Raw genomic sequence first — 57,671 nt, forward strand, 5'->3', positions numbered from 1 at the left:
AATCAAAGGAAGCATGGATCAGTGCGGTCACTTCCTCGCGTTCTCCTTCGACCACTCTCACATAATGCGGCTGAAAACTTTCCTCTAAGACCGTGCGGATGACGCGTGCGACGTTCGGCGTCGCTTCAGAGGGCTTGACGACGGCGCAATTACCAGATGCCAGGGCGCCGACGAGCGGTTCCATCGCCAATTGGAACGGATAATTAAACGGGCCGATAACCAGCACCGAGCCGTATGGTTCACGGATAATGAAGCTTTTGGCAGGCTGGAGGTGGATTGGCGTTTTTACTTGTTCGGGCTTCATCCAATTTTCAAGATGCTTAGTCATATGGCCAATGCTATCGAGCACAAAGCCTATTTCCGTGGCATATCCTTCAAACTCGCTTTTTCCAAGGTCCAATTGCAGCGCTTCGATAATGTCATCTTCATGGGCTTGAATCGCAGACTTTAGGCGCTGCAGCTGCGCAATGCGGAAATCCGCCGATTTTGTCACGCCTGTAAAATAATAGCCTCGTTGATCAGCTATCATATCCTCTACATCATTCGCTGTAAAATTCACTGTTAAAAACCTCCTGTGGGTCATTTCAATAATTGGTCGATATAACGCTGGACGACTAAACCTTCGTCAAAACCGACGAGGAACGTCGATTGTTCTTTCATTTCATCGAATAAGGAACGCACGGTTTTTTCCGTTTGCACTTCTACACGTGTTTTCCCCCGTTCTTCGCGGTACAAACGCGACCAGTTTTCAAGCGTTAGCACTCCGTCATCACCATACACTTTAAATTGCAACAGTTCGTTCTGCCCTGCCCCGCTCATGCCAGACAATAAAAAAGGCGAACCTTGCTGCGTCTTGCCGTGGGCGATGATTCCGGTTTCACATTTCTCAATATCTTCGGGAAAATCCACTTGGTGTGCGGAAATCTCCAATGTCCCGAACAGGCGATGCATTAACTGCAAATAATGAGGGAAGACTTCCCGCACAAATCCTCCTTGGTCCCTGGAGGCAATCCACGGATTTTGCTGCCATGCCCGCGGCCACTCTGGAAACACCGTATGCAATTCGATACGGCGGACTTTTCCAATATCTCCGCTTTTGATGCGCATCGCCATGTCGCGAACGATCGGCGAATACATCAACGGGAAATGCATGGCGGTGTGGATCCGGTTGTTCGTCGCGGACTCTGCCATCGCCTGTGCCGCCCGTGCGTCTTGGGCAAGCGGCTTTTCGCACAATACATGCAAGCCCCTTCTTGCAGCAGTTTCTGCAAGCTCCGCATGGCTGTTCGGCGGTGTGCCGATGTAGACCCAGTCGATGTCAGCTTGGAACAGTTCGTCCAAGGAGTCGGTGACGGCTACGCCGTAGTGCTCTTCGATGTAGTTTAGCCGATTCCTGTCCGTGTCATAAACCGCTTCGATTTGTGCTGCGTCATCTTGTTGGATTTGCTTGATGAGGCGCTCCCCGACAATTCCCGCTCCAATAATTCCAATCGCTATCAAAACCATCGCCCCTTTTTTGTTTCATTGTTTATAAGTGTAACCTTGTGGGGTATAGAATAGTCAAACAATTACATTCGAAAGAATAGGAGGAAACAACATGAATGAACAGAAAAACTGGTGGGAGCCGATTTTTACGGGAACATTGGAAATGGGTGTCGATAAAGAAAAGCTGGAAACCATCAACGAAGACAGCCTATTATACTTCGGTGAAACCACGAGCACGTTGGAGCAATGAAGATGCCCAACCATTTGGCAAGTACATAGCAGCGCTTGATCCCGTCCGATTGGGAGCAAGCGCTTTTTTTCATGGTATCCTGTCCGTTCATTGTCGCCTGCACTTGTTTTCGCTATAATTTGATTTAGAAAGCAGGGATTGCCATGAAGTCATTCGTCTTATTATTGATCAGCCTGCTGGTGTTGTCGGGATGTACTTTTCCTGGCACCACCGATACAGGCGGCACTGCCGGCAGGACGGCTGTAGAAGTCACCGATGTCATCGACGGGGACACGGTCAAAATCATCTATGATGCCAAAGAAACCACGGTCCGTTATTTGTTGGTCGATACGCCGGAAACAAACCATCCAAGATTCGGCGAGCAGCCACTCGGTCCACAAGCGACCGAGCGCAACCGCGAACTGATCGAACAGGCGAAGCAAGTCGAAATTGAATTTGATGTTGGCGACCGGTTTGACGATTACGACCGCCTGCTCGCGTATTTTTATGCTGATGGGGAAAGCATACAGGAGCAATTGCTTGAAGAAGGCTTTGCACGAGTTGCCTATATCTTCCCGCCGAATACACGCTATGTCGATGAATTCCGCGACGCCGAGGCCGAAGCGAAAGATGCTGAAATCGGTATTTGGGAATTTGAAGATTATTCGACAGACCGCGGATTCAATGCAAATGCTTACGAGCAAACTGAAGTAGATGGCACCGATACCGCTGATGACTGCCGCATTAAAGGCAATATCAATCGGAGCGGCAATAAAATTTATCACATGCCCGGCTCTCCTTCCTATGAAGGGACCAATCCTGAACAATGGTTCTGTACGGAGCAGCAAGCAAGAGATGCTGGTTTCCGCAGTTCCGGCCAGTAAAAAAGGAGGAATACGATGCAATTGCTTGTCCTGCGCCTTGATTACCGCAGCTCTACAACGATCGAAAACCTGCAAAGACAGCTACGCCAACCGAATTCCAAACTAGCGTTGCAATTGCCGCATATCCCGCTGCTGATTTTTGAAAAAACCGCTCCGCATCATTTGAAGGCAGCACTGGAACCGATTGCCCAAAAAACCGCTCCCCCTTCTTTCCATGCCAGCGATATCGGATTTTCCAAAGACGGCGCGCGATTTTATTTGCAGGTCCATCCAAATGAAGCACTCGGTGAATTATACAGCTCATTGAAATTGGCAGCCCATGAATATTCCAATGGCGCTGATGTGCAGTGGCAGCCGCATGTCCCGCTCATCGGCAAGGTCCCCGCTCCGTTTTGGGGCCCATTGTTTGCAAGGTTGGCGCTGGAATTTGACCATCTGGACGGAACGGCCGTGGCGCTGGAATGCTGGTCCGTGATCGGCGATCGCACGACAATCGAATGGAGCCTGTTCTTGAAGAGTTGAAAAACAATGCCGGTTTTAAAAAGCCGAAAGTTTTTTCACAAAAGCTATTGTCTTTTTTTAAACTGGCATATATAATAATAAATGTCCTTGAGATTGCGATTCCTTAGCTCAGCTGGGAGAGCGCTACCTTGACAGGGTAGAGGTCGCTGGTTCGAGCCCAGTAGGAATCATCTAAGCATGCTACGCGCTGCACAAAACACCAACCGGTAAAACGGTTGGTGTTTTTTTATTATTTCCACAAACAAAAAAAGATGGGAGCCCGAGGGCTTCCATCTTTTTTATTATGCAGTTTGAGGTCTTTTCGTCTTTTTCTCTCTCGACATCCATTGGATCGCGAACAAAATGATAAAGACAGCCGCCCCGATAAGATCCGTAAATCCTTCCGGGTAGATCAAGGCAATTCCTGTAACAAATGTGATGATTCGCTCAATCCAATTGAGCTTGCGATACCAATAGCCGATCAAACCGGCCCCGATGGCGATCATGCCGGTGATGGCGGTGATCAATACCCAGATCAATTGGGTCCAGGTCGTGTCAATCATCAACAGTTCTGGCGACAAGACGAACATATACGGAATGATAAATGCCGCAATGGCCAGCTTCGCCGCATTGAACCCAGTCCGTATCGGCTCCCCTCCGGAAATCCCGGAAGCTGCGAAGGCAGCGAGCGCGACCGGCGGGGTGATATCTGCGATGATCCCGAAATAGAAAACGAACAAATGCGCAGACAGCGCAACGACGATTGGAACAGCTGCGCCAGCAGGCTCATCGACCATCAGCAAGGTAATGATGGCAGGAGCAGCAATGGTGGACGTGATGACATAGTTAGCCGTTGTCGGCGATCCCATACCAAGCACAATGGCTGCGAGCATGGTGAAGAACAATGTCAACAGGACGTTCCCGCCAGATGCGGAAACGAGTCCGTTTGCCAAGGACAGGCCAAGTCCGGTTTTGACGACCACTCCAACAATAATCCCTGCCGTAGCTGTCGCTGCTGCGACCGCAAGTGCAGTTCTGGCCCCGTCCACAAGAGCGTGGATGATGTCTTTAAAGCCAAGGCGTGTTTCTTTATTGAAGGCACTGACAAAAATCGTCAGCAAAATACCGTATAATGCCGCTTGCATCGTCGGGATTCCGACCAGCAAGAACAAGATGATCGCAAGAATCGGCGTCAACAAATAGATTTTTTTCAATACTTCCTTGCGGTCCGGCATTTCTTCATGCGACAGACCTTTCAAGCCGATCCGTTTCGCCTCGAAATGCGTCATGATCCAAACGCCTGTGAAGTACAGGAGTGCCGGAATGGCTGCCGCTTTGGCAATTTCCCAATAAGTGACACCGCCGATAAATTCGACCATCAGGAACGCTGCCGCTCCCATGATTGGAGGCATCAATTGGCCGCCTGTCGAAGCTGCTGCTTCAACGCCGCCAGCAAATTCTTTCTTATATCCAAGCTTTTTCATCATCGGGATTGTATAAGACCCCGATGTAACAACGTTTGCAACCGAGCTCCCTGAGATCGTCCCTTGCAGGGCACTGGAGAAAATTGCCACTTTTGCCGGGCCACCGGTCAGATTTCCGGCTAGCGACACGGCGAGGTCATTGAAATACTGCCCAACCCCTGTCTTGACCAGAAACGAACCGAATAACAGGAACGTAAAGATGAACGTCGCAGAGACCCCGATCGGCGTGCCGAGAATCCCGTCCGTTGTATAGAACATCAACTGGATTAAGGATTCCAGGTCCTGTCCGCGGTGGCGCATAAACCCTGGAAAATACGGCCCGAAGAATCCGTAGGTCAAAAACAGTATACCAATGACCGTAATCGGCATCCCAACGGCCCGTCTTGTTGCTTCAAGTGTTAAAATAACGGCTAAAATCCCGACAATCAGATCCAGCTCAGTCACGCGGCCAATGCGGAACACCAAATCATCGTACATGATCGGCCAATAAGCGCCGACACCGATAGATAATAAGGCGAATATGTAATCGTACCAGGCCACTTTATGGCGCGCACCTTTCCGGCGGCGCATTGGGAATAGGATGAAAATGAGCGATAGTGCGAATCCTAAGTGGACAGAGCGCTGGATATACGCTGTGTATTGGCCGAAGATGGCTGTATACAATTGAAACAATGAAAAGGCCAAAAGCCCATAAAACACGACATGTTTGATTATGCCTGATAAATCACGGGTGTTCGATTCCGGATCGTATTTCTGGAGAAGTTCTTTTTGCTGCTCCTCTGAAAAGTGGCCTTCGTCTTCAGGCGGAAGTTTTTTCTTTTCTCTTTCTTCTGGCGATAGTTTATCGCTCATAGATGTTCACTCCTTCTAATTGCTGATAAATGGATAAGCGCTGGGCACGGAATGTATAGATCTTGCCTCTTTCCAAACTGTTCTTCAAGTCCAGTTCTTTTCCCCCGTATAGGAAAGCGAGTTCCGCGTCCACGTCCCCGACTAGCAACCGGAATTCGGGCAGCTTCCGCTTCATATCCTTAATAAAGTATTTCCCGTCTTTTTCGACAAAGCGCTCCCCTTCTCCTGCATTAGACGGCATGCCGATATTGAAATCTTCGTACTCCAGCTCCGTCATCACCAGCTGCCCCTCATCATCAAGACGGTAACTTTCGATGACATCCGATAGATGGATCGAATGCGTATAGCGGATCTTGAAGCGGTCTTCTACCACTGGAATGCGCGTTGTAATTTCGTTTGTTTCCGAATCGATGAAGACGAAGTGTTTCTGATATGGGATGAAGAAAAGTGCGGAGCAGATAAGGGTGAGGATGGTTAATATTAGAAGGGCTTTGAGAATCCTATTATTCCACAAGATGATTCCCCCCTAGTGACAAAAAATAAATAACGACGATAAAGCTTTCGCTTTATCGCCCGTTATTCTGATCAATTCTTATTGGTTTACTTCATCGAAGTAACGCTGAGCGCCAGGATGGATGTCGATCCCGATGCCGTCTAGAGCTGTTTCAGCCTTGATGAAATCAGCTTTAGCGTGTTGGATTTGATCTGTGTTTTCATAAATTGCTTTTGTGATGTCATAGACCGTATCTTCAGAAATGTCGTTTTGGACGACAAGCATGGCAAGAACGGAAACTGTCGGGACATCTTCAGTCAATCCGTATGTGCCAGATGGAACTACATCCTCTGCATAATACGGGTATTTCTCGATCAGTTCAGCAGCCTTATCTTCTGCTACTGGAACGATATTTACATCGGAAGTGGCACTCAAACTTTCAACTGCGCCAGTTGGCGTTCCAGCTGTGATGAACGCTGCATCGATTTGTCCAGATTGCAAGCTTTCCTGCGACTCGCCAAAGTCCAAGTTCTGCGCATCGACATCATCCATGGTCATCCCGTGGATTTCAAGCAATTGCTCAGCATTGATATAGGTACCTGAACCAGGTGCACCGACAGATACCGATTTGCCTGCCAAGTCTTCAAACGCCGTGATGCCAGACCCTTCAGTCGTGACGATCTGGATCGTTTCTGGGTAAAGAGCTCCAATAGCGGAGACGCTGTCAATGACTTCCCCTTCGAACATGTTCGAACCTTCAGATGCGTAGAAAGCCGTGTCTGTCTGCACAAAAGCGATCTCGCCCGTGCCATCAGCAAGGGATGTCATGTTCGCTGCAGATGCCTGGGACACTTCGGCAGTCGTATCGATGCCTGTCTCATTCTCGATGATCGTCGCCATCGCTCCGCCAAGCGGATAATAAGTACCTGTTGTTCCGCCAGTCAATACACTGATGAATTCCGGCTCAGCTGCTCCGCCGCCTTCTCCTTCATCTGCTGCATCGTCTCCACAGCCTGCCAGGAATACGGATCCGGCCAAAGCGACAGTCGCATAGAATCCAAACTTTTTGTTTAACATAAATCGGCCTCCCTTTATCTATAGTTTCTTTCACCCTTCATATTACCATGACTTTCTGTCCATCTGTCAATTTAATTTTTTCAAATGGAATCGGTTTCAAACCAAATTTATGGCAATAAAAACCTTTTTTTATATTTCCGCTCCGGGCACATGAGTTTCCGGCGTCGTCTCTTCAGGAGTTAGATCTTCGAAGCTTCTGCCTTCTTCCTCTAAGTCGCGTGTGCGATGCGCGATGCGGGCAGAGGCACACGCCGCGATACTCGAAACAAGGTCATCAAGAAACGTGTGGACGTGCTCCCCATATTTCGTATCGAGCTTATGGATAATGCCGGTTTTGTTTTTGTCCAAATGCCCGAATGTTGTCACGGCGATGCTGCCATAAGTGAGTACAGCGCCGAGACCAATCATTTCATCGACCCCGAACAAGCCTTCATCCGAACCGACGATTTGTTGAAGCGGCTGGGACAATTTGCCTTGCTCCGCCAGTTCATCGAGTTCAATGCCGACCAGAAGAGCATGTTGCATCTCCCGCTTGCGTAAGACGCTTTCGACCGACTCGATGCAATGGTCCAGCGTCAACCCTTCATTAAAAGGCAATTGCATTTCCAACACGATTTTTGCGATATCTTCTTTCGTAACGCCCCTTCTTTCCAAAGCTTCATGCGTCGCTTTGGTCACTTCTTCTGAATGCACACGGAAACGTCCTCCATCCATAATGCCATCCCCTCTCTCTATTTGGATTTGTCTTCCCGTCCATTATACCTTGCATGGGGGAATATGTTACAATTTTTGTACAATAGAATTAGAAGGAGGCAACATCATGAACAAAGGAAGCGTAGAAGATTTCACGCTTTACAGCGATGCCTTGGGAGAAGACATGCAAGTACTCGTCCATTTGCCGTCAAATTATTCTCCCCTTTATAAATACAGCCTCGTCATCGCATCGGATGGCAAGGATTATTTCCAACTCGGCCGTGTGCCGCGTGTCGTTGATGAATTGCTGGAAAATCAGGAGATTGAAAACATCATCTTCGTTGGCATTCCATATAAAAGCGTGGAAGACCGCAACCGAAAATACGAACCGACCGGCGAACAGCATGCCGCTTATTTGCGTTTCTTGGCTCACGAGCTGGCGCCTTACCTCGATGAGAAATACCCGACCTACCAAGTCGGCATGGGCCGAACATTGATTGGCGATTCGCTGGCAGCCACGGTTTCCTTGATGGCTGCACTGAAATACCCGAATATTTTCGGGCGTGTCATTCTCCAATCGCCGAAAGTCGGGCCGGAAATGATGCAAGCTGTCGAGAAGTTTTCGATGAACAATTCGTTCACGGTCTATCATGTCATCGGCTCGGAAGAAACCGAAGTCAAACTGACCAACGGGGAAACCGCCGACTTTCTCACGCCGAACCGCGAGTTGAATGAGTTGATGAAAAATAAAGGGTTTTCGCTGTTTTACGAAGAATTCAAAGGAGACCATACATGGAAATACTGGCAGCCTGACCTGAAACGGGCGCTGCTGATGAATTTCGGCATGTAGGCCTTAAGGAAACAAACTGAACAATTTGATATAATTGAAGAGCAAGCATTTATTAGATGAGGAGGTCTATTGATTATGAAATATGGCATTGCAGCATTTCCATCGAAAAAACTACAAGACTTGGCGAATTCCTACCGGAAACGCTATGACCCGCATTACGAATTGATCACGCCCCATATTACATTGAAAGGGCCTTTCGAAGCGGATGACTCAGAAGTAAAAGCAATGGCGGAAGAGCTTGGCAATATCGCCAAACGCCAAAAACCGTTCCGTATCCATGCAACGCGCGTCAGCACGTTCACGCCGGTGACAAACGCTTTGTACTTCAAGATCGAACCTTCAAAAGAGCTGATGGATCTTCACGAAGACCTCCACTCCGATTTTCTTGGCGGCATGCCGGACCATCCTTTTGTGCCCCATATCACCATCGCACAAAAACTCTCCGATTCGGAGCATGCTGATGTCTACGGCCAATTGAAAATGGCCGGAATCGATCACGAAGAGACAATCGACCGCGTCCACCTGCTCTATCAATTGGAAGATGGTTCGTGGACTGTGTACGATACATTCCGGTTGTCAGGAGATGAAGCTTAATTGCAAAAAGTAAAAATCGTTGAAACCGAACTCGAAAAAGAACAGGCTTTTGAAATACGCCGAAAAGTTTTCGTCGATGAGCAAGGCGTCGCCCTTCATGTGGAAATGGATGAACATGACGATAGCGCCACTCATTTTATCGGTTATGAACTGGAACAGCCGATTGCCGCTGCCCGGATCCGCGAATACGAACAAGGCGTCGGCAAAGTCGAGCGCGTTTGCGTGTTGCCTGAATACCGCGGACATCACTTCGGGGCGGAGATGATGGAACAGCTGGAGGAATATGCCCGCTCGATCGGCTATTTCCGCTTGCAACTCAATTCCCAGAGCCATGCCATCCCGTTTTACGAACGGCTTGGCTATGATGTGGTCTCTCCCGAATTCATGGACGCCGGCATTCCCCACCGACAAATGGAAAAAACCCTATAATAAAAAACCTTCCGGAAAACTCCGGAAGGTTTTTTTCATGCGTTTTATAAGACGTGATAGCCGCTGTCGACGTGCAAGACCTCGCCCGTGATGCCGCGGGACATATTGCTGAACAAGAAGACGGCCGTGTCGCCGACTTCTTCCGGTGTCGTGTTGCGGCGAAGCGGTGCTTTCTCTTCGATTTCACGCAAAATCGAGTTGAAGTCGCTGACGCCTTTAGAAGACAATGTGCGGATCGGGCCGGATGAAATCGCATTGACGCGGATATCATGCTTGCCAAGATCCGCTGCCAAATACCGGACAGACATTTCAAGCGATGCTTTGGCCACGCCCATGACATTATAGTTCGGCATAACGCGCTCTCCACCGATGTATGTCAAGGCTACGATGCTGCCGCCTTCTGTCATCAATGGTTTTGCGTATTTCGAAACGATTGTCAATGAGTACGAGCTGATGTTATGTGCGAGCAAAAAGCCATCGCGCGATGTGTCCGAAAAGTCGCCTGATAATTCTTCGGTTTTCGCGAACGCGATGCAATGCGCAAGCCCATCAATTTTTCCAGCGCTTTCTTTGATCGTATTGAAACATTTCTCTACGTCTTCGTCGCTGGTCACATCACACGGCAAGATTTGCTCATGCTTGCCATCGAGTGTCGCGACCAAATCACGCACCGACTTTTCAAAGCGCTCTCCTGCATATGTAAAGATCAAATTCGCTCCAGCCGCATCCAATGAACGCGCAATTCCCCATGCGATGCTGCGCTTATTGGCAACCCCCATGATGACGTATGTTTTATCTTTTAATGAAATCGACATATATATACCTCCTAATATTATTACCTGGTACTAATATTACCCCATAAAAAAAGAAAGTGCAATTGCACTTTCTGGGATCTTGCTTCATTTAGCCCTATACCGTTATAAATTCGTCAGGAACGTCGTCGCCAAGCCCAAATAAATGAGGATGGAAATGATATCGTTCAAAGTCGTGATGAACGGCCCGGATGCGACGGCAGGATCGATCTTCATCCGGTGAATCAATAACGGGATAAAGGAGCCGGCCAATGTCGCGACAAAGATCGAGCTGGCGACCGCAGTGCCGACCAACATTCCTATGAGTAATTCAGACTTCCAAAAATAAACGAGCCCCACGACAACGATGCCGCAGATGACGCCAGTAATCAAACCTGTGCCTGCTTCGCGGAACAATAGCTTCATCTTGCTTTCTTCTTCGATGTCACCCGTCGCAATACCGCGTACGGCAACCGCGAGTGCCTGCGTGCCGCTATTTCCGGCCATCCCTGCAATCAACGGGATAAACACGGCGAGCAGCGCCACTTCGTCGAGCGTCGCTTCGAACATGCCCATCAAATTCGCTGTCAGCATGCCAAGGAAAGTCAGCAAGATAAGCCATGGCAAACGTTTTTTCGCTGCTGTCAGCGGTCCGCGGTCAAAGGTATCCATGTCGGATACGGCAGCCAATTTGGAATAGTCATCAGACGCCTCTTCATCCAACACGTCAATGATATCATCGACTGTGATGATGCCGAGCAGATGGTCCTGGAAATCCACGACCGGAAGTGCGAGAAAGTCATAGTCTTTGATCATGCGCGCGACTTCTTCCTGGTCTTCGCTTACCTGGACACTGACGACACGGTCGTTCATGATCGCTTCGATCAAGGTGTCTTCATCTGCAACGATCAAATCGCGCAATGTTACGATGCCTGATAATTTGCGGTCTTCATCGATGACAAAGACGTAATAGATCGTTTCGGCGTTCGGTGCGGCATTTCGCAGGATATTCATCGCCGAACGCACCGTCGAATTTTTCGGGATCGCGACAAATTCCGTTGTCATAATCGATCCGGCTGTATACTCTTCGTAATGGAGCAAGTCCTTGATCTGCTGGGCGGATTCCTTGTCCATGATCGTCAAATAGCTGGCGACTTGGTCTTTGTTCAGTTCATTGAGTACATCGACTGCATCATCGGTGTACATATAGGACAGGATATCGGATGCATAGCGTGTATCCATTTCCTTGAACAGATCTTCGTATTCGTCATCGTCCACTTCAATGGCTTCAAAAATATCCGCCATTTCTTTCGGAGAGAGATACTGATAGAGCAATTGCCTCGTTTCTCCGTCCGCTTTTTCGTAAAAGCTTGCTTGGTCGTATGGATGGTGGGACAAAAATTCTTCTCGGAATGCTTCGACATCCCCTTTATTCAGTAATTCATGCAATAATTCTTCGTTCAGTTCCTCGTCACGGATCTTCGTTTCGTCCATCATGTATACTCCCTCCTTTCAATCATTTCAGCTTTATTCCAGATATGCGTTACACTGAAATCAGCATATCGCCTATAGGAGCTGAAGAGTATGAATTATGATGTTATTGGTGATATCCACGGCTGTTTTGATGAGCTGCTCGAATTGATTGAACAGCTTGGATACCAATTCGAAAATGGCCTTCCTGTACATCCCGAAGGCCGCAAGCTTGCCTTTGTCGGCGACGCCATGGACCGCGGCCCAAAATCTCTCGACGTCCTGCAGCTATTATTCGCCATGCAGGACGCGGGCATCCTTTATTATTCCCCTGGCAATCATTGCAATAAACTGTATCGCTTTTTCAAAGGCAATCCGGTCGAGCTCCTGCACGGCTTGGAAATGACCGTAGCGGAATGGCGCCAGCTTGAACAAGGCGCGCAAAAACAGTTCAGGAACCGGTTTATCCGTTTTTATGAAGAGCTTCCGCTTTATCACCGATTACAAGAGGATTTGATTGTCGTCCACGCCGGGCTGCGCCAGGATATGATTGGGCTGCCACTGAGCCGCCGCATCATCACGTTTGCATTATACGGCGAAATCACCGGCAAGTACCATTCCGATGGGCGTCCCGTTCGCGGCAATTGGGCGAAAAGCTACCAAGGCGAACCATGGATCATTTACGGCCACACGCCGGTCGCGACTCCTTATTTCAAGAATCGCACCGTCAATATCGATACCGGCTGTGTATTCGGAGGGCATTTAACTGCCTTGCGTTTTCCGGAAATGGAGATTTACCAGGTCCCGTCAACACAAGTTTATCAGCCAGACCGCTTTCATCAGTACGATTAGACCAGTGCCAGCATGTCAGCAGCAAGAGCGGATGCAAATGCCAGCCGCTTCCCGGAGACAGGATGATCGAGTTGCAATTCTGTGCAATGCAGCGCTTGCCTGTCGATCAACTCGCGTCCGCCGCCGTATAAATCATCCCCAAGCAGCGGGTGCCCGATATGGGCTAGATGGACACGGATCTGGTGTGTCCGGCCAGTATTCAATTTCAGCCGGACATGGCTGATGCCGCCACCCGACTGAATCAATTCCAGCTCGGTCTCGGCGAACTTGCCGTCTTCCCTTACCTCGCGTTCGATGATGCTCGTACCTTTTCGGGCAATCGGGGCGGTGATTATCGCTTTTCCTGCTGCCACTTCGCCGTGCACAAATGCTTCATAGCGCCGGTTCATGCGCTTTTCCTGTTGCTGAATAGACAGCAAATGATGGATATGGCGGTTTTTCGCGATACATACCAGCCCTGAAGTGTCTTTATCAAGGCGAGTTGCGATATGCAATGTGGACGGGATAGCATGACGCTCGAAATGGCCAGCGACAATATTCGCCAGGCTGCCGAACGGCTGTTCACGCGACGGAATGGTGTTTTGCCCTGGCGGCTTTTCGACAATCAACAACGCGTCGTCTTCATAGACGATGGCAAGCTGCCCTGCTTCTGCCGTCAAGCCTTTGCCTTGTGTTTCTTTCGGAAAAATAACGGTCACGGCATCCCCGACTTCGAGCGGATGCCTGACCGTCACTTCCGAACCGTTGACCAGCAAATGGCCTCCGCTATACTTCACAGAAGCCAAAGTCCTTTTGGAAATCCCATAATCTTGCAGCGCTTCCCGCAGCAAGCTGCGTTTCGTTGCAGTGAACTCTACTTGAAATGCTTTCATATCCTCAATCCTCCGACAGTTCGCTGTCGATGAATGAGTCGTGCACGCGGCGCCAGAACGGAAACGCGCGGAAACGGGCGAAGCGCACTTTTTCTTTCGCTACGCGATACTCGATCGATTCAACGTCTTTATGCAGCAATTGAAGATGATCGATCGTCACCATGAAATCCGGCGCCTTCACCGGAAGCAAAGTGCATCGGTGATGGGACGGCAACACCAGCGGCGAACCGACAGTCCGGAATACCCGGTTGTTGATTGAAGCCATTTCGGTCAGTTGCATCGCCGGCAAGGACGGATGGATAATCGCCCCGCCAAGCGCTTTATTATACGCTGTGCTTCCTGAAGGCGTCGACATGCACAATCCGTCCCCGCGGAACCGCTCAAAATGGCTGTCGTTCAGAAAGACGTCCATGACAAGCGTGACATCCGGGGATTTTACGGTCGATTCGTTTAAAGCTAAATAAGTGGAAGACTCCTGGTCGCTCCGGTAATGCACCGTTACTTCCAGCAAAGGATATTCAATGACTTCGAATTCCTTTTTCGCGATCGCCAAGACCAGCTTCTCGATTTCAATCGGCTTCCAGTCCGCATAAAACCCTAAGTGGCCAGTATGGATTCCAACGAATGCGACAGCATCCAAACGGTCGCTGTATTTATGGAATGCATGGAGCAAAGTGCCGTCCCCGCCAATCGACAAGACGATCTGCGGAGATTCCTCGTTCCACTCCATGCCGAAATCCTCTAAGTATTCACGGGCCTCCTCCATCAATCGATTGGATAGATTATCACTTCTCGATATGATATAAAATTTCATGTATCCTTTCGACCTCCTTCCCCATCCGCCGGAAATCGTGTTCCCGGAGATTCTTTGTATTCGCTGAAATATGCTTGCGCTTCTTGGATTTCATCCCTGATCTGCGTCATTTCCTCGTCGAGCTGGAATGCCGCTTCCGCCGCACGCTGCAGCCGAAGCTTGATCTCCTCGGGGAATACCCCTTTATACTTATAGTTCAAAGAATGCTCGATCGACGCCCAGAAATTCATCGCCAAGGTACGGATCTGGATTTCTGCGAGGATCAGCTGCTCGCCGTCGATGGTTTGCACAGGATACTCGACGATGACATGATACGAACGGTAACCGCTTTGCTTTTCATGTGAAATATAATCTTTTTCTTCCACAATGCGCAAATCATTGCGCTGTCGCAAAAGCTCTACGACTGTTTCGATATCTCCAACAAATTGGCACATCATCCGCAATCCGGCGATGTCCTGTAAATTGCGGGCCAATTCTTCTGAGGGTTCAAACAATAGCCCTTTTTCCAAGGTCTTATCATAAATGCTCGCCAGCGGCTTTACACGTCCGGTAACGAACTCAATCGGTGAATTCGTGTTATTCGTTTCAAATTGTTTGCGCATGCCTTTGAATTTCACTTTCATCTCGTCGACCGCCTGTTTATACGGCGCCAAAAAACGATTCCATTGCCCCATGTCTGGCCCTCCTCACTGCTTTGCCCATTCTACTATCCTTTAAGCCCAGCACAGGGCTGATTCTTCATACCGCTATTTTACCACAGCAAGGCTCTGCGTTGCAGATTGCACCCAACTATCCGATAATGAAATTAATGGCTAAACCAAGAGCAACCGGCGTGAACATGAAATCCTCGCTTCCCGCCGGTTGACCCACCGCGCTTGTGCAATGCCGCTTCTTTCCTATAGAAAAGGCGCCTGTATTGTAAAAGCGGGAGTAATGAGGTGAACAAATGACAAAAGAACTTGAAATCGAATTTAAAAACATGCTGACAAAAGAAGAGTATAGCAAATTATTGGCCGAGCAAAACACTTCCCCGATCAGCCAGACCAACCATTATTTCGACACGGCTGATTTTAAGCTGCGCGACCAAAAGGCAGCGCTGCGCTTACGCAGTATCGGCAGCCGCTTCGAATGCACGCTGAAAACACCAGCTGCTTCCGGAAATTATGAAACGACCGATATCTTGAACGAACAACAGGCTTCCGACATGCTGGACTTAAGGCAGTTTGATGCGCCGGAAGTTTCTGCTGAGCTCGAACGGCTCGGGGTCTCCCCGTCCGATTTAGTGCCCATTGGTTCCTTGACGACACATCGCGTAGAGGCCGCGTACGAAGGCGGGCTTCTTGTGCTGGACCACTCGGAATACTTAGACGTGGAAGATTATGAACTGGAATACGAAGTCACCGATGAAGCTGCCGGCAAGCGGAGTTTCTTCTCCTTACTGGAAGAAAAACACATCCCGATACGTCCAGCAGACAAGAAAATCGCGCGTTTTATGAAGGCGGCTACTAAGCGCTAAAGAAGGCATAGCCGTTCGGCGGCATGCGATTTGTTTGAGATATTTACCATGCGTTGATAGAATGGATTTACAGCAAATACAAAGGGGACAAGACTGATGACTGGAAAACCGCTTATTCCGTACGATGAGATCGGCGCGGAAACTTTATCGAACCTGGTGGACGCCTTCTATGCACGCGTCTCAGCACATCCGCAACTTGCACCCATTTTCCCTGACGACCTGACCGAAACAGCGAGAAAACAAAAACAATTCTTGACACAATACTTAGGCGGCCCGAATATTTACTCAGCAGAACACGGGCACCCGCGCCTAAAAGCACGCCATCATCCGTTCCCGATTACACCAGACCGCGCGCAAGCTTGGCTTGAGTGCATGAGTGAAGCAATGGATGAAGTGGGGCTAAGCGGCCAATTTCGCGAGACCTTTTTTAACCGTCTCGTATTGACCGCCCGCCATATGGTGAATGATTACGATAGTGAGGAGGAGTTGGAGTGAGCAACCTGGATCTGGCAGAGGATATCCGCGAACACCAAGTTTCCTGCAAACCGATGGAATTATACGTGTTCATGGATCCGATGAATCCCGCATGCTGGGAACTTCAATCCATCATCCGCAAATTGCAAATCGAGTACGGCCATTACTTTTCAATGCGGATGATCTTGAGTACACAATTATCCGCCCTGAACATGAGCGTGAAAAATGCGGATATGACTGGCGATGAGCTTGAACATCCCGCACTTCCCTCTGTTGCCATCAAAGCGGCAGAGCTCCAGGGCAAACGAGCAGGCAATCGATTCCTGTATAAACTGCAAGAGCATCTCTTTTTACAATCAAGAAACGTCACATCCTACGATGTACTGCTTGAAATTGCGGAAGAAGCTGAATTGGACCAAGGAGAGTTCAAAGATGATTTCCACTCGGTCCACAGCGCAAAAGCATTCCAATGCGATCTTCGCATCACCCGTGAAATGGAAATTTCCGAAGTGCCAAGCATCGTCTTTTTCAATGAATGCATCGAAGACGAAGGTGTCAAAGTTTCTGGCCTTTATTCATACGACGTCTATTTGACCATCCTACAAGAAATGTTGGGAAAAGACCGGCTTAACCGGCAGTCCCCGCCTTCTCTCGATGATCTGTTCATAAAATACCCAACGATGGCGACACACGAAGTGGCGAGCATCTACAATATCAGCGAACAAACTGCAGAACGCGAACTGAAAAAGCAAGTATTGCAGCAAAAACTTGAACGCATCCCGCTGCAGGACGAGACATTATGGAAAGTAAAATAAGCTAAGCTCCCAACAGGAGCTTAGCTTATTTTTTCTTCCATCATATAATAGCGAAAGGCGCCTTCCACGTCCGGAAGGCGCCTTTCTTATCTTACACAAAGGGGATGGGAGAAATGTTCACGCTCAAACAAAGGGGTGTATGTTTGTATGTGATTAATTTCACAGCCTAATAATATCACGCCATAATAGTTAATGCAATAAATCACAAACCTTTTCACAAATCTGTCATAATAGCAAACGCTTACATATATAACTCCACAAAAATAAGTTATTTAGAAATAACTTGTTTGCATTTACGACAGGATTCTACCTAATGTATGAGCCCCTATTTTCCATTGCGCAATAATAATGACGAAAAACTTCGTTTGCTTTATGCACTCCCCCCCACTACCGAATAATAACCACCGACCACTCGAAAGAAAGACCAAAAACCTCTGCAGGGTTTTAACTGCAGAGGTTTGGCTGATTGATCGCTTTATTTCTTCAAAAGCAAGGCTTCAAGTTCTTCAAGCTTCTGCCCAAAGACTTTGCACGCCTCTTCGACCGGCTCGGAAGAAGTCATATCCACACCGGCTTTTTTCAATACTTCAATCGGGTAATCAGAGCTGCCAGCTTTAAGAAATTCGTTAATATAACGCTCTACCGCTGGCTGCCCTTCTTCCAGGATCTTTTTGCTTAACGCAGTAGCGGCGCTGAATCCTGTCGCATACTGGAATACATAGTAGTTATAGTAGAAATGCGGGATGCGCGCCCACTCTAGCCCGATTTCCTCATCCACTGCCATGTCCTCGCCGAAATACTTTTTGTTTAATTCGTAATACACTTCCGTCAAACGGTCAGCCGTCAAAGCTTCACCGTCTTGGTCCATCTGGTGGATTGTGTGCTCGAATTCAGCAAACATCGTCTGGCGGAATACCGTGCCGCGGAAACCATCCAGCCAGTGATTGAGCAAGTAGATACGTTCTTGCTCATCTTCTGTCGTATTGACTAAGTGTTCATTCAACAAGGCTTCATTCGTCGTCGATGCAACTTCTGCCACAAAGATGGAATAATCACCGTAGACGAACGGCTGATTTTCTCTCGTATAATGGCTATGGACGCTATGGCCGAATTCATGCGCCAACGTGAACAAGTTGTCTACATTGTCCTGCCAGTTCATCAGGATATAAGGGTTTGTGCCGTAAGCACCGGAAGAATAAGCACCGCTGCGCTTGCCCTTGTTTTCTTTCACGTCGACCCAACGGTTGTCGATGCCGGATTTGACGATGCCGACATATTCTTCACCGAGTGCATTCAAGCCTTCGAGCATCATGCCCGTCGCCTTGTCATATGGAATCTCCATTTTGACTTCCTTGACGAGCGGTGTGTACATATCATACATATGAACTTGGTCAAGGCCCAACACTTCTTTGCGCAGTGCTACATAGCGCTGCAATAGATGCAGGTTGTTGTTGACTGTTTCGACTAATTGATCGTACACAGCTTCCGGAATATGGTCATCTGACAACGCTGCTTCACGGGCCGATGAATAATTGCGGATTCTCGCGTGGACATTATCGCGTTTAACATTTCCGGATAAAGTGGAAGCAAAGGTATTGCGGAATTTGCCATACGTCGCATAAACGGCTTTAAATGCATCTTCACGTACGCGGCGATCTTTGCTTTCCATGAAACGGATGTAATTGCCGTGTGTAATCTGCACTTTTTCGCCGTCTTCATTTTCAATTTCCGGAAACTCCAAATCGGCATTATTAAGCATGCCGAACGTTTCAGAAGATGCTCCAACCACTTCTGATAATTGTGCAAGAAGAGCTTCTTGCTCCGCTTTCAGTACGTGCGGACGCATCGTATTGAGTTCTTCGAGCGCTTGTCGATAAAGCTTAAGACCGTCATGTTCATCTACGTAGCGGTTCAGCTCTGCTTCGTCTAAAGACAAGATTTCAGGCGTCATGAAAGACAAACCTGCTGCCGTCTTGGCAAAAAGCGATTTGATGCGGCTGTCCATCGCCTGGTATGTTGAATTCGTCGTATCCTGGTCATAACGCATATGCGCGTATGCGTATAGCTTGCGCAGGCGCTCCGACAGTTCATCTTTATAGCTTAGCGCCTCGTATAAGGCATTCGCTCCGGATGATAAGGTACCTTCATACTGTCCAGCTTTCTCTGCCAGCTCCGAGACCGCTTTGAATTCCTCTTCCCATTGAGCATCTGTAGCAAAAATATCTTCCAAGCGCCATGTCAGTTCTGCAGGCACTTGATCTCTAGTCATTAATTTTTCCGTCATTTGGCTGCCTCCTCTTTCCCTTGTTTCGGGAAACGAATTACACCTTATTTTCTCAATTTTCCCACGCTTTTGCAAGCAGATGATAGGAAATATCCATCACTTCCGAAAAACATTCGGAATGGCCATTTCTGTAGATGGTTTCATATGCCGAAAGCACTTGTAAGGGCGTGCGCATATCAATTCCAGAAGACGCAATCTTGACCAGTCTCTCGGTTAATAAAGTTTCCACTGGTTTTCCCGATTCGATCATGAGTGCCGCTTTCATTTGCCATATGAGGGGATGCTCCAGAAATAGATGCCCACCTGCAAGCGGCAGCCCGAAAATCTCCGGGATGGCTTCTTTATCGAGTCGAAGTTCATAGCTCAATCGCCAGAATGGATTTCTCATCCTATTTTTTGCGAACAATTGCGAACGGATGTGTTTATTATTTTCTATACGCATCAAGGATATTGCCTGAACGTACTCTGCTTTGGTTAATTTTTTCGGCACCGCAAAAGGAAAAACTTGTTCCTTCACAGGCAAAAGCGATACCTTTGCGATCCAGCGGTTGCCTTGTACATAAAAAAGATTGGAATAGTAGATGAAGAGGGAATGATTGGGGTTGAATTGCAGGAGATGGGGATGAAGAGGCCTGCTACGAAACATCGCTCTTTCGAATGGGCGGATTTGGACAAGGCCCAGCCCTGGAGCAGGCACACACTTTGTGCCACGGATCCAAATGGCATGAAGACCTATCTTGGCGTATCCTTGGCTGCGCTTCACCACCTGTTCTAGGGGCAATTTGCTGCACTGGATTTCAATCGCCGATTTCTTGGCTAACAGGTCGGGCCTCTGTTTGATTTGGGGCAAGTAGCATTCAACATGAACGGGGATGTTCTTGTCTTGGAAAAATGAGGCTAAGCGGGATTTTCCAAGCAGATGAAGCGGCGTTTCCGGTTCGCTGCCTGGCGTGCAGGAGAATTGCTGGAGATGGGCGAAATGGGGAATTTTCGTTGTACCGACTTTCAAGACGACCGGTGCTTCACAGGCGGGACACAGGAAGGTTCGATCTCTTCTCAGCTGAATCAGCTCTTGCCTTGTATGATAGGCTTGGAGCGTAAATAAACGGCCTTTATCGAGCGCTGTTAATATATGAATCACTCTCCTTTTTTTCAGTTTACGCGGAAGAGCCGTTGGGCGCAATACGTAAAAGTATCTCTGACTTTTAAAAAATCATGAACCCAACTACGTAAAATGGCAAAAAAAAAACCTCCCATAGAGGAGGTTTTTATCCGAAATAATGCAATACGTTCGGCAATGCATCTTCTTTGAAAATCGCTTTGCCGTATTCTTCAAGACGGTGGATTGTCATTGGAGTTTGCTGCAAGTATTCGGTGATGACGCTCAATTGGTCTTTGATGTCTTTTTCAGAATGCAAGATTTCATCAAACTTCACATGCATATAGTACTTTCCGTCAAAGTGGTACAATGCCGTATCGACCGGCATATACATAAGGCGTTTCGCAATCGGAAGCAATTCTTCCACTTCAGAAAGAACAAAGGAATATTCGAGTTTCTTTGTGTCACCCTCGTCATAAACCGGTTCGAATTCGTCGAACTCTTGTGAACCAGCTTCTTCCCCTGAAAACATCTTGCGGCGTTCTTCTATATCATCCGGCAAATCAAGTTTTTGCCCGTCTTTCGTCAATTGCGCACGAGTGACAGTAACTTCAAGTCCTTTATCCATGGCTTGCACTTGGATCCACAGCGGCCCTTCCATAACGAAATCGGCTTCTTCATTGACTTCATCCATCATTTCCCAGAAAAGCTCTTCGCTTTTGTCTCTGTTAAACCAAATTTCGTCACGGCTGAACCCTCGCTCTTCAACATCAAGATAGGAAATGTAAAATTTCACTGTGTTGTCGTTAATGCGTTCTATTTCCATTTTACACCTCTCCTTTTCGGATCGGATTAAGAGGAAGTTCCTCAAAAGCCGTGATTTATTACTACCTTCATTATACCTTTCCTGAAGGCTTAAAAACATTTTTCTGCCTATAGGCGGCAAGAGAAGATAATTATCTTAGAGTCTAATTGAATCGACAGACTTTTGCAACTAATCAAGATGGGAAACCCATGTTCAGTTGGAAATACTTTGTCTGGGCGATATATTAAAAAGATAAAGAAAAGCCGTCCCATGATCCCTTATGAAATGCCATAAAGACCGGACAGCTTTTTCTACTTATTCTCAGTTGACCATGCGCTGAGCTTCAAGCAATTGATACGCGCGCACTTTACGTGGCAGGAATCGGCGGATTTCATCTTCGTTATAACCAACTTGCAGGCGTTTTTCATCCATGATAATCGGGCGTCTCAATAAGCCCGGATGTTCTTGGATCAATTCATAGAGTCGCTGTAATGGCAAGCTCTCTACGTCCACATTCAGTTTTTGGAAGATCTTCGAACGAGTTGAAATGATCTCATCCGTTCCATCCTCTGTCATACGTAGAATTTCTTTGATTTCACTTATTGTCAAAGGTTCAGAGAAGATATTGCGTTCTGTATATGGAATATCATGTTCTTCCAGCCACGCTTTCGCCTTGCGGCAAGACGTACAGCTTGGAGAAGTAAATAATGTAACCATCATAATGGAGCACTTCCTTTCGGATTCATAGATGTTGAGGAAATTCATTCTTAAATTAGAATCACTATCGTTTAGAAGCTCTACAATCATTATACAACATTAGGCTTCAGTAATATATAGCTGACAGCGAGAATTTTAAAAAAACATTGATTCTGTCACAGTTTTGCTACATTTTCTGAGAGTTTGTAAAACTTATACATTAGAAATTTACCCGCTTCTTTTATCAATTAAACTTCAATAAGAAAATTTTATTCTCATTTACGAAATTGTTTTGAAAACAAAGCTTCTATTATATAGTACGTCTCATCATTCAAAAGGTTTCAATTTACTGCTTAATTTAATTGCCTTTCAAAAGCGTAAAAATACCCCAGCTGTTCGGCATTGCCGACAGCAGGGGCATTTCTTTATTCCGGGGTATAGTCGACGCCAGGTGAATAGCTATTCCCTGCATTCCAAAGAAGGAATTCATCGATTCCTTGTTCATTCAAAGCGCGGATCTGAGCTTCCACTTCTGCCTTGCCATAGCGCTTATAATTTCCAGCACCTAAGTAGCTGGCGGTGAAATCCTGAAGCCATGGCCGTGAGACAGGTGCCTCATCCAATTTGGAAAGCACTTCGTTTTCAACTTTTGCATATTCGGCAACCAATTTATACGGTTCCAAATCCGGCTTTGCAATGCCGAAATATGATGTCCAGTGACTAGGGTATATCATTGAGGAAATGACGTCCACATTCTCCGATATTTTCGAGAAGTTTTGCCCAATGCCAGGCGCTTCTGGCAATGTTGCCGCATAACCGAAAATATCAACTGATACCTCTACATCATAAGGTTCGAGTTTTTCTTTCGCATAGGCCACAAAATCCGTGACAGCTTCTACACGGCGCTGAACAGGATCTAGATTGGATTCTGCGTAATCGCCCATTGAGTAGTCTAGCTGCTCACCAAGCCGCTCAAATCCTTCAGGAAAACGCACATAATCGAATTGTATTTCCTTGAAACCTAATTTTGCCGCTTCGATCGCTACTTCCACATTATAGTCCCAGACTTCCTTCATGAACGGATTGACGAATGCTTCACCCCGGCCATTGGTCCAGACTTGCCCACCTGTTGTAAAGGACAGTTCAGGATGCTGTTCCGCAAGTACCGTATCCTTGAAGACGACCACACGCGCAATCGGGTAAATTTGCTCCTGTTCCATTTGCTCAAGCATTGCCCGGGGGTCTTTAATCAATGAAGTGCCGATGCCTTTATCAGCCAGCGGAGAATCTTCTTTTGGCGTATACGTTAAATGACCTACATCTTCCTTGACATCAATGACCATCGCGTTCAAGTCAGTATTCCCTACCAAATCGACTAGCGAAGAAAATCGAGCTCCTCCAGCCGAGTTTCCAGTAACAAATATTCCCCGGACCGCATCGGGATATTCGAAAGCCAAGCCTGAATCAAACCCAAACCGTTCAGATGTTCCGAGCAGTGCTGAGTCAATATTTACTATTTCATATGTACGGGTCGAAAAATCTTCTGCAGCGGTTTCAGCCGCTTGTACAGTGCTGGCACTCCCTAGTAGAAATAAGGATGCAGCAAGCCATTTTAAGGATTTCACGCAAATTCACACACCTTTTTCGCTTTTCTCCAGTCTACCATTTTTGAGTGTTTTCCGCAGGATAATTTAGTAAATTTAGAGAAACCCAGACATTTATTTGTTTTAAGCAAATATTATTATGCCTTCTTCCAAGCACAAAAAAAGCACGCGCCTAATTATAAGGCACGTGCTTTTCAGGTTTTACTTTTTAGCTGCTAGGCGATCTTGCAGTTCTGCAAACTCTTTCTCTGAGCAGTCTACAAAATGATTCGGTGAAACTTCGCGCATTTTCACGTCTTCGCCATCTGCATAGTTATGGACTGCCGGGTCGTATGCTTTACGCGTACGGTTGCGCTCATAGTTCGGGTCCGGAAGCGGGATGGCCGAAAGCAATGATTGCGTGTAAGGATGCATCGGGTTGGCGTACAATTCATCGGCTGGCGCCAATTCCACCAATTTGCCGAAGTACATCACGCCGATACGGTCCGAGATATATTTAACCATCGACAAATCATGTGCGATGAATAAATACGTCAAGCCTTTTTCTTCCTGCAATTCTTTCAGCAAGTTGACAACCTGTGCTTGGATGGAAACGTCCAGTGCCGAAATCGGCTCATCCGCAATGATGAAGTCCGGGTCGACTGCCAAAGCACGCGCAATCCCTAGGCGCTGGCGCTGCCCGCCGGAGAATTCATGCGGGTAGCGGTTTGCGTGCTCTTTGTTCAAACCAACCGTCTCTAACAGGTCGTATACCATTTTCTTACGGTCGCTAGCATTTTTTGCCAAGCCATGGATATCGATTCCTTCTGCGATAATGTCCATGACTTTCATACGCTGGTTCAACGAAGCGTAAGGATCTTGGAAAATCATCTGCATTTTGCGGTTGAATTTCTTCAGGTCTTTTTTGTTTTTCTTGCCGTGCACACTTTCGCCTTCATAAAGGACTTGGCCATCCGTTGCGTCGTATAAACGAATGATCGAGCGGCCGGTCGTGGATTTCCCGCAACCCGACTCGCCTACAAGGCCGAGTGTTTCGCCTTTATAAATATCGAAGGTAATGCCATCAACTGCTTTTACTTCGTTTGCTTTGCCGACATTGAAATGCTGTTTAAGGTTTTTGATTTCAACTAATTTTTCAGCCATCAATTTGCGCTCCCTTCATAATAGCGGCTGCCAGGGAACTTTTTCATCCGTTCGATGACCATTTCAGGCGGTTCGACTGTTGGCGCTTCAGGATGAAGAAGCCATGTAGCCGCCATGTGCGTATCGCTGATTTTAAAGAACGGAGGCGGCTGTTCCATATCAATCTTCATGGCATATTCGCTGCGCAATGCAAATGCATCGCCTTTTGGCGGATCGAGAAGATCGGGCGGCGTGCCAGGAATTGCATATAATTTTGCATCTTCTGAATCCATTGAAGGCATTGAACTGAGAAGGCCCCATGTATATGGATGCTGTGGGTTGTAGAAAATTTCATCGACTGTGCCGATTTCAACGATTTTCCCACCGTACATAACAGCTACGCGGTCTGCCACGTTTGCCACTACCCCAAGGTCGTGAGTGATGAAAATAATCGAGGTGTCGATTTTCTTCTGCAAATCTTTCATCAATTCCAGGATTTGCGCTTGGATCGTCACGTCGAGAGCAGTTGTCGGCTCATCGGCGATTAGGACCTGCGGGTTGCACGCTAGCGCAATGGCAATAACGATCCGCTGGCGCTGTCCACCTGAAAATTGGTGAGGATATTGTTTCATTCGAAGCTCAGGTTTAGGCATGCCGACTAAACGCAGCAAGTCGATCGCCACTTTCTTCGCTTCGTCCTTGCTGATTTTTTGGTGCTTTAAGATCGGCTCTGTAATCTGGCGGCCGATCGGCATTGTTGGGTTGAGCGAAGTCATCGGATCCTGGAAAATCATCGAAATGTCTTTACCGCGGATCTTCTGCATTTCCTTATCGCTCAATTTCGTCAAGTCGCGCCCGCCAAATAGGATTTCCCCGCTTTTGAATTCAGCGCTCTCTTCAGGCAATAAACGCATAATCGATTTCGTTGTAACGGATTTACCGGAACCGGATTCACCTACGATTGCCAATGTTTCACCTTTATATAGATCAAAGTTGACGCCTCGGATTGCTTTTACTTCGCCACCGTATGTGTTGAAGGAAAGTTCGAGGTCTTTTACTTGAAGTATCTTTTCCATCTAAGGCTTTCCTCCTTAATCTTTCATCTTCGGATCGAGCGCATCACGCAAGCCGTCACCAATTAAGTTAAATGCGATCATGATTAAACTTAACACAACAGCCGGGAATAAGAGAATATGCGGCTGATACTGGATCAGTTTATAGCCATCATTGATCAATGTACCTAGAGACGCATCTGGAGCCTGAAGCCCAAGCCCGATAAAGCTCAAGAAGGCTTCGAAGAAAATAGCGCCCGGAATTGTGAACATCGTGTTGATGATGATGACGCCAAGAACGTTTGGCATCAAATGCTTCCAAATGATGCGGCTGTCACTGGCACCAAGCGTGCGTGCTGCGAGAACGAATTCCTGGCTCTTGTATTTAAGAACCTGTCCACGCACTACCCGTGACATGCCGGTCCAACCGGTTATCGTCAAGGCTATGATGATCGCAAGTATCCCCGGATCCATGATGAGGATAAAGAGGATAACGACGACCAAGTTCGGAATACCTGTTAAAATCTCGACAATCCGTTGCATGACATCATCCACGCGGCCTCCGAAGTATCCGGAAATCCCTCCGTAAATAACACCAATCAGCATATCAATTGCTGCTGCAACAAATGCGATGAACAAGGAAACTTGAGTCCCTTTCCATACACGGGAGAACATATCACGGCCAAGGCCGTCCGTCCCGAACCAGTAATTCTGTTCGACATTCTTCAGTTCATACATATCCACTTGACGTCCGCCTAATGTACCGACACCATCCATGATGCCTAGGTTTTCGATGACAGGTACTTTCGGCGGCAAGTTAGCGTGTGTGATGGTTTGGTCGTTTGGTTCGTAAGGGCTGATCATCGGCCCGATAAAGGACATCAAGACGATCAAACCGAACAAGATCAAGCTGATGATAGCCCCTTTGTTTTTCTTTAGGCTGCGCCAAGCATCCTGCCAAAAGCTGACACTTGGTTTTGAGATTTTCTCAGCCTCTTGGGTATCTCTAGGGATGCGCGTAAATGCATCTTGAGGAAGCTTTTCATAATTCTGTGTCATTAATTCTTACCTCCTGAAAGACGAATCCGAGGATCGATGACGCCATACAAAATATCTACCACTAAAATGATAACAATCAAGAATACGGAGAAGAAAATAGTCGTACCCATGATGATTGAGAAGTCACTAACCATGATTGATTTTACGAATTGCTCACCGATTCCAGGAATCGCGAAAATCTGCTCGACCACGAGAGAGCCTGTCAAAATACTGACTGCCATCGGCCCAAGTACTGTAATCAATGGAATCAACGCGTTGCGGAATGCATGCTTGAAAGCGATTTCTGATCCGCTTGCTCCTTTAGCTTTTGCCAAAGTGATATAGTCAGATCCAAGAACTTCGATCATTTCTGTACGGATGAACCGTGCAGCCGTTGCCAGTGGGAACATCGCCAAAGCTATTGACGGCAATACGCTGGACATAAATCCATCTTTCCACAGCGCCACTGGGAACAGGTCCCATTTTAAACCGAGCCAGTATTGTAGCATGGATGCAAAAACAAACGATGGAATGGATATACCGATAATCGCAACAATCGTACTTCCGTAATCCACCCATGTATTTTGCCTGAGCGCCGCGACCATCCCGAACAGGATTCCGAGAACAGTCCCGAGAAGCATTCCTTGGAATCCAATCTGGGCTGACGGCCCCATGCGGCTTAAAATAACATCTGTTACGTCTGCGCCTTTGAATTGGTTAATCGAAATACCCAAATCACCTCTTAGCAAACCAAACATATAATCGAAATATTGAACAGGAAGGGGTTGGTCCAGTCCGTACCGTGCCTCTACGACTGCCCGTTGTTCAGGAGATAGTTTATCTGCGGAAGCAATTGGGGAACCTGGTAATATTTTCATCAAGAAAAATGTAAACGTGGCAATAAGCGCTAAGGTGATGAACATATAAATTAATCTTTTTCCAATATAGCGTGCCATGGTGCACCTCCAAATAAAATCGCTCTATTATATCAAGCACCAAAAGATACTTGTATTTTTCTGATTAAGCAGAATACCGTTAATTTTCGGTGAATTTATTCACAGTAGAAAAGAGAGTATATCAATCCCTTGATATACTCTCTTTCTATTATGTTTTCCTAAAGTACATTCAGTTGGGAATCCTTATTCCTTACCGGAAATGTAAGCCCATTTGTAGCCGTAGTCTCCACCGAATGGGTGTTTGACGATGTTGTTAACATATGGCTTTTGAAGGGACATGATACCGCGCTGATAGATCGGTGCGATAGCAGCGTCTTCTTCAACCAAGATTTTTTCAGCTTGAGCCATTGCTTCCCAGCGTCCTTCAGCATCCTGTGCCAATTCGCCTTTAGCTTGCTCAACCAAGTTATCGAACTCTTCGTTAGAGTAAGACATCAAGTTGTGAGAAGATCCAGTTACGAACAAGTCGATGAATGTCATCGGATCCTGGAAGTCAGGGCCCCATCCAGAGTTTTGGATATCGTAGTCTTGTGCTTCATCAAGCTCAAGGCGTACGCCGAATGGTACAGCTTTCAAGTTAACTGTCAAACCTTCAAGGTTTGTTTCAAGTTGCTCTTTCAAATAAGCATCCATTTTACCCGCAAGCTCAGAGTCGCCGCCAAGAAGTTCCATAGTCACTTCTGTTTCGCCGATTTCCTCTAGGCCTTGCTCCCAGTAAGTTTTCGCTTCTTCAGCGTTGAATGGCAACATGTCTCCGTTGATGTCACGGAAATCTTCGCCCGCTTCGTTGAAAGTGAAATCAGTTGGTACTAGGTAGTTAGCTGGAAGTGATCCGTTAGCTAGAACTACATCTACAAGGTCTTGCTTGTTGAAGCCAGTTGCAATCGCTTTACGGATGTTTTCGTTAGCGAGTGGAGTTTCTTCTCCGTTGCGTTCTTGGTTAAATTTCAAGTAGAACAAAGTTGGTTCAAGTTCTTTTACAACTTCTGGGTCTTCAGCGTATTGCATTGCGAATTCTCCAGAAAGTCCAACGCGGTCTTTTTCACCAGATTGGTAAAGGTTAACTGCAGTTGATGTTTCTTTAACTACGTCAACATTGATTGTGTCAAGTTGAACAGTTTCAGCATCCCAGTACTCAGGGTTTTTCTCCATTGTCCAAGTGAGTCCAGTTCCATCCCAGTTTGTAAGAGTGAATGGACCATTGTATAGAAGTGTATCAGAATTTGAAGCGTAGTTATCGCCTTGTTCTGTTACGAATTCTTCATTCAATGGGTAGAATGTAGCGAAAGCCATCAATGACATGAAGTAAGGAGTCGGGCGCTCAAGTTCTACGACAAGAGTTTTGTCGTCTTCAGCTGTGATTCCTAGTTCAGAGACTTCCATTTCCCCTTCAGAAACTTCAGTAGCGTTTTTGATTGTTCCAGCCATCATGTATGGTCCGTAAGGTGAACCAGTGTCTGGGTCAATCGCGCGCTGCCAAGCATAGACGAAATCGTTAGCTGTGATCGGTGTACCGTCCGACCAGTTAGCATCACGTAGTTTGAAAGTGTACGTCAAGCCATCTTCACTGATCTCAGGCTCGCCATCAGCAAGTGCAGGTTCAGCAATGTTTTCTTGGTTTAAACGGAACAAACCTTCGTTTACGTTGTTCATGATGTTGAATGCTACTGCATCCTCAGCAATCGAAGAATCCATTGACGGGATTTCTGCTCCTTCGATCAAGTTTAGTTCTTGTACAGAGTCAGGTTCGCCGCCGTTGCCTTCTGCGCCTTCTGTACCTTCTGTGTCTGTGTTTTCTGTCCCAGTATCAGTGTCGTCTCCGCCGCCGCAAGCAGCTAGGAAAGCACTAAGTACCAAAACCAGGCCAAGTAGCCATAAAATCTTGCTGTTTTTCACTGATTTTGCCCCCTTAAATTTTCTGAAAAGTTGGTACATGATTAATTATACATAAATATTTTTTGTTGTACAGCGTTTTTTTTGGAATAAATTGTACTTGAAGCTTAATCATAGTATACCAAATAATCACCAATCGCCTGAAAAGCGCGTCATGTAAGCGTTTTCTTCTCAATTAGAAATCCAATAATTTTTTGATTTTTTTTGTTATTTCTTCTACAATAAGAACGAATAGGGGTGCCAAAATGAAAAAAATAATCATTGGAATTGCTGCTGTGCAATTGATCATCTTGTTGACGATGCTCGTGCGAAGCGAACCGTTTTCACTGCTGTCATATATCAATAATTCCTTTATCTACGGGGGCATCCTTGTATTCTTCGGGGCTTGGGTGTTCGTTGTCCGAACAGGGGTTTTCGATGTATTTACGATGAGCATGCGCAAAGTGTTCAAAACCAAATCTACACTCGAAGACGACGAGATGCGCCTCCCATCGGAAGTGCTGGCATTCTCAAGTTCCCCCCTCTTGATAGTAGGCGGTGCGACTTTAGTAGCCATGGCTGTTTCCTTGGCGTTCTACCAATCGTAGAATTGCGTATTGCAGCGCCAATCCTTTTTGTATTATAATAAATCCAATACAAAATGAGCGTTGACAAAGAGTAGTAGATGCAGTTTCTTCTATATAAGAGAGCTTGTGGCTGGTGTGAACAAGCAGAAGACTGCATTGAATGGACTTTCGAGCTAAAGCGGCGAAACAAGTAGCCGCTTTCGTATTCTCCACGTTACGGAGGCAAGAGGCCGCTTTTGCGGCAACCAGGGTGGTACCGCGGAACCGCACATCATTCGTCCCTTTAGTTCCAGGGACGGAGATGTGCTTTTTTATATTCATTTTTAGGACCACCCACTTAGAGGAGGAATTGTATTGAAGAAAATTTTTTCAGGCGTCCAGCCGACCGGCACAGTTACACTCGGTAATTATATCGGTGCATTCAAGCAGTTTACCGAACTGCAGGAAGAATATGATTGCATCTTCTGCATCGTCGACCAGCACGCCATTACCATGCCTCAAGATCGTCTCGAGTTAAGAAAAAACATTAAATCGCTTGCCGCGCTTTATCTAGCTGTCGGCATCGATCCTGAAAAAGTCACGCTGTTCATTCAATCGGAAGTGCCAGCGCACGCACAGGCAGGTTGGATGCTGCAATGCGTATCGACCATCGGTGAGCTCGAGCGCATGACGCAGTTCAAAGACAAATCTGCCAAGGCCGCTTCCATCTCTGCTGGCCTCTTGACTTACCCGCCTTTAATGGCTGCTGACATTCTATTGTACCAAACAGACATTGTCCCTGTCGGCGATGACCAAAAACAGCATATCGAATTGACACGCGACTTAGCGGAGCGTTTCAATAGAAAATACAATGACATTTTCACGATCCCGGACATCCGTATTCCAAAACACGGAGCGCGTGTCATGTCCTTGCAGGATCCGACGAAAAAGATGAGCAAGTCCGATTCAAATAAAAAATCGATCATCACTTTGCTCGATGATTTAAAAACAATCGAAAAGAAAGTGAAGAGCGCCGTCACCGACTCAGAAGGAATCGTCAACTACGATCCGGAGAACAAGCCCGGCGTATCCAACCTGCTGTCGATCGAAGCTGCCTTAACTGGAGCCTCCATCGATGAACTGGTCGCTAAATACCAAAACGGAGGCTATGGCGACTTTAAATCTGGCGTGGCCAAAGCCATCACAGAACATTTGGCGCCAATCCAAGAACGTTACTATAAGTTGCTCGATTCTGAGGAGCTTGACACGATTCTCGACGAAGGCGCAGAAAAAGCCAATTTCATTGCCAATAAAACATTGAAGAAAATGGAGAACGCGATGGGGCTGGGCCGCAAGCGCAAACGATAATACATCAACAAAAAAAGGATGAACGGGTGGCCTGCCACTCGTTCATCCTTTTTGTTTAGTTTTGGTTAGCGCAATGACTTCGGGTTCAACGCATCCTTCAGCCCTTCCCCAATAAAGTTGATTGACAGGATTGTCAAGGTAATGATGATGGCTGGGGGCATCCAGATCCACGGCTTGCCTTGCAGGACATCCGGCTCATTGGCAGATGATAGCATATTGCCCCAGCTCGGTGTCGCTTGCGGAACGCCAAAACCTAAATAGCTGAGTGCTGATTCGATAACGATCATCGTCGCAAAAATCAAGGTTCCTTGCACGATGATGGTCGAGATGACATTCGGCAATAAGTGTTTCGTAATCACTTTGAATGGAGAACAGCCGATTGATAAAGCAGCCAGAATATACTCATTCTCTTTCTCCGCCAGCACTTTACTGCGCACCAAGCGGGCGACACCGCCCCAGCTAAGCGCACCGATGACCATAATCAAGACCCACAAACCATCTACGATGCCATAAAGGATCGTGTTCAAGACGATGACAAACACGAGGAATGGGAAATTCAGCACAAAATCCGTGAAGCGCATTAGGATGCTATCGATAAAGCCGCCAAAAAAGCCAGCAAGCGCCCCGACCACTGTTCCCAAAGTGATAACCATGAGCGTTGCACTGAAGCCGACCAATAGTGAAATTCGCCCTCCGTAGAACAAGCGCGTTAAGACATCGCGCCCGCTCTTGTCCGTACCCAGAAAATGTTCGCCATTCGGCTCGATATTCATCGCCCCGATGTTGACTTGTGAAATATCCGGCAGCGGCGACAACACAGGTGCCAGGAACGGTGCCGAGAGTGACATCAAAGTAACCAGCATGATGAAAAAAGAACTGATCATCGCCAATTTATTGCGCACGAATTTCCTTCTGGCAATCTGCCAAGGAGACAAACTTCTTTCCGGCTTCTTTTGTTGGGTGATGGTAGTTGATGATGCCATTTTAATGCTTCCTCCTCAATCCAGGCGAATTCGTGGGTCCACGACGCCGTATAAAATATCTGCCAATAGATTACCGAATAATGTAAGGAACGATAAAAGCATAGTCAATGCCATCAAGGTTGGAAAATCCCTGCTTGTCACGGATTCCAAAAACAGCTGGCCGATGCCCGGATAAGTGAAAATTGTTTCTGTAATAATGGCTCCACCAATCAACGCAGCAAAATCAAATCCAAGGAATGTAACTAGCGGAATGATTGAATTGCGCAGAATATGGACATTTTAGATTTTTTTCATCGGCGTGCCTTTCGCGCGCGCTGTCCGGACAAAATCCTTCCGGGAGTTCTCGATGATGTCGTTGCGCAAAAACTGCGTGTAACTTGCCGTGCTCATCGCCCCGAGCACAATCGCCGGCAACAAGACGTGGTGCATGCGGCTTACATAGTACTCAAAGCTCCCCTCTTCCACCAAAATGTCTACCGAGCCTGCAAAAGGGAACCAGTTTAACTGGAATGCAAAAATATAAATCGCAAAAACAGCAGCAACAAAAGATGGAATCGCCAGCATAATATAATTGAATCCTGCAATGGCGTTATCGCCTAATGTATATGGCCGCCGCCCTGAATACATGCCCATGATGAACGCCATGATATATGTGATGATTAAAGCTGTAACGCCCAATAACAAAGTATTCGGCAATTTTTCCAGGATCAAATCGAATACTGGAATTTGAAACCGCGTGGATTTACCGAAATCCCCTTGGACGAATCCAGTAATCCAGTTAACATATTGGACCGGCAATGGGTCATTATAGCCGAGCTTCTCACGCATTTCCGCTATGTATTCGGGGTTGGTGTTGAGCGGGTCGATTTCCCCGCTGAGCGAATCGCCCGGCATCAGTTTGGCGAGACTAAAGACTACAATCGAAATCAAAATCAGCATCGGTATCATTCCAAGCAACCGTCTAATCGAATATTTAAGCATAGGTACTCTCCTTGTCTGATAAGTTCTCGGCTGTGCTCTCGTGCACGGTAAGGGTTATTTTTTGAAACAGCCCTTACCGTGCATAAGAGCTTCATATAAAGATTCAACGATGGGCGAATCGCCCATCGTTGAAGGTTAGTTGCTGATTTTATTCGGTTACGAACCATTCAGCAGGGCTGTTTTGACCGGATACGTCATATTCAACTCCACCGACACGCGTATTCAATGCCTTAATTTCTTCTAGTTCCGCAATGTAAAGCATCGGCAGTTCTTCATTGACGATCTTCTGCCATTCTACATACAATTCTTTGCGTTTTTCCTGATCAGTGCCGACGATTTCGATATCAAGTGCATCGTCTAGCAATTGATCCGCCTCTGGATTGTTGTAACGCGGGTAGTTCCACAGCTGGTCTGCTTTCCATAGTCCCGATGGATCCGGGTCAGTTCCAGTGCCCCAGCCGCCGAAGAATGTTTCAATGGAAGCATCATCTTTTTCGACCATATCGTAGTAAAGGTTTACTTCCACCATTTCCACTTCAGAACGCAGTCCGACCGCTTCGAAATACTGTGCGATGGCTTGGGCACGAGATTCGAAAGTCGGGTTGCCTGTTGCATAATGAGAGAACTTCACAACAAACTCATCGCCATTCGGATCTTCACGGAACCCGTCATCGTTTGTATCGACGTAGCCTGCTTCATCCAACATTTGCTTTGATTTTTCAGGATCGTATTCATATTGAATTAATTCGCTATCATCTGCCGAATTCCAGTGAGCAGACGGTACTGGCTTGTTGACAACATCCGCATAACCGAAGAAGAATGCATCCACCCATTCTTGGCGGTTCAACGCATACATCATCGCCTGGCGAAGTTCTTTGCTTTGGTATTTCGGAAGTTCTTCTGTGATCGTTTGGGATTCGTTGTCGAATTTGCCGAGCTTGAACCCTACATAATAATACGTCAATCCAGGGTAAGTCCTGATTTCTACATTTTCTAGAGGTTCTACTTCAGACCCTGATACCGGCTGAAGGGAGATCATATCGATGTCATTGTTCTGCAAAGCTCCGACAACAGAAGAGTTATCGATAACACGCAGGACGATTTTATCCAAATTGACATCGCCATTCCAGTACTCATCGAATTTCGAAAATTCGACTGACTCGCCAGGAACGATTTTGTCTACTTTGAATGGCCCGATTCCGATTGGAGTCGAACGCACCCATTCAGATGCTGACATTTCGGCAACCGGTACATCACCGAGAACAGACTCAGGCAGTGGATATGCCCATAGGTTGGTTAAGTTGTTGACGCGTGCTTCATCGAAAGTAATGTTGATTTCATAATCGCTGACCACTTCGATCCCTGAAATGGAATCGGCGTCGCCGCTGCGGTATGCTTCAGCGCCTTCGATTGTTTGCACGTTTGCGTAGCGGGGGCCGTCATAATCAGGATCCGCGATTGTTTCAAGTGCGAATACCCAGTCATTGACAGTCAACTCTTCGCCGTTATGCCATTTCACGCCTTCTTCGAATGTGAAGTTGAAGACTTTATTGTCCTCGGTTTCCCAAGAAGCGACGTTCGGTTCCGGCTCTAAGTTTTCGTTGTAGTTGATCAACGCTTCATCAAATAATTCGATGACTTCGAAATCAGTAGCAATGCCGTAAAATGCGGAAGAGTACAAACCTTCCGGTGGAGCATCTAAGCCGTATACGAGCGTTCCGCCTTTTTGCGGTTCGCCTTCAGCACCTTTGCCTTCTGAGCCGGACTCACTGGATGCATCGTCGCCGCCGCATGCTGCAAGGAATGTGGACAGGACAAGCACAAGCGCGAAGAGCCAGAACAAGGATTTTTTATTCATCTCTTTTCCCCCTAATTTTTTTTGATCAATACAAATGGCACGCGACTTGATGGCCTGGCCTTACTTCTGCCAACGCTGGTTTCTCTTGTGAGCAGATTTCCATCGCTACCGGGCAGCGCGTATGAAACGGGCAGCCAGTGGGTGGGTTTTGCGGGCTCGGCACATCCCCTTTTAAAACAATCCGCTCTTTCCGTTTCGCCGGATTCGGTTCCGGAATTGCGGAAATGAGCGCTTGCGTGTAAGGATGCAGCGGTTCTTTGTATAAATCTTTATTTGAAGCAAGCTCTACGAGGCTGCCCAAATACATCACTCCGATTCGATCGCTCATATGCTTTACGACACTCAGGTCGTGTGCAATAAAGAGATAAGTCAGATCGAATTCGATTTGCAGTTCTTTCAACAAGTTCAACACCTGCGATTGCACGGAGACATCGAGTGCGGATACCGGTTCATCCGCTACAATCAGCTTGGGGTGCAGTGCCAGCGCACGGGCGATTCCGATGCGCTGTCTTTGGCCGCCGGAAAATTCATGGGCGTATTTATAATAAGCCTCTTCAGGCAAGCCAACTCGTTTCAGGAGGGTTTTGATTTCCTGCTCCAACTCTTTTTTATTGCGCTTTTCATAATTCAGGATCGGCTCGGCAATAATATCACCGACCATTTGCGTCGGATTCAGCGATGCGTATGGATCTTGGAACACCATTTGAAAATCACGCCGTGCCTTTTGCAATTTGGCTCCCGATAATCGGGTGATGTCTTTTCCTTCGAAGAGGATCTCGCCTCCTGTCGGTTTCATCAGCCTCAAGATGGTGCGTCCCGCGGTTGATTTGCCGCAGCCCGATTCGCCGACCAAACCGAGCGTTTCCCCTTTCCTGATAGCGAACGATACATCGTCTACCGCTTTGACATTTCCGATGGTCCGCTTGAAAAAGCCCCCTGTTACCGGGTAGTATTTCTTCAGATTGCGAATTTCGAGGAGATTTTCACGTTTATCTAAGTAATCGATGCGATCCTGGATGAAATCTCTAGTAGTCATAATGCGGCGACTCCTTCTCGTTCTCTTTTTCCATCGGTAGGCCAGCTTTCTTCATATAATAGACAGGCAGCTTCATGGCGATCGGCGACTTCCGCAAGTTGCGGTGTCACCGTCAGGCATTCTGCCATCGCCTTCGGGCAGCGATTCGCAAAGCGGCAGCCGACTTGTGGCATATTGATGACGGACGGAACCAGCCCTTCAATCGTCGCGAGCTCTTCGACATCTTCATCCATTTTCGGTATCGCTTTCATTAATAATTCGGTATACGGGTGTTTGGGGTGGCTGAACAACTCTTCGACAAATGCGCGCTCCACGATTTTGCCCGCATACATGACCAATACTTCATCACAGATTTCAGCTACTACGCCCAAATCGTGTGTAATGAGGATGATCGACATGTCATTTGCTTCCTGTATTCCTTTCAACAATTCGAGGATTTGGGCTTGGACTGTTACATCCAAAGCTGTCGTAGGTTCATCGGCGATCAACAACTTCGGCTGGCAGGCAATGGCCATGGCAATCATGACCCGCTGGCGCATCCCTCCGGATAATTGGTGGGGATATTCCGTCACGATCTGTTCAGCACGCGGGATTCCGACTTGCTTTAACAAAGCGACCGACCGCAGCCGTGCTTCTTTTTTCGTCAGCTTCTCATGGTTCAAGATCACTTCTTCTATTTGATAGCCGATCGTGAATACCGGATTAAGTGAAGTCATCGGTTCCTGGAAAATCATTGAGATGTCTTTTCCACGAATGCTGTTCATCTGCTTGTCTGAAAAAGTGGAAATGCCTTGTCCTTCGAATTCGATTTCGCCGCCGCGAATCTTTCCGATGCCGTTTGGCAGCAATTGCATAATGGAGAGCGACATGACACTTTTGCCACAGCCCGATTCGCCTACCACTCCTACGATTTGCTTAGGTAGCACATCGAAACTGACATCCTCAACTGCATTGTAATAATCCCCATCTATCTTGAAGCCCGTTTGGAGATTTTTGACCCGCAAGAGCGGTGTAATCGCTTTTGATCCATAAGCTGTCATGAAAACACCTCAAAATTCTTTTTTTCTGTCAATTCTAACTAGTTTTAAACATATTACAAAAGTATTACGTGCGCAATATAATTTTTGTATTTTAAGCAATGATTACCAAAACCTCTAATCATTTCTTCTCTCAACTCCTTATTTCGACTGACTTTTCCTGTTTATCCGTATTTTGCATGTTTTTATCATAATAAAAAATGGACAATAAAAAAGCTCCCAGCAATGGGAGCTTTTCAATAAACTTTAAACTTTTTTCAATACAAGTGAAGCGTTATGTCCGCCAAAACCAAGCGAATTGCTCATCGCGTAGGAGAATTCCGCAGTTCTTGCTTCGTTCGCCACATAATCCAAATCCAATTCTTCATCCGCCGTTTCGTAATTGATCGTAGGCGGCATGATGCCTTCTTTCAAAGCCAATGCCGTAAAGATCGCTTCGATTCCGCCAGCTGCTCCAAGCAAATGGCCTGTCATGGATTTTGTCGAGCTCATGCCAAGTTTGTAGGCATGGTCTCCGAACACAGTTTTGACTGCCATTGTCTCGAATAAATCGTTATACGGAGTGCTCGTTCCGTGGGCATTGATGTAACCGACATCGGTCTTTTCGATGCCTGCGTCTTCGATGGCCTGCTGCATGGCACGTGCTGCTCCTTCACCGCCTGGGGCTGGAGCTGTAATATGATGCGCGTCGCCAGTCGAACCGTATCCGATGAGTTCTGCATAAATTTTCGCGCCGCGTGCTTTGGCGTGTTCGTATTCTTCCAGAATGACGATTCCAGCGCCTTCGCCGATCACAAAGCCGTCTCGATTTTTATCGAATGGACGTGATGCAGTCGATGCATCGTCATTTGTTGTCAATGCGGTATTGGCCGTAAATCCAGCGACAGAAAGACGAGTGATCGGAGCTTCCGCGCCCCCCGAAATCATGACATCGGCATCGCCGCGCTGAATGACTTTAAAGGCATCTCCGATTGAGTTCGTACCGGATGCACAAGCTGTTACCGAGCAGGAATTGATCGCTTTTGCGCCGAAATGGATCGACACCTGTCCAGACGCCATGTCCGGAATGATCATTGGCACGAAGAACGGGCTGATGCGTCGAACTCCACGGGAGTTCAATACGTCCATCTGATTTTCGATCGTTTCCATCCCGCCGATTCCTGATCCGATCCAGACGCCTGTGCGCAGAGCGGTCTTTTCATCCAGCTCGAGTGCTGCATCTTTCATTGCCATGATAGATGATGCGAGTGCGTAATGGGTGAAGCGGTCCATCTTGCGCGCTTCTTTACGCTCAATATAATCTTCGATTGAGAAATCCTTTAATTCAGCGGCAACTTTCGCCGGATACTGATCCGCATCGATGCGCGTTAACGGGCCGACGCCTGAACGCCCTGCCTTCACCGCTTCCCACGTAGATTCTGCACTATTTCCAAGCGGTGTTACGGCACCGATACCTGTAATGACTACACGACGATTTTCCATTTCTTTTACTTCCTTTCGCATATCCAATTATTTCCCCCACTTCATAGCAATGGCGCCCCAAGTCAATCCGCCCCCGAAGCCGACCATGACGACGACATCATCGTCTTTAATACGGCCTTCCTCTAAATCTTCCACAAGGGAGATCGGAATCGACGCAGCTGAAGTGTTTCCGTATTTTTGTATAGTCTTCGACATTTTCTCTACCGGCAGATCAAGACGAGCCCGGGATGATTCCATGATCCGGATATTCGCCTGATGCGGTATAAGAAAATCGACATCCTCTTTATCCAATCCTGCTTTTTCGATGACGTTGATGGCGGATTCGCCCATTTGGCGCACCGCAAATTTGAATACTTCACGGCCATTCATCACCAAATGCTTGTCTTGATACAAATGTTCCCCGCCTGAGCCGTCCGCACCGAGTTCGAACGATAAAATCCCGCGTCCTTCCGACACTTTGCCGATCACGGCAGCGCCGGCCCCGTCGCCGAATAGGACAGCTGTATTGCGGTCTTCCCAGTTGGTGATTTTCGAGAGTTTCTCAACACCAACTACTAAGACGTAGCGATACGTATCCGACTCGATAAATTGTTTCGCTGTAATAACGCCGTACATGAATCCAGCACATGCTGCAGAGATATCCATAGCGGCCGCATTCACAGCGCCGATCTGTTGCTGGATATCGCAGGAAACAGACGGAAACGGACGGTCTGGCGTAACTGTCGCCACCAAGATCAATCCGATGTCCGCTGGATCGATGCCGGCATCCGCAATCGCCTTTTGTGCCGCGACCCGTGCCATATCCGATGTATCTTGTTCATCGTTTGCGATCCGGCGTTCTTCAATCCCGGTCATGGTCCGGATCCATTCATCCGAGGTGTCCATGCGCTGCTCTAAATCAAAATTGGTCAATTTATCTTCCGGCAGGCATCTGCCGGTACCGATGATTCCAGCATTCATATCTATGTCCCTCTTTTCGATTAACATCAATTATTAGTACCTGGTGTTAATAATACGCCCTTTTCCCACTGATTTCAAGTTGCCGACATATTTCTGACAAAAACTTTCGAAAGGCACGAAACTTTCTTTCTGAAAAGGCTTCCTTATGCTATGATAAAGCTAGTTATTCTATATATAGAGGTGAAAACAGATGCAATATATCGGAACACTTTTCTGGTCTGTCCTTATTATTTCAATGTTGAACTATGTAGTAAGTGCCGTACAAAACGTGCCATTCGAATTCATGATCGGTATTTTCATGGCAGTGGCAGTCACTGTATTGGTCATCGTGATGGATGCCATCATCCCTAAAGAAGCAGCGAAAGAATATTAATAATGGTAAAACCGGAAGCCCCAGTGGCTTCCGGTTTTTATTTGGGCGAATTCGATACTTTGTATAGAAAAAAGCCGCATTTCAATGAAATGCGGCTTTTCTTATACAGTGATAAGCAATTGTTTATTGTCGTCCATCGAGACTTTCATTGTGGAGCCTGGCGTGACCTCTCCCTTGATCAATTCCTTGGCGATGCGTGTTTCGATTTCACGCTGGATAAAGCGTTTCAGCGGGCGCGCACCGAAAACCGGGTCGGTTCCCGCTTCAATGATGTAGTCGATGACCGAATCCTCGACTTCCAAGGAAATTTGCTGTTGTTTCATCCGAGCGGCCAATTCCCCGATCATTTTCTTGGCGATGCCATAGAAATGCTCATTCGCCAGAGAGTGGAAAATGACGATATCGTCAATGCGGTTCAACAGCTCCGGCCGGAAATGCTTGCGCAGTTCCATCATGACGATGTCTTCTGTATCGTGTTCGTCACTGCTTGCGCTGATATGCTGGGAACCGATATTCGATGTCATGATGACGACGGTATTGGAGAAGTTCACGAGACGCCCTTGGCTGTCCGTGATGCGCCCGTCGTCCAGAATCTGCAAAAGGATATTGGCGACATCTGGATGGGCTTTCTCGATCTCATCCAGCAATACGACGGAATATGGATTGCGGCGAACCGCTTCTGTCAATTGGCCGCCTTCCTCGTAACCGATATAACCCGGAGGTGCCCCGACAAGACGCGACACGCTATGCTTTTCCATGTACTCGGACATGTCGATGCGGATGAAATGGTCTTCCGAATCGAATAAATTCGCTGCCAGCGATTTCGCAAGCTCCGTTTTCCCAACACCCGTTGGACCGAGGAAAATGAACGAGCCGATCGGCTTTTGTTCATCCTTGATGCCGGCACGTGCTCGCCATACGGCTTCTGTCACCAGTTCGACCGCTCTGTCCTGGCCAATTACACGCTCTTTCAACGTATCCCCGAGGCGCAATAGTTTTTCGCGTTCGCCTTCGACCAATTTCGTTACCGGAATCCCCGTCCATCGGGCGACAATGCCGGCAATTTCTTCTTCGGTCACTTCCTCGCGCAGTAAACGTTCCCCGCCATCTCCGGCAAGTTCGACTTCCATGGCGCTCAGCTCTTTTTCAAGCTCTGGAATTTTTCCGTGTTGCAACATCGCTGCTGTATTTAAGTCATATTTATTTTCCGCATCTTCCAGTTGGCGGCGGTATTGATCCAATTGTTCGCGCTTGGCCTGGATTTTCTGAAGCGATTGCTTTTCTTCGTTCCATTGCTGCTGCATGCCTTCAGAAGAAGACTTCAGCTCGTCGATCTCTTCGCGCAGCGCAGCGAGGCGTGTTTTGCTCGCTTCGTCTTTTTCTTTCCGCAGCGCCTGCTCTTCAATTTCAAGCTGCATGAGCCTCCGCGTCACTTCGTCGAGTTCCTGCGGCATCGAATCGATCTCTGTCCGGATCATCGCACACGCTTCATCGATCAAGTCAATTGCCTTGTCCGGCAGGAAACGCTCTGTGATGTACCGGTCAGACATCGTAGCCGCTGCAACGATCGCCCGGTCATGGATTCGCACGCCGTGGTGAAGTTCGAATCGCTCTTTCAATCCACGGAGAATCGATACCGCATCTTCGACAGAAGGCTCGCGCACCATTACTTGCTGGAAGCGCCGTTCAAGTGCTGCATCCTTTTCGATGTGCATGCGGTATTCATCGAGTGTAGTCGCCCCGATGCAATACAGCTCTCCGCGCGCAAGCATCGGTTTGAGCATATTCCCTGCGTCCATCGCGCCTTCTGTTTTACCGGCGCCGACGATTGTATGGATCTCGTCGATAAATAGGATAATTTGCCCTTCACTGTCTTTCACTTGCTTCAATACGCTTTTCAGCCGTTCCTCGAATTCCCCCCGGTATTTTGCGCCTGCAATCAATGCACTCATATCCAGTTCATAAATGACACGGTCCTTCAAGCCTTCCGGTACATCATTGCGGACGATGCGCTGTGCGAGCCCTTCGACGATTGCAGTTTTCCCGACGCCGGGTTCACCGATTAATACCGGATTATTCTTTGTCTTTCTGGAAAGAATCCGGATGACATTGCGGATTTCCTGATCGCGGCCGATGACCGGATCCATCTTGCCGGACTGTGCTTGTTCGACCAAATTACGTCCGAATTGTTCCAATGGCGATTTTTGTTGTTCGTTTGGATTTTGGAATTGAACCAATAAAATCACGCTCCCTTGATTAATTTGACCATCTTTGACTAATTAAATTATATGATTGCCCAACCCCTTTTGCAACGGAAATGCTCATCAAAAAAAGCCGCAAGGAATATTTTCCCTGCGGCTTTCTGCTGTTCATTTTATCGAACGCCGAGCGCCATTTTAGCGTAGCGTGACATATGGTCTTTGCTCCAGACAGGCTGCCAGACGATTTTTACATCGACTTCTTCAACTTCCGGCAATTCATACAAGGATGTTTTAACCATCTGGACAATTTGCGGCCCCATTGGACATCCCATTGAAGTGAGTGTCATGGTGACTACGCAGAAACCATCTTCGGATAATTCTACATCATATACAAGGCCCAAATTGACAATGTCAACACCTAGTTCTGGGTCGATGACATTTTCGAGTGCGCCTAATAGATAATCTTTTGTTTCTTGTTCCATTCGGAATCCCTCCTTCTACTGTTACTGCTTATCTTACCAAACATCATAGCGAAATGAAATCGACTTGCTTATTCACTTAGGCGGTCGGCGATCCAGGCAGTCGCCGCGAGCATCCCTTTACGGCTGACCGCGTGCGCAGCTTCCGTTTCTTTCATGAATGCCAGGCGTTCAGGATAGGCAGCGTAATCCTGCTGCAGGGCATGGAAAAGCCGGTTAGTCGGTTCAAAAGGAACGGTCGGGTCTTTCACCCCGTGCCAGAAAAAGACTGGGCGGCCGCCGAATGATGGCCGGTTCAAACTGCTATCAAAACGGGACAGTGCCTGAAGCATGCCTTCGCGTTCCTCATCAGTGAGCGGCAAATCAAAACCGCGCGACTCGTATTGCCGCATTTGCGCTTTCGCGAGCTCCACGTAATTTCCTGAACCCATCATGACAGCTGCCGCTTTAATCCACGGATAGGCCGTCAATGCACCAAGCGTCGTGATGCCGCCCATCGACGTACCTCCGACAGCCGGTTCCCCACTGGTCAATTGGCGTTTGTGCAATTCTTCGTGTATGAATCCGAGTTCTTCGATGGACGTCAAGACGATTTCCCAAAAGCGCAGGCTGATCTGGACTTCATCGAGCGATTGATCCCGCTCCCCGTGAAGCAGCGCATCCGGCAAGATGACACGAACCCCTTTTTTAGCCCATTGCCAAGCATAATGTAAATTATGTTCTTTGGCACTTGTGTGCCCGTGCAGAAAGATGACAGTCGGCAACGGGCCGCCTTCATGGCTTTCAGGTGTTATATGTAAGATCGGGATGTTTCCCCATAATTCGTTTGCTACTTTCATGCGCTTCACTCCTCACCCTAAATCCTACCAATTTTTCTCTATTCCCGCAAATTAAGCCCCTGCCGTCAGCTTTTTTTGACGGATAGCCATTGTTATCGCTAAACTGAAGATAGATAGAAGGGAGCCGGATTTTTTATGAAACAACATTTAATCGTACTCGACTTGGACGGGACATTATTGACCGACCAAAAAGTCATTTCAGCTAAAACCAAAACAATTTTAAATCAAGCGAAACAAGCTGGCCACCAAGTGATGATCGCTACGGGTCGGCCATACCGTGCGAGTGAAATCTACTACCGTGAACTCGGCCTCACTACGCCGATCGTCAATTTCAACGGAGCTTTTGTCCACCACCCGAACGATGAACGCTGGGGACTTCATCACAGCCCGATCGGCTTGGATGTCGTACACGAAGTCGTGGAGTCCATGCACGATTTCGATTTCCACAACATCGTAGCGGAAGTGATGGATGATGTCTATGTCCACCACCATGATGAGAAACTGATGGACATTTTTAGCTTCGGTGACCCGAGCATCACGACAGGGGACCTGCGCAATTACTTAAAAACGGATCCGACGTCGATGCTCATTCATGCACCGTACGAGAAAGTCCACGCCATCCATGACCATTTGTCAGAAGTGCACGCGGAAGTCATTGACCACCGACGCTGGGGCGCACCTTGGCACGTCATTGAAATCGTTCGCTCAGGCATGAACAAAGCTGTCGGCATCGACCGCGTCTCAAAATCACTGGGTATTTCAAAAGAGCATATCATCGCATTCGGTGACGAAGACAATGATTTGGAAATGCTCGATTTTGCAGGCGTCGGTGTCGCCATGGGCAATGCCATTGAACCTTTGAAAAATATCGCCAACGAAATCACCTTGACCAATAATGAAGACGGCATCGCAGAATTGCTGATGGACCGCTTGAAACTGAAACTCTAAAGGAGGAAGATCCATGAGATTATTTGCAGATAGCGCATCTGATTTACCAAAAGCTTTTTTTGAGCAGGAACAAGTCGTCCTGTTTCCTTTGCGCGTCCATATCGGAGAGGACGAATATGAAGATATCCGGACCATCGACTCCATGAAAGTTTATGATACCATCCGTTCCGGCGTCCACCCGAAAACGTCTCAAGCTTCTCCGGAAGAAATGCTCAAGGCATTTGAACAATTAGCAAAAGATGGAGAACAGGGATTTTACATTGCTTTTTCCTCGGAGTTGTCTGGAACTTATTCCACTGCGGTGATGGTGGCAGATCAAGTGCGCGAAGAATACCCGGATTTGAATTTGACGATCGTCGATTCCAAAGCGGCTTCACTTGGCTATGGCCTGCTTGTTAAAGAAGCCGTGAAATTGCGCAATGCCGGTGAAAACCACGAGGCGATCATCCAAAAAGTGCGTTTCAAGGCCGACCATCTCGAAAGCCTGTTCACGGTTGAAGATTTGGATTACATGGCAAAAGGCGGCCGTATTTCAAAAGGCAGCGCATTTGTCGGCGGCTTATTGAATATCAAACCTTTGCTTCATGTCGAAGATGGTAAGCTCGTGCCGATCGAGAAATTACGCGGGCGCAAAAAAGTCATTAAGCGGATGGTTGAACTGATGAAAGAGCGCGGAAGCAATTTGGACCAGCAAGTGATTGCCATCAGCCATGCCGATGACCTGGAGTTCGCCAACACCTTGAAAAGCGAAATCGAAGCTGCTTACAATCCGAAAGAAATCGAAATCCACATGATCGGTTCGGTGATCGGCGCTCATACAGGACCGGGCACGCTCGCCTTGTTCTTCTTTAATAAAACCGATTGAGGAGTGGACTGTTGATGAAAAAAGTGATTATAGTCGGCGCAGTGGCCGGGGGTGCAACTGCCGCAAGCCAACTCCGTTTTTATGATAAGGATATGGCTATTACGGTATATGACAGGGATTCGACGATGTCTTATGCCGCTTGTGGAACGCCGTATGTAATTGGCGAGGTCATTAAAGACGAAACTTCGCTCCTGATGGCCGACCCGGAACAGTTCCAGCAAAAACGAAATGTCGATGTCAGGCTCGAACACGAAGTTTTGGAAATCCACCGTTCCGAGAAAAAAATTCGCGTCCGCAATTTGAAAAACGGTGAGGAATTCGATGATTCCTATGACGTGTTGATTTTGTCTCCCGGCGGCAGCGCCATCATGCCGGAAATTGAAGGCTCACAGAAGAGCCGCGTTTTTACGCTGCGCAGTTATAGGGATATGCAAGCCATCCATTCCTATATCCAGCATGAAAAGCCTTCGCGTTGTGTCATTTCAGGTGCTGGATTTATCGGACTTGAAATGGCAGAGAACCTCAAGCATCTCGGCCTGGAAGTCGATATCGTCCATAAGTCGAGCGCCATCCTATCGATTTTAGACGAGGACCTGTCACAGATGTTGCATGCCGAACTGGAGAAAAATGGCGTCCAAGTCCTCACTGACACCGTCATCGAAAAGATTGATGATCGAAACGTCCATTTATCCAATGGAAAGAGTCTGGAAACCGATTTTGTCATCATGAGCATCGGCTTGAAACCGAATACCGAACTCGCTGAAAACGCCGGGCTCAGCATCGGTGAAACCGGAGGAATCCGGACCAATGACTTCATGCAGACCGACGATGAATCAATCTACGCCATTGGAGACGCGTCGGAGAATTTCGATTTTATTACCGGAGACCCAAAACGCGTCCCGCTCGCTTGGCCTGCGCACCGCCAAGCTTTTCTCGTCGCGCAGCATATTACCGGCAACCCGATTGCGAAAAAAGGGCTGCTCGGCACTTCTGCCTTGAAAGTTTTCGATTTGGATGCAGCGATGACTGGGCTGACAGAAACAGCAATCAAAGAAAAAGGACTCATCGCAAAAAAAGTTATCCATACCGGAAACTCGAACGCGGGTTATTATCCGGATCATGAAAAACTGACCTTAAAAGTCCATTATAACCCCGAAACTAGACAGATTTTAGGCGCACAATGTGTTGGAGGAAAAGGCGTCGACAAGCGTATCGATGTAATAGCAACCGCAATTTATGGAGGATTGACCGTCGATGATTTGCAAGCGCTTGAACTCTGTTACGCTCCTCCCTTTTCTTCACCAAAAGATCCCGTCAACATGATCGGCTATAAAGCATTCGACTGATTTTCTACTGAAAGCGCCTGGAAACAGGTGTTTTTTTATGCAAAAAAAAGCTGTGAACAGGTCATTGCCTGTCTACAGCCTTTTAATTATTTATTTTGGTTAGCTGCTTCATCAGCTTTCCGCTGCTTGCCCTTTTTCCAGACAATCCATAAAAAGCCCATGAAAATCAAGTACATTAGCCCAAGAGTGACGATATAAGCCGTATTCAGTCCGCGTTTTTCTGTAATATGGTAGGTTTCCGCCAATTCACGGTCCAAGGTGAGACGGTACTGCCCATCTTCATCCGGGCGGACGATATCGCTCTCAAACAGTCCGCGAAGTTCCATACCTTCACCGATGACATCCGGCGCCAAACTCAAGCTTTTCGTTTCCGATGAGTTATTGATGGCAACGATCCACGACTCTTCTTCGTTTGAACGCTTATAAACCATCCAGCCCTCTTCTTCATGTAGCAGCTCCAAGTCGCCTGTGCGCAATGCTTCAGAGGAATTGCGCAATGAGTTCAGATTGGTGATATAGTCGATTAATTCCTTTTCAACCGCCATGTCCAAAATTTGGTGCGATTCCGGCAAGGTTTCGCCGTTCATCGCAGTTTCAGAACCATACTGGACGACCGGAATGCCCGGCATCGTCAATAATTGCGCAAACAGCATGCGCCAGCGCGTCGGCGGATAGCCTCTCGATTCGACAATGTCCGATGTGAAGCGTGAACCGTCGAGTGAATCGACACGGATCAATTTTCCTTCCGCTTGCTGCATCAATTCAGGGACCTCGGCTAAAGACTGGTCAAAATTACGATAGCTGTCTCGGAGCGTCTGTTCCACACCTTCTTGCACGACCGCGTCAAATCCAGCCTGGCTCTCCATTTCGGCATCTGCCAGCACGTAGAACCCTTCCTGCTGCTTAATGGCTTCAGAGAAATTTTCGACGAATGCCGGGTCCAGTTCCTCTGAATCCTGCAGACGGACTCCATCTATTCCATAGGTATCACGGAAATCGCTGAACATTTCGATCAAGGCCTGTTGAACTTCTTCATTGCCTGTATCGAGCGAAAGCGTCTGGTCCCCATTATCAGTGAACCAATCCGGATTTTCCTGCGCCCACACGTGATCTACGCTCACTTCTTGCGTCGGCAAGTCGACGATGACTTTCATGTCGCCTTCATGCACTTCATCGATGAGCGACTGAAATTCTTCAGCCGTTCCGAAATGGCGTTCCAATTGGCTATAATCCAGCACTTGCCGCCCATCGTAGCTTGCAGTTTGGAACACTGGACCGACCGACAGCATCGTGAAGCCCATATCCCGGACGTGTGCTAGTTCGCTTTCCATTCCTGAGAAATCACCGCCGCTGAACGATGCCGGATCAGTGGAATCCACTTCATAATCGTTCTGGATCTGTTTATTGAAATAGCGGTCTACGAGAACGTCATAGATGCTTTCGTCTTCAATTGTGCGGGTCTCTTCAGCTGCCACACCGGCTATTGACGGCAATAACAAGGCTGCTGCCAACGCCCAAATCATAGTTTTTCTCTTCAAGTCCGTACTCCTCCTTCAATGAGGCCAAGATGATGCTCACCCGGTCTATTTTATCAAACTCGCCTGCCTGCCGCTATGTCATATTCGTGAAAGCGCAGCTGTTTACGCCTAGTTTCGTCCAAACTGTGAAATTCGCCGGACGAATGGCCCGATTTTTCCTATTCTGATGACAACGCAAAAAAAGCTGCACGTTCCCTGTCAGTAAAGGTAGTGACCCCTTAAAGTTAGAGTTTAGTTCATGCAGCTAATTGGCTGGCATGAGCTCGGTATTTCACCGGGCTCATGCCGGCCAATTTTTGTTTAATGCGTTCATTGTTGTAGTAATCGATATAGTGTTCAATCCGCTGTTTTAACTCTTCATACGAAACCAACGTTTCTCCGTAATACATCTCTTGCTTTAGGAGACCAAAGAAATTTTCCATGGCCGCATTGTCGGCACAGGTCCCTTTTCGGGACATGCTCTGGAAGATGCGTTGTTTTTTCAACGCTTTCACCCAGGCAACGTGCTGGTAATGCCACCCTTGATCGGAATGGAGGGTGGTCCGGTAAACCGCTTGTTCCTGAATCACTGGCAGGGCTTGGTTAAGTGATTCCATCACGAATTCCAGCGTCGGTCGTTTGGCCATACTGAACCCAATGACTTCGCCGTTATAGAGATCCATCACTGGACTTAAATAAAGTTTTTGTTCGCCCGTACATTTGAACTCGGTCACATCTGTTGTCAGTTTTTGCAGGGCATACGGTGTGGAAAACCTGCGGTTCATCCGGTTTTTAGCGAGGGTTCCGACTTTCCCCTTATACGACTTGTAGCGGGATTTCCGGATGAACTTCACGCAGTTCAATCCCAAGTCTCGCATGAGACGCTGGACTTTCTTATGATTGATGTCGTATCCCTGTGCTCGCAATTCCAAATGAATCCGTCGGTATCCGTAACGGCCTTGGTGCTTCTCGAAGAGCATCCGGATCACTGTTTTCCACTCCCGGTCCGGGTCTTCGCAATCGAATCGCTGGCGATGGTAATGGTAGGTCGCATCTGGAAGATCGACGATGTTTAACACATCCGTTAATCGGAATCCTTCTTCGTGGAGTTCGAACGCCAGCGCTGCTTGTGCTTTTCGAGGAAGGCATCCGGATTCTCCTGGAAAGCTTTTAACTTTTTTAAATACGCCACTTCCAAACGAAGGAGCTCATTCTCCCGTTCCAATTGCGCTTCCCGAGACAGGGGCTTTTCGTTCTTGATCGGTTTTGGTCTTTTTGACATGGAGGGCCGTCCTTTCGCTCGTGCTTCCAGGCCTTTTACCCCTTTCGCCAGAACTCGACGGTTCCAATTCACAATGAGTGAAGGATTGTTCATCTTGAAATGGAGCGCTGCGTCTTGGTAAGAAGCACCTGTGTGTTCCATAAAGTGTAATACATCCACTTTGAATTGAACAGAATACACTTGTTTTGTCTGCTTTCTCCGCAAGGCTTTAAGGCCAAACTCCTGATACGCCCGAACCCAGCGCATAATCGGAGAGGGATCTGGCAAGCCGTATTTGTGGGCTAAGCGTCTATACCCCAACTTTCCTTCTGCGTATTCCTTCACTAGCTTCAACTTAAATTCTTCGCTATATTTCGCCATATAAAAACACCCCAAAAGTTAGATTTGAACTCTAACTTTTGGGGTGCACTACCAAAACCAACAAGGAACGTGCAGCTTTCAATTAGATAAAACGGCCATTTTATGCCAAGAAGTTAAAGCCGATCGGCAATTTGAAGCCGAGGAATAAAGTCACGAGCAAGAATACTGCAAACAATGCCCAGAACAAGGTTACCGGCTTTTGTTTCTTGCCACGCACGAGGACCATTTCCATCATGCCGATAGTTAATAGCCCGAATAGGAATTTCAAGCCGTAAAGCATGGCATCATATGACGAATGCTCGATGAACAAAGTCAGCCCAGTAATGATGATCAAAACGTAAAGCAGTCTCGTGATCATGTGGACGATTTTACGTCCTTTGCTGTCGCGGTGCATAAATGCAGCCACGAGGAAAAGCACGATGCCCACTACCCAAGTAGTGATGTGTAGATGCGTTGTATCAGTTAAAAATCCCAAAAGCTCACCTCATTTAATATAGTCCTCTCAAGTTTACCACATGCAGGACCACTGAAAGTGATTGTTCCTTATGACAAATGTGTGACGAGTGTACCGATTGACTGGATCGATACTTTAATTGTATCGCCCGCTTTCAAAAACTTCGGCGGATTGAATCCTTTGCCGACGCCAGCCGGGGTTCCGGTCAAAATGACATCGCCCGGCTCAAGCGCCACCGATTTGGAAATTTCTGCAATCAACTCGTCCACGCGTCGGATCATATTTTCCGTATTGCCATTTTGACGAACTTCATCGTTCACTTTCGTCACAAGTGACAAATTCTGCGATTGTGGGATTTCATCCTTCGTGACCAGATATGGACCCATCGGGCAAGAACCTGGCAAGCTTTTCCCAAGGAAATACTGCTGGTGTTTTTCCTGAAGGTCGCGCGCTGTCAAATCGAGCGCGATAGTATAACCGAAGACATGATCGTAGGCCAGCTGTTTTGGAATCTTATGCCCGGCCTTGCCGATTACGACAGCTAATTCGCCTTCGTAATCATACGAATCGGTCACCTCTGCATGCACAGAGACCGTTTCTTCGTCGGCAGCGACCGTATTCGGGGCTTTTGTGAAAACGACCATATCTGCCGGTGCCTGCCCGCCCATTTCTTCTGCGTGGTCAGCATAGTTCTTGCCGATGCAGATAAAGTTTTTCGGAGGTCTTGGGACAGGTGCCTGCCATTCGATTTCCGAAAAAGAGTGTTTGAATTGCTCAGGGGTTTCCGATTGGACAGCCGCCTCCGTCAATTTGCGGATCTGTTCCACAAACTCCATTCCTTGCGATACTCCATCAATCAGCTTTTCCGGAAATTCCGGCAATACTTCCAGCTGCTCCTGGATGGCGAGGACATCCCACACGGCTTCTTCTTTTTTTACTTTTGGTCCAAAACGTTCTTCTCCTTGAAAGCGAAACGATAGAAGTTTCATTCGTCAAACACTCCTTTTCTGTGATTGCATTCATTATACACATTCATCGTTTTGAATTGTTGCTTTTTTCAAAATTTCTTCCGTAAGTCCAACGGCGCCAGACCATTTCGATTGGCCCCCGTTTGAATTTGCTGAACCAAAGCTCCGCAAAGATCAATTGGACAATGAATATACCGACAGCGATCAATGTCCCGGTCAATAGATCCACTTGCCCATACAAGCCGAGCCCGAAGGAATAAAAAATCGACGTCGCAATGATAGATTGCGTAATGTAAATCGTCATCGACATCCTCCCCGCTTTGACCACCGGAGATAAAGCCTTCATGAAATTAAGGTTCATCGACAATAACGCGATGAGCCCTGCATAACCTACCGCCACCAATGGGCCTCCAAACATTTCCTGGACATATTGGAACGCATAATTGGTGTCGAATAGATAAGGAGTTGATTTCAGCAATAAGCCGATAGCAAGCGAACTAAAGGTCAATATCAGCCACGTCTTTTTCTTATTGGCTACTTGTTCAATCATCTGCCACTTAGCCGCTGCTGCGCCCACCATCATCAATGGCAAGATGGTGACTACATAAATGATAAAACTGAATGGATTGTTGCCATAATACCAATCCGTCAGCCGCCTGCTGAAAATTTCAGCGAAACTCCCTGAGCCATATGCTGCAATGGACTGCTCGGCTTCCTGATAACCAATATAAATATTCGGATCTGCCATGACCGAAATAAACATAATGGCGGTGAACATCAAATGAGGCAATGTGTAGATCAGTATGCCAAGGCCAAGAAGCCAGTTTGCCGGCAAACTGAGCATACCGATCAACAACAAGCCCATAAGTGCATAGGTAATTAAAATATCTCCATACCAAATGAAGAATGCATGGATGATCCCAAATCCCAATAAGATCACCAGCCGCTTGATGGCTACCGGCAAAAATGGCTGCCCTTGTCCTTGAGCCCGCAAGAATTGCATCATCAAGCCGTATCCGAATAACATTGCGAATAACGGATAAAAACTGGCCTGAACGAAAATGTCCAAACCGGTGAAAATGGTTTGGTCCATATTGCCGCTAAACCATTTATACGGATCGATATAACTTAAAGGCGTGTGGAAGGCCAGCATGTTGATGAGCAGGATTCCGAATAACGAAAATCCCCTCATCAAATCGATGGCATCCACCCGTTCACGTAAAGAGATCGGCTGTAATTTCAAAATAATCCTCCTAGACTTCCACTTCTTCATTTGTTGAGAATAGATACAAGATACGCTCTTTGATCGCAATGCGCAAAATCGCTTCCACCGCTTCTTGGTAAACCGACAATTGGATTGTGTAGCGTTCTTTCATGGCGGATTGGACATTGGCCATCCCGCGCGTTTGATCTGTTTTATAATCGAGCAGGATCCATTCCCCATTTTCCTTGAACAGGCAATCGACGATCCCTTGGACGATCTGATGGTCGCCGTCTTCATCAGCGCGCGCATACGTAAAAGGCACTTCCCGTCTGACATCCTCGGCGTTCATCAGGCGCTGTGCGATCGTACTATGGAAAAATGCTTCGACTTGTTCGGCTTTGACCGCCTGAGCTTCTTCCTTCGTCAGAATTTCGCGACCTGTCAACTCATCGAGGAACTGCCGGATTTCCTCCACATCCATCTGCCGCTCAAGCGGCAAATGCTGCATGACGGTATGGACTGCTGTTCCGATATCTGCCGCTGACAGTTTGCGGTCCATCAGAAAATCCGGTCGGTGTGGTGCTTTTTTTTGCGCTTTCGGCTGATAATGTTGAATGAACGATTCCGGCTCATCCGAACGCTGCAATAACTGCAGCCGCTTCATTTCCGTCACCGATTGTTTGGAACGTTTTTCAACAGCTGCCTGGTGAGGGTAAATGAAGTCGAATCGACTGTGAATCAATGCCGCATCCGCTTCTGCTTCCGGCCGGTCTTGTTGCGCTTCAAGTAAAGGCTGAGGCTCTTCCAAGGAAACGGTCTCAACAATATCGATGTGGAAGCGTGAATGATGCTCGAGCACTTCGCCGCCTACATGCAGCGCCTCTGCATCGGGATGTCTTGAAACGGCAGGGCCGATCCAATCCAAATAGGATTTTGCACGCGAACGTTTAAAATCGGGCAACAGCACGTCCCCGGAAGCTGTTTTCCACTTCTCCAGCAACCGGTCGATGTCTTTTATAGAGGCAGTTAAGTAGAGCTTTTCTTTCGCACGCGTCATCGCTACATACAAGACCCGCATTTCCTCGGCCTTCATCTGCAATTGCTTCATTTCTTTAACAGCAAGATAAGGCAGTGAGGTATATTCAATGCGCGTATCGGGATTGACGGCCTTAACCGCAAGTCCATACTGCTGGTCGAATAAATAGGGTTTGTGGAAATCCATTTCATTGAACGTCCTTCCTGTCCCTGCAAAAAAGACCACCGGAAATTCCAGACCTTTCGATTTATGGACGGTCATAAGCCGAACGACATTTTCTTTTTCGCTCAATGATTTTGCCGTCCCAAGATCATCTCCGCGCTCCCGCATGCGGTCAATAAAGCGCAGGAATCGGAACAATCCGCGAAAAGCGGTTTTCTCGTATTCGAGTGCTCGGTCATGAAGGGCGCGCAGATTCGCTTGGCGCTGCTTGCCGTTCGACATGGCACCCGCCATTTCATAGTAATTCGTGTCCAGGTACACTTTCCAAATCAATTCTGACAACGAGCCCCTGCGTGCTAAATCCCGCCAAGTACGAAGGCTGTCCGTAAAGCGGGCCAGTTTGAGTCGAGTCGCTTCATCCATTGTGCCGATGCGGATAAACGCTTTCAATGCATCGTAAAAAGTTCCTTTTGCATCGGCAAGGCGGATCGCTGCCAACTCGTTTTCCTGTAGGCCGAAAAACGGCGCGCGCAAAACGGCGGCAAGCGGAATATCCTGATATGGGTTATCGATGACGCGCAATGTATTGAGCATGATCATCACTTCAAGAGCATCGAAATACCCGCCGCTCAACTCCGCATAAAGGGGCACACCAGCCATTTTGAATTCGTCGGAAAAGTCGCCCGACCAAGTCATTGAGCGCATCAATACAACAATATCGCGGTATTCAAGCGGGCGCTCTTTCCCGCTCCATGGATCGTGCACAAGCGTTCCCGCATCCATCATATGGCGGATCTTCTGCGCAATCCAACGGGCTTCCCATTGCGACTTATCCATGTCGACGGGCATTTCTTCCCCTTCTTCCATTTTCGGTTCATGGATAAGCGTCAAGTGGATCGGCACATCTTCTTCGGGATAAGGAGCTTTCGGCTTCAATGCCGCATCTTCATCATAGCTGATTTCACCGACGCGCTCGCCCATGATCTGTGAAAAGATGTAATTGGTGCCATCGAGCACTTCTTTGCGGCTTCTGAAATTGGCATTTAAATCGATTCTAAGACCCGTTCCTTCAGCTTTACGGCTAAAGCGGGAATACTTGCCCAAGAACAACATCGGCTCCGCCAAACGGAAGCGGTAGATGGACTGTTTAACGTCCCCTACCATGAATAAATTACCGTCTTGTTCTGACCTGGACTTCACCAGGCCGAGTATCGTTTCCTGCAGCATGTTCGTATCCTGGTATTCATCAACCAAAACTTCTTTGAAGCGCGTGCGGTAATCCTGTGCGATTGCGGAAGGTTCCCCGCCGTCGCTCAGGATTTCCAGTGCATAATGTTCCAAATCCGAGAAATCCACCAAACCGCGGTCAATTTTAAGGGCCTTGTATTCTTCCGCAAAACGTTTCGTCAAATCGACCAATGTCCGCATAAGCGGCGCCATTTCGCGCATCTCCTCAAGCAGGCGTTCAGGTGTGCGGGTAAGATAACCCTCTTTTGCATCATTGAATAGTTTCTTCGCTTCATTTCTCCGTGCTTTGGCTTCTTCCGCCAGCTGCGGGTCGCAGGAATCCTTTTTTACAGATGCTAAACGCTCCCATTTAATGTTTCGTGCATAAGCATGAAGCGATGCCCATGATTCATCCAATGCATCAAGTGCGGCGCGAATCAGCGTGGCGTCCATTCGGAAATTCTCTTCCAGTACGGCAGGGCCGTCGGGGCGAGTGGCCAATTCCCATCCTTCATCCAGCAAATCAAGCGCCGCTTCAAAACTATGACGTATTGTCATCTTCAAGTCTTCCATAAACGGCAGGTCGTCGATCGTGGCATGTTCCGGTACATCGTAAAGCGTCGGCAATTGTTCAAGCCATTGCTCCGGTTCAGGATGCACACGCGAATAATCGTATAATTTGCCCAGCAGGATCTCCATTGCCTGGTCGCTGCGATCAGACGTGAAGCTGTCCGCGAGCCTGTAGACCTTCTCGCGCCCTTCGCCTTCATAAGCGGATTCAAGCACCGCTTCCATCACATCGTCACGCAGCAATGCCGCTTCCGTGTCTCCCGCAATGCGGAAGCCGGGATCGATTTCCAGCAGATAGGCGTATTGCTTCACGACTTGCAGGCAAAACGAATGCAAAGTCGAAATCTGTGCTTTATTGATCAGCCGCAGCTGCTTTTTCAAATGAACGGATTCGGGCTGTGCCGTGACCGCCTGCTCTAAAGCTGCAGACATACGGTGGCGCATTTCTGCTGCGGAAGCGTTCGTAAACGTCACGACCAACAGCTCATCGACGGATATCGGATCTTGTTCATCGAGCACTTTTTCAATCATCCGGTTGATCAGGACAGCCGTTTTCCCGGAACCGGCCGCAGCCGATACGAGCATATCCTGTCCTTTTGCCCATATCGCCTGCCATTGTTCATCCGTCCATGTGGCATCATTCGGTTTTTCCGGTATCATCAGCGCTCAACTCCTTGCGTATTTTCTCCACTGCCTGCTCGGGGCTCAACACCGGCAATTTGCGATAGCTCTGGTCGGGGTCACTCGGGTCGAATTGGCACACTGCGCGGAAATTGCAGAATTGGCAAGGCGTGTCGTCTTTTAAGCGGTATGGCGAAACGTCTGTATTGCCGTCAAGAATACCATTTCCTGCCCCTTGGTGTTTTTTTCGGACAAATTTGCGGATCGTTTCCATGTCGTCTTTTTCAACTGTTTTCGATGAGCCTTTCGAGACCGAACCGTTTTTGTTGAGCCGCACTGGAATGACATTCGAATACCCGTCGATTTGCGCGTCCATTGCCTGTATGACTTCCGGATCTTCCACGACTAAACCATTCATCTTAAATGACTTCGCAAGTTCTTCTTCCAGTTCTTCGGCGGTCAGTAATTTCGTCATTTTCAGCATCGGGTTGTGCATATGGAAATACAGCACCCCTGCGGGTTCCGCCTGCTCCCCGAGCCAGCGCTTCGAATGGGTCAGGGCAACATCCAAATAAGTGAAGGTTTGAAGGGCCAGGCCGTGGTAAACTTCGCCCAAATCCAGCCCTTGCTTGGATGATTTATAATCGACGACACGTAAATACGGCTTGCCGCCGATATCGGTCGAATCGATGCGGTCGATGCGCCCCCTGACATTCATCTTGCGCCCATGCGCGAGCGGAATGTCGAGCGGCGGAATCGCTTCTTTCGTGCCGAAGCCCACTTCAAGCGCGACGGGTACGAAACCGGATACTTGTGCATGCTTGCTCAACATAAACGCTGTCTGGCGAATGATGCCCTCAAGCTTGTACTGAATATATCGGTAGCGATGCGAACTCAACAAGATCTGGTTGACGAAATAAGGCGATAATTGTTCGATCGCACGTTTGGCAAGATCTGCGCATTGTTCTTTGCTTAGCGATGACCAGGAAACGCCAAGGCGCATCACTTCATCGGAAATCCATTTGATTGCGGCATGGAATAAATCTCCCATTGCCGGCGCCGCCAAGCGGTATTGGCTGCGCTCTTCGAGTTTCAAGCCGTAAGCTGCATAATGGGCAAACTGGCAGCTGTGGTACGTCTCGATACGGGATACGCTTGAGGCGATCGGTGCACCGTAAAGCGATTCAGCGATCTCTTCCGATAGCTTTTCAGCTTTCGCATGGCTCAAGGGCTTGAAGATTTGGT

The 57,671-nt window shown here is 47.6% G+C and carries 54 protein-coding genes, 1 tRNA gene, 1 pseudogene and 1 other annotated feature (2 of these 57 cut by a window edge); of the genes and pseudogenes, 17 read left to right on the forward strand and 39 right to left on the reverse strand.

The window, feature by feature from the left end; genetic code table 11:
- Both G3255_RS11505 and G3255_RS11510 read right to left on the reverse strand, forming a co-directional pair.
- A protein-coding gene (locus G3255_RS11505) for an aldehyde dehydrogenase (protein WP_211654585.1) crosses the window boundary here: on the reverse strand, nt 1-559 show its 5' end (the start). 830 nt of this gene lie to the left of the window's left edge; only the first 559 of its 1,389 coding nucleotides appear in the window; its start codon is at nt 557-559; the stop codon falls past the left edge of the window.
- Between the two features lie 20 nt (nt 560-579).
- The gene (locus G3255_RS11510) at nt 580-1,500 is read right to left on the reverse strand and encodes a Gfo/Idh/MocA family protein (RefSeq protein WP_211654586.1); all 921 of its coding nucleotides are present in this window, start codon (nt 1,498-1,500) and stop codon (nt 580-582) included.
- 97 nt (nt 1,501-1,597) lie between these two features.
- Between G3255_RS11510 and G3255_RS11515 the strand changes: the two genes are divergently transcribed.
- From G3255_RS11515 to G3255_RS11530, 4 genes are all read left to right on the forward strand, one after another.
- Entirely contained in the window at nt 1,598-1,735 is a 138-nt protein-coding gene (locus tag G3255_RS11515) for a hypothetical protein (RefSeq protein ID WP_167549935.1), read from the forward strand.
- 143 nt (nt 1,736-1,878) lie between these two features.
- On the forward strand, nt 1,879-2,598 hold the full coding sequence (locus tag G3255_RS11520) for a thermonuclease family protein (protein ID WP_211654587.1): 720 nt from the start codon (nt 1,879-1,881) through the stop codon (nt 2,596-2,598).
- Between the two features lie 15 nt (nt 2,599-2,613).
- Nucleotides 2,614-3,120 carry a 2'-5' RNA ligase family protein gene (locus G3255_RS11525; RefSeq protein WP_211654588.1) on the forward strand — a complete coding sequence of 169 codons (507 nt, stop codon included), beginning with the start codon at nt 2,614-2,616 and terminating at the stop codon, nt 3,118-3,120.
- A gap of 97 nt (nt 3,121-3,217) precedes the next feature.
- Nucleotides 3,218-3,290: transfer RNA gene (locus G3255_RS11530), tRNA-Val, on the forward strand.
- Between the two features lie 111 nt (nt 3,291-3,401).
- Here G3255_RS11530 and G3255_RS11535 read toward each other — a convergent pair.
- The 4 genes from G3255_RS11535 to G3255_RS11550 form a co-directional block, all read right to left on the reverse strand.
- A complete protein-coding gene (locus tag G3255_RS11535; protein WP_211654589.1) occupies nt 3,402-5,435 on the reverse strand; it encodes a TRAP transporter permease in 2,034 nt (677 codons plus the stop codon).
- A complete protein-coding gene (locus G3255_RS11540) occupies nt 5,425-5,949 on the reverse strand; it encodes a DUF1850 domain-containing protein (protein WP_211654590.1) in 525 nt (174 codons plus the stop codon). Before G3255_RS11540 ends, G3255_RS11535 begins: the two co-directional genes overlap by 11 nt.
- 78 nt (nt 5,950-6,027) lie before the next feature.
- Nucleotides 6,028-7,005 (reverse strand): TAXI family TRAP transporter solute-binding subunit, encoded by a 978-nt coding sequence (locus G3255_RS11545; RefSeq protein WP_211654591.1) that lies wholly within the window; start codon nt 7,003-7,005, stop codon nt 6,028-6,030.
- Between the two features lie 129 nt (nt 7,006-7,134).
- Nucleotides 7,135-7,719, reverse strand: coding sequence for a phosphatidylglycerophosphatase A family protein (locus G3255_RS11550; RefSeq protein WP_211654592.1), 585 nt, complete (start codon nt 7,717-7,719; stop codon nt 7,135-7,137).
- Between the two features lie 106 nt (nt 7,720-7,825).
- Between G3255_RS11550 and G3255_RS11555 the strand changes: the two genes are divergently transcribed.
- The 3 genes from G3255_RS11555 to G3255_RS11565 all read left to right on the forward strand — a co-directional run bounded on the left by G3255_RS11555 (nt 7,826) and on the right by G3255_RS11565 (nt 9,571).
- Complete coding sequence (locus tag G3255_RS11555) at nt 7,826-8,548, forward strand: alpha/beta hydrolase (RefSeq protein WP_211654593.1); 723 nt, start codon at nt 7,826-7,828, stop codon at nt 8,546-8,548.
- A gap of 75 nt (nt 8,549-8,623) precedes the next feature.
- A complete protein-coding gene (locus G3255_RS11560) occupies nt 8,624-9,142 on the forward strand; it encodes a YjcG family protein (RefSeq protein WP_058383411.1) in 519 nt (172 codons plus the stop codon).
- Nucleotides 9,143-9,571 (forward strand): GNAT family N-acetyltransferase, encoded by a 429-nt coding sequence (locus G3255_RS11565; protein WP_058383410.1) that lies wholly within the window; start codon nt 9,143-9,145, stop codon nt 9,569-9,571.
- 44 nt (nt 9,572-9,615) lie between these two features.
- Here the strand turns inward: G3255_RS11565 and fabI are convergent, their stop codons facing one another.
- The gene (fabI, locus tag G3255_RS11570; protein ID WP_068869553.1) at nt 9,616-10,386 is read right to left on the reverse strand and encodes an enoyl-ACP reductase FabI; all 771 of its coding nucleotides are present in this window, start codon (nt 10,384-10,386) and stop codon (nt 9,616-9,618) included.
- Between the two features lie 102 nt (nt 10,387-10,488).
- Nucleotides 10,489-11,859 (reverse strand): magnesium transporter, encoded by a 1,371-nt coding sequence (gene mgtE / locus G3255_RS11575; protein ID WP_211654594.1) that lies wholly within the window; start codon nt 11,857-11,859, stop codon nt 10,489-10,491.
- A gap of 87 nt (nt 11,860-11,946) precedes the next feature.
- Here mgtE and prpE point away from each other — a divergent pair, with 87 nt between their 5' ends.
- The gene (gene prpE, locus G3255_RS11580) at nt 11,947-12,684 is read left to right on the forward strand and encodes a bis(5'-nucleosyl)-tetraphosphatase PrpE (RefSeq protein ID WP_211654595.1); all 738 of its coding nucleotides are present in this window, start codon (nt 11,947-11,949) and stop codon (nt 12,682-12,684) included.
- Here the strand turns inward: prpE and G3255_RS11585 are convergent.
- From G3255_RS11585 to yjbM, 3 genes are read right to left on the reverse strand one after another with little or no spacing between them, the layout of a single operon-like run.
- Nucleotides 12,681-13,556 (reverse strand): RluA family pseudouridine synthase, encoded by an 876-nt coding sequence (locus G3255_RS11585; protein WP_211654596.1) that lies wholly within the window; start codon nt 13,554-13,556, stop codon nt 12,681-12,683. The genes prpE and G3255_RS11585 overlap by 4 nt on opposite strands.
- 4 nt (nt 13,557-13,560) lie before the next feature.
- Nucleotides 13,561-14,370, reverse strand: coding sequence for an NAD kinase (locus G3255_RS11590; RefSeq protein WP_211654597.1), 810 nt, complete (start codon nt 14,368-14,370; stop codon nt 13,561-13,563).
- A complete protein-coding gene (gene yjbM, locus G3255_RS11595; RefSeq protein WP_211654598.1) occupies nt 14,367-15,044 on the reverse strand; it encodes a GTP diphosphokinase in 678 nt (225 codons plus the stop codon). Before yjbM ends, G3255_RS11590 begins: the two co-directional genes overlap by 4 nt.
- A gap of 272 nt (nt 15,045-15,316) precedes the next feature.
- Between yjbM and G3255_RS11600 the strand changes: the two genes are divergently transcribed.
- The 3 genes from G3255_RS11600 (at nt 15,317) to G3255_RS11610 (ending at nt 17,175) form a co-directional block, all read left to right on the forward strand.
- Entirely contained in the window at nt 15,317-15,886 is a 570-nt protein-coding gene (locus G3255_RS11600; RefSeq protein ID WP_211654599.1) for a CYTH domain-containing protein, read from the forward strand.
- Between the two features lie 96 nt (nt 15,887-15,982).
- Entirely contained in the window at nt 15,983-16,381 is a 399-nt protein-coding gene (locus tag G3255_RS11605) for a globin domain-containing protein (RefSeq protein WP_211654600.1), read from the forward strand.
- Entirely contained in the window at nt 16,378-17,175 is a 798-nt protein-coding gene (locus G3255_RS11610; RefSeq protein ID WP_349291434.1) for a ClpXP adapter SpxH family protein, read from the forward strand. Before G3255_RS11605 ends, G3255_RS11610 begins: the two co-directional genes overlap by 4 nt.
- A 475-nt stretch (nt 17,176-17,650) precedes the next feature.
- On the opposite strand, the gene pepF is transcribed toward G3255_RS11610, so the two are convergent.
- The 10 genes from pepF to G3255_RS11660 form a co-directional block, all read right to left on the reverse strand.
- On the reverse strand, nt 17,651-19,459 hold the full coding sequence (gene pepF / locus G3255_RS11615; protein ID WP_211654601.1) for an oligoendopeptidase F: 1,809 nt from the start codon (nt 19,457-19,459) through the stop codon (nt 17,651-17,653).
- Nucleotides 19,460-19,511: 52 nt separating this feature from the next.
- The gene (locus G3255_RS11620) at nt 19,512-20,600 is read right to left on the reverse strand and encodes a competence protein CoiA (RefSeq protein ID WP_211654602.1); all 1,089 of its coding nucleotides are present in this window, start codon (nt 20,598-20,600) and stop codon (nt 19,512-19,514) included.
- 127 nt (nt 20,601-20,727) lie between these two features.
- Nucleotides 20,728-21,384, reverse strand: a complete 657-nt coding sequence (gene mecA / locus G3255_RS11625) for an adaptor protein MecA (protein WP_211654603.1) — start codon at nt 21,382-21,384, stop codon at nt 20,728-20,730.
- A 300-nt stretch (nt 21,385-21,684) separates the two neighbouring features.
- On the reverse strand, nt 21,685-22,080 hold the full coding sequence (spxA, locus tag G3255_RS11630; protein WP_008429739.1) for a transcriptional regulator SpxA: 396 nt from the start codon (nt 22,078-22,080) through the stop codon (nt 21,685-21,687).
- Nucleotides 22,081-22,484: 404 nt separating this feature from the next.
- Nucleotides 22,485-23,684, reverse strand: coding sequence for a putative glycoside hydrolase (locus G3255_RS11635; protein ID WP_211654604.1), 1,200 nt, complete (start codon nt 23,682-23,684; stop codon nt 22,485-22,487).
- 180 nt (nt 23,685-23,864) lie between these two features.
- Entirely contained in the window at nt 23,865-24,806 is a 942-nt protein-coding gene (locus G3255_RS11640) for an ABC transporter ATP-binding protein (protein ID WP_211654605.1), read from the reverse strand.
- A complete protein-coding gene (locus G3255_RS11645) occupies nt 24,806-25,861 on the reverse strand; it encodes an ABC transporter ATP-binding protein (protein WP_211654606.1) in 1,056 nt (351 codons plus the stop codon). Before G3255_RS11645 ends, G3255_RS11640 begins: the two co-directional genes overlap by 1 nt.
- A gap of 15 nt (nt 25,862-25,876) precedes the next feature.
- Nucleotides 25,877-26,896 carry an oligopeptide ABC transporter permease gene (opp3C, locus tag G3255_RS11650; protein ID WP_211654607.1) on the reverse strand — a complete coding sequence of 340 codons (1,020 nt, stop codon included), beginning with the start codon at nt 26,894-26,896 and terminating at the stop codon, nt 25,877-25,879.
- Nucleotides 26,896-27,831: an oligopeptide ABC transporter permease gene (gene opp3b, locus G3255_RS11655; protein ID WP_211654608.1), complete on the reverse strand. Its 936-nt coding sequence runs from the start codon at nt 27,829-27,831 to the stop codon at nt 26,896-26,898. The genes opp3C and opp3b overlap by 1 nt, the downstream gene beginning before the upstream one ends.
- A 183-nt stretch (nt 27,832-28,014) precedes the next feature.
- Entirely contained in the window at nt 28,015-29,727 is a 1,713-nt protein-coding gene (locus G3255_RS11660) for a peptide ABC transporter substrate-binding protein (RefSeq protein WP_211654609.1), read from the reverse strand.
- Between the two features lie 242 nt (nt 29,728-29,969).
- Between G3255_RS11660 and G3255_RS11665 the strand changes: the two genes are divergently transcribed.
- Both G3255_RS11665 and trpS read left to right on the forward strand, forming a co-directional pair.
- Nucleotides 29,970-30,311: a DUF3899 domain-containing protein gene (locus tag G3255_RS11665; RefSeq protein WP_211654610.1), complete on the forward strand. Its 342-nt coding sequence runs from the start codon at nt 29,970-29,972 to the stop codon at nt 30,309-30,311.
- A 51-nt stretch (nt 30,312-30,362) separates the two neighbouring features.
- Nucleotides 30,363-30,576: a binding site (T-box leader), on the forward strand.
- A 68-nt stretch (nt 30,577-30,644) separates the two neighbouring features.
- Complete coding sequence (gene trpS, locus G3255_RS11670; RefSeq protein ID WP_211654611.1) at nt 30,645-31,637, forward strand: tryptophan--tRNA ligase; 993 nt, start codon at nt 30,645-30,647, stop codon at nt 31,635-31,637.
- 65 nt (nt 31,638-31,702) lie between these two features.
- Here the strand turns inward: trpS and opp4C are convergent, their stop codons facing one another.
- The 7 genes and pseudogenes from opp4C to G3255_RS11705 all read right to left on the reverse strand — a co-directional run bounded on the left by opp4C (nt 31,703) and on the right by G3255_RS11705 (nt 39,974).
- Nucleotides 31,703-32,620, reverse strand: coding sequence for an oligopeptide ABC transporter permease (gene opp4C / locus G3255_RS11675; protein WP_211654612.1), 918 nt, complete (start codon nt 32,618-32,620; stop codon nt 31,703-31,705).
- A 15-nt stretch (nt 32,621-32,635) separates the two neighbouring features.
- Nucleotides 32,636-33,601 (reverse strand): annotated as a pseudogene (gene opp4B / locus G3255_RS11680) (oligopeptide ABC transporter permease).
- Nucleotides 33,602-33,749: 148 nt separating this feature from the next.
- Nucleotides 33,750-35,459 carry an oligopeptide ABC transporter substrate-binding protein gene (opp4A, locus tag G3255_RS11685; protein ID WP_211654613.1) on the reverse strand — a complete coding sequence of 570 codons (1,710 nt, stop codon included), beginning with the start codon at nt 35,457-35,459 and terminating at the stop codon, nt 33,750-33,752.
- A gap of 25 nt (nt 35,460-35,484) precedes the next feature.
- Nucleotides 35,485-36,495, reverse strand: a complete 1,011-nt coding sequence (locus G3255_RS11690; protein WP_211654614.1) for an ABC transporter ATP-binding protein — start codon at nt 36,493-36,495, stop codon at nt 35,485-35,487.
- Nucleotides 36,492-37,535 carry an ABC transporter ATP-binding protein gene (locus tag G3255_RS11695; RefSeq protein ID WP_211654615.1) on the reverse strand — a complete coding sequence of 348 codons (1,044 nt, stop codon included), beginning with the start codon at nt 37,533-37,535 and terminating at the stop codon, nt 36,492-36,494. Before G3255_RS11695 ends, G3255_RS11690 begins: the two co-directional genes overlap by 4 nt.
- A 243-nt stretch (nt 37,536-37,778) precedes the next feature.
- The gene (fabF, locus tag G3255_RS11700; RefSeq protein ID WP_211654616.1) at nt 37,779-39,014 is read right to left on the reverse strand and encodes a beta-ketoacyl-ACP synthase II; all 1,236 of its coding nucleotides are present in this window, start codon (nt 39,012-39,014) and stop codon (nt 37,779-37,781) included.
- 27 nt (nt 39,015-39,041) lie between these two features.
- Nucleotides 39,042-39,974, reverse strand: a complete 933-nt coding sequence (locus G3255_RS11705) for a beta-ketoacyl-ACP synthase III (protein WP_211654617.1) — start codon at nt 39,972-39,974, stop codon at nt 39,042-39,044.
- A gap of 190 nt (nt 39,975-40,164) precedes the next feature.
- Here G3255_RS11705 and G3255_RS11710 point away from each other — a divergent pair, with 190 nt between their 5' ends.
- Nucleotides 40,165-40,347, forward strand: a complete 183-nt coding sequence (locus tag G3255_RS11710) for a DUF2929 family protein (RefSeq protein ID WP_211654618.1) — start codon at nt 40,165-40,167, stop codon at nt 40,345-40,347.
- Between the two features lie 101 nt (nt 40,348-40,448).
- Here the strand turns inward: G3255_RS11710 and G3255_RS11715 are convergent, their stop codons facing one another.
- From G3255_RS11715 to G3255_RS11725, 3 genes are all read right to left on the reverse strand, one after another.
- Nucleotides 40,449-42,584, reverse strand: coding sequence for an ATP-dependent Clp protease ATP-binding subunit (locus tag G3255_RS11715; protein ID WP_211654619.1), 2,136 nt, complete (start codon nt 42,582-42,584; stop codon nt 40,449-40,451).
- A gap of 137 nt (nt 42,585-42,721) precedes the next feature.
- Complete coding sequence (locus G3255_RS11720) at nt 42,722-43,030, reverse strand: metal-sulfur cluster assembly factor (protein ID WP_211654620.1); 309 nt, start codon at nt 43,028-43,030, stop codon at nt 42,722-42,724.
- A 68-nt stretch (nt 43,031-43,098) separates the two neighbouring features.
- Nucleotides 43,099-43,866, reverse strand: a complete 768-nt coding sequence (locus tag G3255_RS11725; RefSeq protein WP_211654621.1) for an alpha/beta fold hydrolase — start codon at nt 43,864-43,866, stop codon at nt 43,099-43,101.
- Nucleotides 43,867-44,001: 135 nt separating this feature from the next.
- Here G3255_RS11725 and G3255_RS11730 point away from each other — a divergent pair, with 135 nt between their 5' ends.
- The 3 genes from G3255_RS11730 to G3255_RS11740 are packed head-to-tail and all read left to right on the forward strand — an operon-like array spanning nt 44,002 to nt 47,025.
- Complete coding sequence (locus G3255_RS11730; RefSeq protein ID WP_211654622.1) at nt 44,002-44,814, forward strand: Cof-type HAD-IIB family hydrolase; 813 nt, start codon at nt 44,002-44,004, stop codon at nt 44,812-44,814.
- Between the two features lie 13 nt (nt 44,815-44,827).
- Complete coding sequence (locus tag G3255_RS11735; protein ID WP_211654623.1) at nt 44,828-45,679, forward strand: DegV family protein; 852 nt, start codon at nt 44,828-44,830, stop codon at nt 45,677-45,679.
- 14 nt (nt 45,680-45,693) lie between these two features.
- Nucleotides 45,694-47,025, forward strand: a complete 1,332-nt coding sequence (locus G3255_RS11740) for a CoA-disulfide reductase (RefSeq protein ID WP_211654624.1) — start codon at nt 45,694-45,696, stop codon at nt 47,023-47,025.
- An 86-nt stretch (nt 47,026-47,111) separates the two neighbouring features.
- On the opposite strand, the gene G3255_RS11745 is transcribed toward G3255_RS11740, so the two are convergent.
- The 8 genes from G3255_RS11745 to addB form a co-directional block, all read right to left on the reverse strand.
- Nucleotides 47,112-48,563: an alpha-amylase family glycosyl hydrolase gene (locus G3255_RS11745; protein WP_249222113.1), complete on the reverse strand. Its 1,452-nt coding sequence runs from the start codon at nt 48,561-48,563 to the stop codon at nt 47,112-47,114.
- 236 nt (nt 48,564-48,799) lie between these two features.
- The gene (locus tag G3255_RS11750; protein WP_211655846.1) at nt 48,800-49,663 is read right to left on the reverse strand and encodes an IS3 family transposase; all 864 of its coding nucleotides are present in this window, start codon (nt 49,661-49,663) and stop codon (nt 48,800-48,802) included.
- On the reverse strand, nt 49,627-50,184 hold the full coding sequence (locus tag G3255_RS11755) for a helix-turn-helix domain-containing protein (RefSeq protein WP_211654625.1): 558 nt from the start codon (nt 50,182-50,184) through the stop codon (nt 49,627-49,629). Before G3255_RS11755 ends, G3255_RS11750 begins: the two co-directional genes overlap by 37 nt.
- Nucleotides 50,185-50,284: 100 nt before the next feature.
- Nucleotides 50,285-50,659, reverse strand: coding sequence for a YisL family protein (locus tag G3255_RS11760; protein ID WP_211654626.1), 375 nt, complete (start codon nt 50,657-50,659; stop codon nt 50,285-50,287).
- 68 nt (nt 50,660-50,727) lie between these two features.
- On the reverse strand, nt 50,728-51,627 hold the full coding sequence (locus G3255_RS11765) for a fumarylacetoacetate hydrolase family protein (protein ID WP_211654627.1): 900 nt from the start codon (nt 51,625-51,627) through the stop codon (nt 50,728-50,730).
- A gap of 43 nt (nt 51,628-51,670) precedes the next feature.
- The gene (locus G3255_RS11770) at nt 51,671-52,849 is read right to left on the reverse strand and encodes a DUF418 domain-containing protein (RefSeq protein ID WP_211654628.1); all 1,179 of its coding nucleotides are present in this window, start codon (nt 52,847-52,849) and stop codon (nt 51,671-51,673) included.
- A 10-nt stretch (nt 52,850-52,859) separates the two neighbouring features.
- Nucleotides 52,860-56,465, reverse strand: a complete 3,606-nt coding sequence (gene addA / locus G3255_RS11775) for a helicase-exonuclease AddAB subunit AddA (RefSeq protein WP_211654629.1) — start codon at nt 56,463-56,465, stop codon at nt 52,860-52,862.
- On the reverse strand, nt 56,443-57,671 hold the final stretch of the coding sequence (addB, locus tag G3255_RS11780) for a helicase-exonuclease AddAB subunit AddB (RefSeq protein ID WP_211654630.1). The gene runs 2,248 nt beyond the window's last position; 1,229 of the gene's 3,477 nt are visible here — the last part of the coding sequence; the start codon falls outside the window, past its right edge — the gene reads right to left on this strand; the stop codon is at nt 56,443-56,445. The genes addA and addB overlap by 23 nt, the downstream gene beginning before the upstream one ends.

The organism is Planococcus sp. MSAK28401, assembly GCF_018283455.1.
Taxonomy (GTDB): Bacteria; Bacillota; Bacilli; order Bacillales_A; family Planococcaceae; genus Planococcus; species Planococcus alpniumensis.

Excerpts from the sequence above, each read along its gene's own strand:
- G3255_RS11590 (WP_211654597.1), bottom strand. The coding sequence starts at position 14,370 with ATGAAATTTTATATCATATCGAGAAGTGATAATCTATCCAATCGATTG.
- G3255_RS11555 (WP_211654593.1), top strand. The coding sequence starts at position 7,826 with ATGAACAAAGGAAGCGTAGAAGATTTCACGCTTTACAGCGATGCCTTG.
- G3255_RS11560 (WP_058383411.1), top strand. The coding sequence starts at position 8,624 with ATGAAATATGGCATTGCAGCATTTCCATCGAAAAAACTACAAGACTTG.
- G3255_RS11605 (WP_211654600.1), top strand. The coding sequence starts at position 15,983 with ATGACTGGAAAACCGCTTATTCCGTACGATGAGATCGGCGCGGAAACT.
- fabF (WP_211654616.1), bottom strand. The coding sequence starts at position 39,014 with ATGGAAAATCGTCGTGTAGTCATTACAGGTATCGGTGCCGTAACACCG.
- prpE (WP_211654595.1), top strand. The coding sequence starts at position 11,947 with ATGAATTATGATGTTATTGGTGATATCCACGGCTGTTTTGATGAGCTG.
- opp4A (WP_211654613.1), bottom strand. The coding sequence starts at position 35,459 with ATGAATAAAAAATCCTTGTTCTGGCTCTTCGCGCTTGTGCTTGTCCTG.
- G3255_RS11755 (WP_211654625.1), bottom strand. The coding sequence starts at position 50,184 with ATGGCGAAATATAGCGAAGAATTTAAGTTGAAGCTAGTGAAGGAATAC.
- G3255_RS11735 (WP_211654623.1), top strand. The coding sequence starts at position 44,828 with ATGAGATTATTTGCAGATAGCGCATCTGATTTACCAAAAGCTTTTTTT.
- fabI (WP_068869553.1), bottom strand. The coding sequence starts at position 10,386 with ATGTCGATTTCATTAAAAGATAAAACATACGTCATCATGGGGGTTGCC.
- G3255_RS11665 (WP_211654610.1), top strand. The coding sequence starts at position 29,970 with ATGAAAAAAATAATCATTGGAATTGCTGCTGTGCAATTGATCATCTTG.
- G3255_RS11640 (WP_211654605.1), bottom strand. The coding sequence starts at position 24,806 with ATGGCTGAAAAATTAGTTGAAATCAAAAACCTTAAACAGCATTTCAAT.
- mecA (WP_211654603.1), bottom strand. The coding sequence starts at position 21,384 with ATGGAAATAGAACGCATTAACGACAACACAGTGAAATTTTACATTTCC.
- G3255_RS11520 (WP_211654587.1), top strand. The coding sequence starts at position 1,879 with ATGAAGTCATTCGTCTTATTATTGATCAGCCTGCTGGTGTTGTCGGGA.
- G3255_RS11515 (WP_167549935.1), top strand. The coding sequence starts at position 1,598 with ATGAATGAACAGAAAAACTGGTGGGAGCCGATTTTTACGGGAACATTG.
- G3255_RS11695 (WP_211654615.1), bottom strand. The coding sequence starts at position 37,535 with ATGACAGCTTATGGATCAAAAGCGATTACACCGCTCTTGCGGGTCAAA.
- mgtE (WP_211654594.1), bottom strand. The coding sequence starts at position 11,859 with ATGATGGACGAAACGAAGATCCGTGACGAGGAACTGAACGAAGAATTA.
- G3255_RS11690 (WP_211654614.1), bottom strand. The coding sequence starts at position 36,495 with ATGACTACTAGAGATTTCATCCAGGATCGCATCGATTACTTAGATAAA.
- G3255_RS11535 (WP_211654589.1), bottom strand. The coding sequence starts at position 5,435 with ATGAGCGATAAACTATCGCCAGAAGAAAGAGAAAAGAAAAAACTTCCG.
- G3255_RS11645 (WP_211654606.1), bottom strand. The coding sequence starts at position 25,861 with ATGGAAAAGATACTTCAAGTAAAAGACCTCGAACTTTCCTTCAACACA.
- G3255_RS11600 (WP_211654599.1), top strand. The coding sequence starts at position 15,317 with ATGACAAAAGAACTTGAAATCGAATTTAAAAACATGCTGACAAAAGAA.
- G3255_RS11720 (WP_211654620.1), bottom strand. The coding sequence starts at position 43,030 with ATGGAACAAGAAACAAAAGATTATCTATTAGGCGCACTCGAAAATGTC.
- addA (WP_211654629.1), bottom strand. The coding sequence starts at position 56,465 with ATGATACCGGAAAAACCGAATGATGCCACATGGACGGATGAACAATGG.
- G3255_RS11585 (WP_211654596.1), bottom strand. The coding sequence starts at position 13,556 with ATGAAAGCATTTCAAGTAGAGTTCACTGCAACGAAACGCAGCTTGCTG.
- G3255_RS11765 (WP_211654627.1), bottom strand. The coding sequence starts at position 51,627 with ATGAAACTTCTATCGTTTCGCTTTCAAGGAGAAGAACGTTTTGGACCA.
- G3255_RS11730 (WP_211654622.1), top strand. The coding sequence starts at position 44,002 with ATGAAACAACATTTAATCGTACTCGACTTGGACGGGACATTATTGACC.
- G3255_RS11550 (WP_211654592.1), bottom strand. The coding sequence starts at position 7,719 with ATGGATGGAGGACGTTTCCGTGTGCATTCAGAAGAAGTGACCAAAGCG.
- opp3C (WP_211654607.1), bottom strand. The coding sequence starts at position 26,896 with ATGACACAGAATTATGAAAAGCTTCCTCAAGATGCATTTACGCGCATC.
- pepF (WP_211654601.1), bottom strand. The coding sequence starts at position 19,459 with ATGACGGAAAAATTAATGACTAGAGATCAAGTGCCTGCAGAACTGACA.
- G3255_RS11525 (WP_211654588.1), top strand. The coding sequence starts at position 2,614 with ATGCAATTGCTTGTCCTGCGCCTTGATTACCGCAGCTCTACAACGATC.
- spxA (WP_008429739.1), bottom strand. The coding sequence starts at position 22,080 with ATGGTTACATTATTTACTTCTCCAAGCTGTACGTCTTGCCGCAAGGCG.
- G3255_RS11545 (WP_211654591.1), bottom strand. The coding sequence starts at position 7,005 with ATGTTAAACAAAAAGTTTGGATTCTATGCGACTGTCGCTTTGGCCGGA.
- G3255_RS11710 (WP_211654618.1), top strand. The coding sequence starts at position 40,165 with ATGCAATATATCGGAACACTTTTCTGGTCTGTCCTTATTATTTCAATG.
- opp3b (WP_211654608.1), bottom strand. The coding sequence starts at position 27,831 with ATGGCACGCTATATTGGAAAAAGATTAATTTATATGTTCATCACCTTA.
- yjbM (WP_211654598.1), bottom strand. The coding sequence starts at position 15,044 with ATGGGGCAATGGAATCGTTTTTTGGCGCCGTATAAACAGGCGGTCGAC.
- G3255_RS11705 (WP_211654617.1), bottom strand. The coding sequence starts at position 39,974 with ATGAATGCTGGAATCATCGGTACCGGCAGATGCCTGCCGGAAGATAAA.
- G3255_RS11740 (WP_211654624.1), top strand. The coding sequence starts at position 45,694 with ATGAAAAAAGTGATTATAGTCGGCGCAGTGGCCGGGGGTGCAACTGCC.
- opp4C (WP_211654612.1), bottom strand. The coding sequence starts at position 32,620 with ATGGCATCATCAACTACCATCACCCAACAAAAGAAGCCGGAAAGAAGT.
- G3255_RS11725 (WP_211654621.1), bottom strand. The coding sequence starts at position 43,866 with ATGAAAGTAGCAAACGAATTATGGGGAAACATCCCGATCTTACATATA.